This is a genomic window from Oceanobacter sp. 1_MG-2023 (genome assembly GCF_030689025.1).
In the GTDB taxonomy this organism is placed as follows: Bacteria; Pseudomonadota; Gammaproteobacteria; order Pseudomonadales; family Oceanobacteraceae; genus Oceanobacter.
Genome location: NZ_JAUYWA010000001.1, coordinates 173015 through 230685 on the forward strand (window position 1 = coordinate 173015; position 57671 = coordinate 230685).

A 57671-nucleotide genomic window follows, 5' to 3' on the forward strand; every position below is an offset into this window, starting at 1 on the left:
CCATGAAGGCTATTGCTTTTCGCCCGGTTTGTACGCTAGCGCTGCTGGCTTCCAGTCAACTGGCCTTTGCAGCAGACAGCAGTAAGGACGACCACACCAACTTTCGGGTTGGTCTGGCAGCCACTACGCTGGATATTGATCCTGGGGCGGATTACTTCACGGATGCTGGCGATACAGGCATGTCGCTGTTTGCTGAATACCCCCAGTCGGATCACACCGCCACACGTTTTTTAGTCTACCGCATACATCAGGATGGCAAGGATGTTACCGGCTTTGAGACCCAATTAATGTGGGGGTGGGGTTTGTCCCAACCCGGCTTTCGTCTTTATACCGGCCCGGCCTGGCACCGTGAAAAGATTGCCTTGCAGGGTAACAACGGCCGCCGAACCGGTGTATTTAATGGTTGGGGCTGGCAAATCGGTACCGGCTATCAGCTCGGGGCTGTCACGCTCGATATTGCCGGTACTTTCCGTGACGACCAGGATTATCGCAACCAGAATCGACGCACAGGCGCTTCCGGGCAACGCCCGAACGTCTGGCTGACCAGTGCCCTGATCAGCTATCGCTTTTAATTCAGATCCGTTTACTTGAAGCGCTTGACCCCAGGCGCTTGCCATTTGGGAATGTTATGACCAACCCTGTCACCGTCCGCTATATGTCCCGCTCCGAAATTGAAAGCCTGATGTACAGCCTGACGGCTGATTCCGATAATGAGCAGGCCCAGTTGTTTGAGGCCATTACTCGCCGGTTACTGGAAATTCTGGAGTCAGAGAATCGCTAGCGAGCCTCTGATTCCATCCAATACTTACTCTTTGCCTTTGCCTTTGACACCCAGTCGCTGTTCCAGCTGCTGACACAGTATTTTCAGTGCCTTGATTCTGGCAAAACGTTTGCTGTTGGCTTCAATCAGGTGCCATGGTGCAACCTCGGTACTGGTGCGCTCCACCATATCATTTACTGCCTGCTCATAATCAACCCAGCGCTCCCGGTTACGGTAGTCTTCGTCAGTAATCTTGTGACGCTTGTAGCTGATGGTTTCGCGTTCCTTGAAACGCTTGAGCTGTTCGTCCGCATCGATATGCAGCCAGAATTTCACCACGACCGTTCCGTGCTCAACCAGCTGTGATTCAAAATCATTGATCTCACTGTAGGCCCGCAACCATTCAGATCGGCTGGCCAGGCCCTCTACCCGTTCAACCAGTACTCGCCCATACCAGCTGCGATCGTACATGGTTACTCGTCCATCACGGGGAATATGACGCCAGAATCGCCAGAGATAATGATGGGCATTTTCTTCATCCGTTGGAGCCGCAATCGGTATGATCTGATAATTACGGGCATCCAGCGCGGGGACAATACGGCGAATCAGACCGCCCTTGCCTGCGGCATCCCATCCTTCCAGCACAATCACCATGGAGACCTGCTGCTCATAGGCTCGCCGTGCCAGTAACGACAACTTGCCTTGCCAGTGCTCCAGCTTCTGACGATAGGTGCTTTTGTCGAGTGACTGATCCATATCCAGATTCCCCAGCAGGGTTTTCTGACGGTGAATCAGTGCCACAGTCTCGCTGTTTTCGTCGTCCTGGGCGGCATCGCTATGGGCATGTAACGTCAGATGCTGCTGTATCCGCTCCAGCAAATGGTTGGCCACCGTGATATCGCGATAGTTGGGGTCCGCGCTTTCAATCACCACCCAGGGAGCTTCGGCGGTGCTGGTCTGGCGCAGGGTATGTTCTGCCGTTGAGCGAAAGTCGTCATACAGGGCCAGGTGAAGCTTGTCTTTTTCAGTAACACGCCAGGCCGTTGCCGGGTCCGATGCCAGTTGCTGCAAGCGCAATTGCTGCTGGTCTTTCGACAAATGCAGCCAGAGCTTGATAACCAGTGCGCCATCCTCAACCAACATACGCTCAAAGATGCGAATGTGCGCCAGATAACCATCCAGCTCAATGTCATTCAGAGTCTTGTCGACCCGCAAGGCAATCGGGTCGCTGTACCAGGAGCCGATATACAGCCCGATACGACCCTTCTGCGGCAGAGCCTGCCAGAAGCGCCAGTAATCTGGACGTTCGCGCTCATCCTGGGTTTTATCATCAAATGCCAGCGTGCGCAGATAACGAGGATCCAGCCATTCGTTCAGACGATTGACCAACACCCCCTTGCCGGCACCATCACTGCCGGAGACCAGCACAATAACCGGAAAATCGGCCTGGCTCAGTGTCCGCTGCATTTCCAGTAACTGGGTGCGTAATTCCGGAACCCGTTTATCAAATTCCTCACGAGACAGTGCCTGCCCCAGTTCTGCAACCTCAAACATAGTCTCTCCATTCCAGTGTCTATCGAGCGAATAGTGTGCGCGCAATCCAGGCAAGCACAATGTCTTATTTTTGCAGCATTCAGCAGAACTGCAATGATCAGCATCAGCAGCCGATAACGACGATGAACCCGGGTTGGCGCTGGTTACAGTGATATTTTCAGCGCGAAAAAATCATTGCAAGGCAGAACAGAACGACCGCAGAACGAGACAGCCAGGCATAAAAAAGCCCCGGTTGGGCCAAATCCAACCGAGGCAATCTTCTTCCTGAGCACAGAAGACGTGAAGCTTATTCGTCAGAACCCAACACACCAAAGATTTGCAGCAGGCTGACGAACAAGTTGTACAAAGAGACATACAAAGAAACGGTTGCCATGATGTAGTTGGTTTCACCACCATGCAGAATATTACTGGTTTCGTAAGCAATCAGGCCGCTCATCAGAATGACAAACATGCCAGAGACCGCCAGTGACAAGGCCGGCAACTCAAACAGGAAAGCACCCAATGCCAGCACAAACGCCATGATAATACCGACCATCAGGGTTTTTCCCCAACCGGACAGGTCTTTACCAGTCGACAGCACCCAGCCAGACATACCAAAGAAAATCAGACCGGTTGTACCCAGTGCACTCATGATAATGCCGCTACCACCAGGAATGCTGGCGTACATCGACAGAATAGGTCCCAGGGTGTAACCCATAAACCCGGTCAGGGCGAACACAGACAAGATACCGACCGCGCTTTCCTTGGTTTTGTGTACCAGGAACAGCAAACCAAAATAACCAACCAGCGTCAGAATAAAGCCAGGGTGTGGCCAGCCCATCGACATGGAGGTACCCGCCACCGCCGCACTGAACAACAGCGTCATGGACAGCAGCATATAGGTATTACGCAGAACCTTGCGGCCAGCAGCCTGATCCTGAAAATCTTCCATCGGTACAGCGGTAGCGTCAGCTCGCGATGGTTTGGTGTAATAATCTGGACGACTCATACAGTTTCTCCTGATGAATACTAGTTAGAGCGTGTTTGGAGCGGTTTTCATTGTAGAAAGCATTGTACGGAGCAGCAATAAAAAATAATATTCGAATTATCTTTTACTCATTGCTCGGTTTTTTCGATCTATGCACCGCATAAACTACAAGCATTTACAGTACTTTCATAGTGTTGCGACAGAAGGCAGCATTCAGCTGGCAGCGATACGGCTGAGCGTCACTCCTCAAACCATCAGCGGCCAGTTAAAAATACTGGAAGATGACCTCGGCGTCGCCCTGTTTGCCAAGTCTGGCCGTGGCCTGGAATTGACCGACGCCGGTCGGGTGGCACTGGATTACAGCCGACAAATATTCCAGCTCGGGGATGAGTTACAAGAAGTGATGAATCTTGGCATCACCGAACGGCCTTCCGAATTTCGAGTGGGTATTGTCGATGCGTTACCCAAATCCATCGCTCACCGGCTGCTGAGCCCGGCCATGTTGTTGCCCGGCACCATGAGGATTGTCTGCCATGAAGAACAAATGTCGTCGCTATTGGGAGAATTGGCGGTACACCGGCTGGATTTGATATTGGCCGACAGCCCAATTCCTCCGGGTATGAACATCCGCTGCTTTAACCACCTGCTCGGTCGCAGCCGGCTAGCCTGCTTCGCCACCCCGGAGCTGGTACAACAGCAGCAAGGTAAACGGACTTTTCCCGATATGCTAAACGAAGCCCCGGTTCTGCTGCCCACCGACACCGCCTCCGGCTTACGTACCGACCTGTTGAGCTGGTTTAACCATACCGGTATCGCCGTCAGAATTGCCGGAGAATTTGACGACTCGGCACTGTTAAAAGCCTTTGGTAGCCAGGGCCATGGCTACTTTTTTGCACCCGATGTCATTCGCGAAGAAATTTGCGCCAAATACCAGGTGCGCTGCGTCGGCACAGTCAAAGAACTGATGCAGGAGTTTTATGCAATTTCAGCAGAACGCCGTATCAGTCATCAGGCGGTCGCTGCCATCACCCGGCAAACACCGCTCGGTGAAATCGGCTGAGATACCAGAATAATCAATACTCTACTCTGCTACCAGGACTTCCGCCCGCCAGTTGCCTGTCTCACCGCCCAGAGTGTGGGCCAGGCGTGGCAACAGCGCTTCCATCCGTGCTTTCAGGGTATAAGGCGGGTTGATCAGAATCATGCCGGAAGCGGTCATGCCCCGCTCCTCGGTATCCGCCGCAATGCCCAGTTCAAACAACTGGATATTACGTATCCTCGAAGACTGGAATGCCCGTTCCAACTGGTCGATACGGTGCCGTTCCACAACCGGATACCACAACGCATAGGTTGCCGTTGCCATGCGGCGGTACGCTGCGACCAGGGTCTCAACCACAGTGTGATAATCGGTTTTGATTTCATACGGTGGGTCCATCAATACCAGACCGCGCTTGATATGGGTCGGTAACAGCGCGATCAACCCTGCGAATCCGTCTTCTCCCCGTACCTGAACACGGCGATCCCGTTGCATCATTTGTTCCAGAATAGCCAGATCCTGAGGATGTAGTTCATACAAGAATGCCCGGTCCTGCGGCCGTAAATAATGCTGCCCAAACCAGGGAGAACCCGGATAGACAGGTTCTTCTGCGGCTTGCTGGCACTGACCGACCGCGTCCAGATAAGCACCCAGCTCAGGCCAGTCGGCTGCCGCCAAGCGGCCAATTCCAGTGCGATATTCTTCATTTTTTATCGCTTCGACTGATTCCAGCAAATAAACACCAGCCGCTGCATGGGTATCGATATAAACAAACGGCTTGTCCTTGCGCTGCAGATACTCCAGCACTTCAACCTGAATCAGATGTTTGAGTACATCGGCAAAATTACCCGCATGAAACGAATGGCGATAACTGAGCATAAACACTCCGGTTGGTTAACAATCACTGCGTCCTGCTCCGTTACAAGCAAACGCCATAGTCATAAAACAAGAATGCCGCGGCCTCCATAAGAAACCGCGGCATTTAGCAGATCAGACCCCGATCAAGGACGGTCGTCGACCTCTTCTTCTGTTTCCGGTGGAATCAGATCTTCACGGCTGAGTTTCATCAACACCAGAATATTCACCGCGACATAGATCGACGAATAAGTACCCACCAACACACCGATCATCAATGCCAGGGCAAAGTTATGGATCAGCTCGCCCCCGACTACCAGCAACGCCAGCAGTACCAATGCCGTCGTGATCGATGTCATCAGCGTCCGGTCCAGCGTCTGGTTCAGGGATTCGTTCATGATACCCAGAGCATCACTGCGGCGCAGAATACGGAAATTTTCCCGAATCCGGTCAGCCACCACAATGGTATCGTTCAAGGAATAACCAATCACCGCCAGCACTGCTGCCAGTACCGTCAGGTCAAACTCCCACTGGAACAGCGAGAACAGCCCCAGAATGATCATCACATCATGGAACAGGGCAAATACTGCCCCCACCGAGAATTTGAACTGAAAGCGGGCCGCAACGTAAATCATTACAACCGTCAGAGCCAGCAGTAATGCCAGCCCGCCCTGATCACGCAATTCTTCACCGACATTAGCCCCCACAAACTCACTACGCTTCAGGGTCAGGGAATTACCCTCTGCGGAAGCCTGCAATATATCCAGCACCTCGTTACCGAGATTGTCCCGGAAGGCTTCTGACATCCGCACCAGAATGTCGGTCTCAGAACCAAAGTTCTGCACCGTCACACCACTGTAGCCGGCCTCATCCAGTGCCGCGGAAATATCATCCAGCGGCTGAGGCGTTGCATACTGGACTTCCAGCAAGGTACCGCCGGTAAAATCCAGGCCAAAGTTCAAGCCCTGTACTGCCAATGAACCAATCGATACCACCAGCAACAAGCCGGACAGCACCATGGCTCCCATACGCAAGCGCATAAAATCGAAGGATTTTTTCATCAGACCTTACCTCCGATAGACAGGGACTCAAGACGGCGGCCACCATAAATAGCGTTGGCCAGTGCCCGCGTCAGCATGATAGCGGTAAACATGGATGTGATGATCCCGAACGACAGGGTTACGGCAAAACCCTTCACCGGCCCGGTGCCTGCGGCAAACAGAATGACCGCCACAATCAGCGTGGTCAGGTTGGCATCAAGAATTGTTACAAAAGCCCGGTTATAGCCTTCATGAATGGCTTGCTGCGGTGATCGTCCAGCCCGTAATTCTTCACGAATACGAGAGAAAATCAGCACATTGGCATCCACCGCCATACCCACCGTCAAGACGATACCGGCAATCCCCGGCAAGGTCAGCGTCGCACCGACAATGCTCATCATGGCAATCAATACGACTACGTTTGCCATCAGCGCCACATTGGCAATCATGCCAAACGCCCGGTAGTACACCACCATCAGTACCAGCACCATAGCCAGGCCAAGAATGACCGAGTTAACACCCATCTCGATATTTTCTTTACCCAGGCTTGGGCCAACCGTGCGTTCTTCAACGAAGTACATCGGTGCCGCCAGTGCCCCTGCCCGTAACAGCAAGGCCAGTTCAGAGGCTTCGGCAGACTCCAGGCCGGTAATCCGGAAACTGGAACCCAGCGTGCTCTGAATGGTTGCCAGAGAAATAATTGATTTCTCGACCACCTGAATGGTTTTTGTCATTTCGACACCATCGACCATTTCATAACTGGTTTGTGGCTTGCGCTCAACAAACAGCACGGCCATACGGCGCTTGATCGACTTGCGGGTCACCTGGGTCATGATCGCGCCACCCTTGGAATCCAGGTCGATATTCACTTGCGGGAAGCCGTTTTCATCAAAGGATGACTGTGCATTGGTCACATGATCACCCGTGGCAATCACGGTCTTTTCCAAACGCGCAGTACGGAACTGATCCGTGCGGAACAAATATTCTTCTGTTGTAAACCGGTTGGCACCCGGATCGGCTTCAAGACGGAACTCCAGGTTGGCAGCCTTGCCAAGAATTTTCTTCGCTTCGGCAGTATCCTGAACACCCGGCAGCTCCACCACAATACGGTTACGACCCTGACGTTGTACCAGTGGCTCGGCAACCCCCAGCTCATTCACCCGATTACGTAATGTGGTCAGGTTTTGCTTGAGGGCGTAATCTTCCATTTCCTTGATTTTCTGTTCGCTGATGGTCAGTTCCAGACCATACTGATCAGCAACTTTGATTTCTTCGCGCCAGAATTCCGGGTACTCACGAATCAGAAAGCTGTTTGCCTCATCCCGAACAGCGACATCCACAAACTGCAGTACCAGCTTGTCGCCATTCACCAGCACCCGGCGATACTTGATCCCCTCTTCGCGCAAACGGGTGCGTAATTCTTCACGATAATTTTTTACACGGCTCGCCAGGTAGTCATCCATGTCCACTTCCATCAGGAAATGCACACCACCACTCAGATCCAGCCCCAGTGTCATCGGGCCAGCCCCCAGCGACAGCAACCAGTCAGGGGTTGTCGGAGCCAGGTTCAGCGCCACGATATAGTCATCACCCAGTTCCCGTTGTACCAGGTCCTTGGCAGCCAACTGCTGACCCGAACTGCCAATCCGGAACAACGCACTGCTGCCATTCACTTCATCACCCAGTACATCAACACTGTTGTCTGCCAGGATAGTACGGACTCGGGACATCAGGCTGGCGGACATTTCGGCACCGGCACGGGTAGGTGTGACCTGTACAGCCGGGTCCGGCGGATACAGGTTAGGTGCGGCATAAACCGCCGCAAGCGCCAATACCACCAGTATCAGCAAGTTTTTCCAGAGGGGATACTTATTGAGCATAATCTGCCCTTATGAAAACTCGATTCGGATGTGCCAGCAGTTGTAACACCACCACTGACAGCATCAGGAAAGATCAGCCCAAAACGTCTTTGATCGTGCCTTTTGGCAGCACCATGGTGACGGCTACTTTTTGTACCGGCAATTCAATGCCGTTCGCCACTTCCATGACCACAAAATCTTCTGTGACCTTGGTTACTTTACCCAGCATGCCACCAGCCATAACCACTTCATCGCCCTTGGTCAGGTTGGTAATCAGGTTTTTGTGTTCTTTCTGACGCTTGCTTTGTGGACGCCATAGCAAGAAGTAGAAAATCAGCAGGAAACCACCCAGGAACACCAGCTGACCAGTAATACCCATTGGTGCTTCCGCACCTTCTGCCATCGCAAACCCGGAAAAGGTCAACGCCATCACAGCAAACAAAGCTTTCATGAAATACATTCTCCAAAAACAACCGACGCTCCCAACAGGGTAAAGCGACATGATTTTTATGATGTGCGCAATTCCGGGCTGACAAATCCTGAGCCTGCGCATGAAGATACCCGCCAGTATCCAAACCGGTCAGCCAGTTTGCGATATGGGGCTAAAAGCCGTACACCACAAGTCTGACCACCAGGATTATTTTTCCAGCGCTGGCGTTGTGCCACCACGTTTGGCGTAGAAATCATCAACAAAGGCCGCAAATGTACCTTCTTCGAGGGAGCGGCGCAAACCGTCCATCAATGTCTGGTAATAATGAAGATTATGAATACTGTTTAACGTAGCCCCTTGTATTTCCCTACATTTATCAAGGTGATACAGATAAGCGCGGCTATAATTCCGACAGGTGTAGCACTGGCATTCCGGATCAATCGGACCGGTATCATTACGATTGGCAGCGTTCCGCAATTTCACCACACCAAACGACGTAAACAGATGGCCATTACGGGCATTACGGGTTGGCATCACGCAATCAAACATATCCACACCACGACGCACCCCTTCGACCAGGTCTTCCGGCTTGCCAACGCCCATCAAATAGCGTGGTTTGTCCTGTGGCATTTTGGGGGCAACATGGGCCAGCACCCGCATCATATCGGGTTTGGGTTCCCCGACACTCAGGCCACCAATGGCATAACCGTCGAAATCAATGTCGAGCAAGCCTTGCAAGGATTCATCCCGCAACGATTCGTACATGCCGCCCTGAATAATGCCAAACAGGGCCGACGGATTATCACCATGGGCTGCCTTGGAGCGTTTTGCCCAACGTAATGACAACCGCATGGAATCCGCAGCTTCCTGTTCCGTGGCAGGGTACGGCGTGCATTCGTCAAAAATCATCACAATGTCGGAGCCAAGATCACGCTGCACTGCCATCGAGCTTTCCGGTGTCATCAAGACGCGATCGCCATTCACCGGCGACTGGAAGGTCACACCTTCTTCCGTGATTTTGCGCATATCGCCGAGGCTGAATACCTGAAAACCGCCTGAGTCCGTCAGGATCGGTTTTTTCCAGCCCATAAAACCATGCAGACCGCCATGCTGCTTGATCACTTCCGTGCCGGGACGCAACATCAAGTGAAACGTATTACCCAGAATAATTTCGGCGCCGAGGTCTTCGACCTGATCTGGATTCAGCCCCTTGACCGAGCCATAAGTGCCAACCGGCATAAACGCTGGAGTCTGGATATCCCCCCGAGGAAATGACACGGTGCCACGGCGGGCGTGACTGTGCTCATCGGAGGCGTGCAGGGTAAAGCTCATGGCGCACTGGCGCGCTGGGGTCTCGGATGTCATTCAGACTCCTGTGGGGCAATAGAATCAGCGGGAAAATGGGTAGCAGCGATCGCTTGCGATGTATTCTGAGCCGCCACGAATGGTCGCGACAGAAACATGGCATCACCATAGCTGTAAAAACGATAACCGGCAGTCACGGCATGCCGATAGGCGTCGAGTGTGTGTTGCTGTCCGGCAAACGCCGATACCAGCATAATAAGTGTGGATTCTGGCAAGTGAAAATTGGTGACGATTGCATCCACCGAACGGAACTGATAACCAGGATAGATAAAGATCCGGCTATCGCCATAAAACGGCGCTATTTCTCCGCTTTGGCTGGCACTTTCCAGACTGCGCACCGAAGTCGTACCGACTGCAATCACTCGCTTGCCAGCTGCTCGCGTCGCCTTCACCGCTGCCACGACATGCTCATCAACTTCGATGTACTCGGCGTGCATCTGGTGTTCCAGTACATTATCTACCTTGACCGGCTGAAAAGTACCCGCCCCGACATGCAGCGTAACAAACGCCAACTGCACGCCTTTCTCACGCAAAGCGGCCAGCATTGGCTCATCAAAATGTAACCCGGCCGTCGGAGCCGCTACCGCTCCAGGCTTTTCGGCATACACGGTCTGGTAACGCTGGCGGTCAAAATCATTGTCTTCCCGCTCCATATAATGGGGTAACGGAATATGCCCGGCCCGTTCCAGTAATGCCAACAAGGTCTCGTCGGTAACAAAGTGCAGATGGAACAGATTGGCTTCCCGGCCGATTACCTCCACAACGCACCCGGCAATCAACAGCGTCTGGCCAGGTTTGGGGGAACGTGATGCCCGGACATGGGCCAGCACGTTTGTACCTTCGAGCAGACGCTCGACAAGCACTTCGACTTTACCGCCCGAGCTTTTTTCACCAAAAAGCCGCGCCGGAATCACCTGGGTATTGTTAAAGACCAGTAGATCACCTGCTTCCACCTGCTCCAACAGGTCGGTAAAACAGGCATCGGTGGTCTGACCACTGACACCATCAAGCATCAGCAAACGGGATCCACTGCGTTGCTCGGTCGGATAACGAGCAATCAGCTCGTCCGGGAGTTCAAAACTGAAATCGCTGGTTTTCATGATGTCTATCGATTGCAAGAAAGAGGGATTGCCCGCCGCTGCACGCTATCATGCACTTTCGTTCGGGCAATAATGACCTCAAGGTTACCCAACAAGTCCGGCTAAGTTAAGAAATAACTTAAAATAATATTTGACAGAAAAATTTTCGACTGTAATATACGCGGCCACTGACAACTACTAAGCCAGAGTGGCGAAATTGGTAGACGCAGGGGATTCAAAATCCCCCGCCCTAGCGGGTGTGCCGGTTCGAGTCCGGCCTCTGGTACCAGAATGATTGTAGTTGTCAGCGGATTGCAAAATCCAAGCCCAGGTGGTGGAATTGGTAGACACGCTGTGTTCAGGTCGCAGTGAGCTATGCTCGTGGGAGTTCGAGTCTCCCCCTGGGCACCATTATTTTTCAGTAATGACCCTGTCGTTACCCTGTAAAAATAACGGTGCAGCAAGATGCAGGAAACACTGGCCGGAACAGTAACTCCGGGACTGGATATAACCAGTCAATAAAAATGCCCAGGTGGTGGAATTGGTAGACACGCTGTGTTCAGGTCGCAGTGAGCTATGCTCGTGGGAGTTCGAGTCTCCCCCTGGGCACCATCCTTTGTCCGAATCCGGACTGTCTTGATTTTCTTCTTACGTATTGTCCTTGTTTTTTATTGTCTGTTTTCCAGTGTTTGTCTACGCTTGGCTACCCCACGCCTGTCACACATCACTCCTCGACAATAAACGCCGACACAATACCATTAATGGCCCCAAGCAACGGACTCAAGTCAGCTCTTTGATGGCGGCGGTAATACCTTCAACCGTCAGCGGATACATTCGATTTTCCATCAGCTGCTGAATCATTCCGAGTGAGCCATAAGGCCCCCACCATCGTTGTGGTGTTGGATTCAGCCAAACGACATGGGGAAACCGCTGAGTAATACGTTGCAGCCAGACCGCACCGGCTTCGTCATTGTAGTGTTCGACGCTACCGCCCACATGGGTTACTTCGTAAGGGGCCATGCTGGCATCACCAACAAAGATAACCTTGTAATCACTGCCGTATTTATGCAGTACATCCCAGGTGCTGATACGTTCCTGATGGCGACGGTTATTGTTACGCCAGACGGATTCGTACACGCAATTATGAAAATAGAACCCCTCCATATGCTTGAACTCAGCACGGGCAGCAGAAAACAGTTCTTCGCACGCACGAATGTGTTCATCCATGGAACCGCCAACATCAAAAAAGAGCAACACCTTGACGGCGTTATGACGTTCGGGCACCAGTTTCAGATCCAGATAACCGGCATTCTGGGCCGTCGAGCGAATGGTGTCGTCGAGGTCAAGCTGGTCAGCGGCTCCCTGGCGGGCAAACTGGCGTAAACGACGCAGAGCCACTTTGATATTACGAATGCCGAGTTCAATGCTGTCGTCGAGATTGCGATAGTTGCGTTCTTCCCACACTTTAACGGCTTTGCGATGGCGGCTTTCGCCCTGCTCGATACGGATGCCTTCAGGGTTATAGCCGAATGCACCAAAGGCCGAGGTACCACCGGTGCCGATGTTCTTGCTGCCGCCCTGATGACGTTTGGTCTGATTTTCCAGTCGCTCCCGCAGGGCCTCAAGGATTTTATCGAGGCTGCCCAGCCCCTGCACTTCGGCTTTCTGGGCTTCGGTCATCACCCGCTCCAGCTCCTTGCGCAGCCAGTCATCGGGCAAGTCCAGTTCCTCCAGTGCTCCAGAGAAGGATTCCAGGCCACTGAAATAGGCAGCAAAGGCACGGTCAAAACGATCGTAGTATTTTTCGTCTTTGACCAGACAAAGCCGGGCCAGTGCATAGAACTCGTCAGCATCGGCAAACACCAGCCCTTGCTGCAACGCCCGCAACAGATCAAGGTATTCCCGCACCGAGGCCGGAACACCGGCGGCACGAACGGTCTGGAAAAAATCAATCAGCACAATCAGCTCCGGCGGCGGCTCATAAAGGCGAGTTTTTCTAACAGTTGTACGTCTTGTTCATTTTTCACCAGCGCGCCGTGTAGCGGTGGGATTGCCTGAGTTCCCTGTTTGTTTTGCAGGGCATCCAGACCAATGTCGTCGGCCAGCAGAAGTTTGAGCCAGTCGATCATTTCAGAAGTTGACGGCTTTTTCTTCAAGCCTGGTACCTGACGCAGGTCGAAGAATACATCCAGTGCCGTCTGTACCAGCTCCTGTTTGATGTTGTCAAAATGCACATCGACGATACGCTGCATGGTGTCGCGATCAGGGAAGTCGATATAGTGGAAGAAACAACGCCGCAAAAAAGCATCGGGCAGTTCTTTTTCGTTATTACTGGTAATCAGAATAATCGGCCGGTGTTTGGCAACGATTTTTTCCTGGGTTTCGTAAACAAAAAATTCCATTTTATCGAGTTCCAGCAGCAGGTCGTTGGGGAATTCGATATCGGCCTTGTCGATTTCGTCAATCAGTAACACCACCGGCTTGTCGGCGGCAAAAGCTTCCCAGAGCTTGCCCTTGACGATGTAGTTCCGAATATCGTGCACCTGATCGGAACCCAGTTGGGAATCCCGTAGCCGCGACACCGCATCGTATTCATACAGGCCCTGATGCGCCCGGGTAGTGCTTTTGATGTGCCATTGAATCAGTTCGGTGCCCAGGGCATCGGCCAACTGCTCCGCCAGCATGGTTTTGCCGGTGCCCGGCTCACCTTTAAGCAGCAAGGGTTTTTGCAGTGTGATCGCGGCGTTGACCGCCATTTGCAGCTGTGGGGTAGCAATATAGTCGCTTGTCCCTTTAAAGCGGCTACTCGTGGGACTAGAATGTACATCAGTCATGCGAACTCTCCGGGGTTTCAGACATCGCAGTATAAAACACCTGCCTCTATTAAAAAGTCTCGCTATCACTCATGAAAATTATCAACCCTGCTGTGAATACCCCTGATCAGCATCCAACAAGTACTGGCCTGGATAGTTTTCAGAACAATTTCATATGGTTAAACATCACAAAGCAAAAAACCGTTACCTGCAATAGGGCCAGATCACCCTATCACTATGATTGTGCCTAATGTCCAACGATGACGCTGTCATAAAAATGTCATAATTGTCGGGGAGTATCCTCGATTTGTTTGTACCCGCATAAAACCAACCGGATGAGCCATCTCTGTATGAACGATACGACTGCAAACGCGTCATCACCTGAGCTGAGCAACAGCCAGCTCTCTCCGAGCAGCCACTGGCTGAACTGGCTTAAAATTGCCGGTCTTGTTTATTTATTGCTAGTTTCTGTCTCCATTATTGGAGGTGGCTTCAAACTGGCGGCCGGAGAGCACGCCAAAGAACTGTTCGATTTTGCCAGCAACCCGCTGACCGGCCTGATCGTTGGTACCATTGCAACCGCCTTGATTCAGTCATCCAGTACCGTCACGTCTATTATCGTTGGCCTGGTTGCCGGCGGCTTGCCAGTCAGCATCGCTATTCCCATGGTGATGGGCGCCAATATTGGTACAACAATCACCAACACCATCGTAAGCCTGGGTCATGTCCGCAAGGGTGATGAATTCCGCCGCGCCTTTGCCGCTGCCACCGTGCACGATTTTTTCAATCTGGTGTCGGTCGTGATATTCCTGCCACTGGAAATCATGTTTGGAGTACTGGAAAAGATGGGAGGGTTTCTCGCTTCCCTGATGGTTGGAGCCGACTCCCTGTCGATGCATGGCTTTAACTTCGTCAAACCGCTGGTCAAACCACCGGTGACCTTTATCCAGCAACAACTGACCTCCCTGGCACCTGATACCGCCTCTGGCATCCTGATGGTGGTTCTGGGTATTGCGACCATTTTTGTGGTGATCACCCTGATTGGCAAACTGTTGCGCTCCTTGCTGGTTGGTAAGGCCAAGGCGATTTTACACTCTGCTGTTGGTCGTGGCCCGGTATCCGGTATTGCTTCCGGCACCCTGATGACCATTCTGGTGCAATCCAGCTCAACCACCACCAGCCTGATTGTGCCGCTGGCCGGCAGTGGTGTTTTCAGCCTGCGCCAAATCTACCCGTTTACTCTCGGTGCCAATATTGGTACCTGTATCACTGCTCTGCTGGCAGCAACCGCTATTACTGGAGTCAATGCTATTTTTGCGCTGCAAATTGCCTTGGTTCATCTGCTTTATAATGTTTCCGCTGTTATACTGATTTACGGTATTCCCTTATTGCGTAACATTCCATTGTGGGCTGCGGAACACTTGTCCATTGCTGCCTCTGCCAACAAAATCTATGTTGGTGTCTATATTTTGGGAATATTTTTTGTAACACCTCTGGTGCTGATTGGTGGCTGCCAGTTACTGGGTATTTAATCGGCATTTAAAAGAGTTGGCTATGAGCGAAAACAAACAAGAATTACAGCGTAAAATTGAAAAAATGGAACTGCGTCTGGCGGAGCTAAAAACCCGCCTTGCTGCAGTGGAACTGGCAGAACAGCACGAAGCCGTTGATCATCTTGATGAGTATCTGCAAGCAGTGGATCACGAATACGACAGCTTGCGCGCTTTCTGGCCTGTCGTGGTGCAAGAGTTTCGTACCCTGCTGGGAAAGAAACCCTGAGCCATTGGTAAGTGCTGCCCTTTCAGGCAGCGCCCAGGGTGTCCCCACTCACGCCCAACCAGTCAACACAGCCATCATCCGCTGCCTGGCTCTCATATAGTGGCCAGTGGCCGCTGACAGACGTGTCAGTCGTTTTCAAAGGCCGACAGATCCAATACCTCTGCCGCCGCCCTGAAGGCTTCCTGAGTCGCTGGCGCTCCGCAATATGGCAAGCTGTGCAGCAACACTTCTCGAATTTCCTGCGGCGTACAGCCGTTATTCAACGCCCCACGAATATGGCCTTTTAACTCAGCCGGCGACTTTAACGCCGTGAGCATGGCAATCGTAACCAGCGAACGTACATTACGCGGCAAACCATCACGCTGCCAGGTTGACCCCCAGGCATGTTCGTTAATCCAATCCTGCAAAGGCTCCGTCAGCGCTGTGGTATTTTGCTGCGCCCGCTGGACAAAATCTGCCCCCATAACTTCGGTCCGTACCTTGAGACCATTCGCCTTGCTCTGTTCCGACATAAACATTCTCCTGCCAGTCGTAAAACGGTGATAAGTATCAGAGCGTCAGATTATCAGGAAAGAAGATTCCCAGAACAATAAGGTCAGAAGGTCAGAAGGTCAGACCTCACACCAGTACGACATGGATTGCGCACCGGAGCAGGTGGCCACGGATCGCCCTGGCGGGCAACCCGAGTGAGGTCTGGCAGACATAACGAGCACCCTACACCGCAGGTGGTACGCTTTGGTGAACGCGTTGGTGCCGCTCCCGGATTTTTTCCGGGTTAAGTAACATGCTGGCCAGTGCAGGTAGCAATACCAGAGCACCGAGCATGTTCCAGAGGAACATAAAGGTCAGCAGGATGCCCATATCAGCCTGGAATTTGATCGGCGACAGCATCCAGGTAGCCACACCGATCGCCAGCGTCACGCCGGTAAAGCTGACCGCCTTGCCGGTAGAACGCAGGGTTTCCAGATAGGCATCCTTCAGCGACAGGCCAGAAATCAGCAGCGCCTCCAGTCGGTTGTAAATATAGATGCCATAGTCAACGCCAATCCCTACTCCCAGAGCAATCACCGGCAACGTCGCGACCTTGACGCCAATTCCCAGCCAGGTCATCAATGCTTGCCCCAGTATCGAAGTCAGCGCCAATGGCAGCAAAATACAGGCGACCGCAGTCAACGAGCGGAATGTCAGCAGACACAAACTAAACACCACCACATACACAAAAATCAGCATGGTATCTTGCGCATCGGCGATCACCTGGTTGGTGGCGGCTTCGATCCCTGCATTACCGGAGGCCAGCTGCAGGCGCATTGGCACTGCATCTATCTTGCCTTCGGCAATGGCATCCTGAATGGCGTCGGCCCGCATGCCGAAGTACATCTCGTCCACCTGATCGTCGTATTCTGACTTGAAGGCTTCCACCGCATCCACCACGGTTTGTAACGTCTCCGCCTTGTGGTCGTTCAGATAGATAATCACCGGAGCCATGGAGCAGTCGGCATTCAGCAGCCCACCCGGTGCCCGCTGGATGGAGGTATTCAGAATGGTTTGGTTGCGCGACAGGGCGTACCAGTTAAGGTTGCCTTCATTCATCGCCTTGGTCACCAGCTTGGAGACCGTGACCAGCGACAAGGCAGACTGTACGCCGGGAACGTTTTCCATACGCCACATAAACCGGTCGAGCACATCCATCACCTTGAAGGTGTTACACATTTCGATCGGGGTTTCGGCCATCACCACCATCACGTCCGAACTGGTGGAATAGCTGGCTACCATAAAGTCGTTATCGAGGTTGTAGCGCGAGTCTGCCCGCAGTTCCGGCGCGCCCTTGTCCAGGTCGCCAATTTCCAGATCCTGGCTGTAATACACGCCAAACGCCCCCAGCACCACGGTCAGCGACAGCACCGTAACGGCGTAGCGTTTATCGGTAAAACGACCCAGCCATTGCCAGATCACCGGATTGGCTTTTTCGGCCTTTTGCGCCTGGGCAATACCGGCGGGACTGATGCCAATGTACGACATCACAATCGGCACCAGTACCAGGTTGGTCACGATGATCATGGCAACCCCGACCGAGGCCGCAATGGCCAGTTCCTGAATCACGCCGATATCGATAAACAGCAAGGTCAGAAAACCCATCGCATCACTGAGCAGCGCCAACATACCCGGCACATACAAACCGCGAAAGGCCTGACGTGCCGACGACATCTTGTCCAGCCCCTGGCCGGAATGAATGGCAATGCCATTGATCAGCTGCACGCCGTGACTGATACCGATGGCGAACACCAGAAACGGCACCAGCACCGAATACAGGTCGATACTGAACCCCAGCAGCGCCAGTGCTCCCAGCTGCCATACCACCGCAATCAGCGAAGCGGCAATCGGCACCAGCGTGCCTTTGGGGCAACGGGAATACAGATACAACAACACTGCCGTCATCAGCATCGCTGCCAGAAAGAAGTAACCAATGGACACGGCACCATCAAGCAAGTCACCCAGTTTTTTGGGCGTGCCGGTGATGTAAATGCGAATGCTGTCGGACTGGTAGTGATCGCGAATCCGCTCTTCGAGCTGGTGCGACAGCGCCTGATAACCAAGCTTTTCTCCCGTTTCCGGGTCACGCTCCAGCAGCGGAACATCGATCACCGTAGACACAAAATCGTTGGCGACCAGACGGCCCACCTGCCCTGATTTGAGAATATTCTGGCGTACTTGTTCGATACTGGCCGGACTGCCGTCATAATTGGCGGGAATCACCGGGCCACCCTGAAAGCCTTCTTCGGTCACTTCGGTCCAGCGGGTATTGGGGGTCCACAACGACTGCATGCCGGAGCGGTCAACACCAGTCACAAAAAAGACATCGTCGTTGATTTTACTCAGCGTTTGCAGATAGGCATCGTCAAAAATATCGCCCTCGACGGCGGCCACGGCAATCTTGATATTGGCCATGCCGCTTTTCATATCATCTTTATGCACCAGATAATTCTGGATATAGGGGTGCTGCAGCGGAATGTATTTTTCGATGCTGGAGTCCAGCCGGATCTGGGTCAGGCCAAAGGCAAACACCAGCGTCAGCAGTGTCAGTACCATCAACACCAGCGAGCGATTGTTAAACAACACTCGCTCTAACAAGGGCTCTGTCTCTGGCGACAGAATAAAGTGTTCCGGCTCGGTCGAATAATGATGTTTCTGGGTCATGATTACTGCGCCTCCACAATTCGGGCAGCGCTGATCAGCTCACCACGACGATTAATACGCTGTATACCCACTTCACCCACCAGCACAAACCCCTCTTCGACGGCGGCCAATGCGGCAACCCCCTTGCGGCCTGCCAGGTTGATGATTTGAGTAGCCTGATTATCCAGTAATATCACGGTGCCTGAATTACCGACCAGTACCCGGCTACCGTTATCCATAGCCAGGCCCTGAAACAGGGTCTGTTCATTATCTAGCGCTAATTCGCGCCAGTGTGCCCCGGCATCGGTTGATTGAAACAGATGGCCTCGTAACCCCATCAAGGTCAGCTGATTAGCGCTGCTGATCATGCCAAACAGTGAGCCATCATAAGGGGACTCCAGTGCTTGCCAGCTGTCACCGTTATCCGTGGATGTCAGGATCAATCCCATTTCGCCAACAATAAACAATTGGCCATACGCAGCCTGGGTCAGGCTGTTCAGGTGGGAACGTTCTGTTAATGGCAAGCGCGAGGTAAATTCGCTCCAGCTGTCACCGCCGTTATGGGTTTCAAACGCCATCCCGTAAGCCCCGACGGCCAGACCATGCTTATCATCAAGAAACAGCACGTCCAGTAACGGCTTGGTTGAGCCAATCGACACATCGTACTCAGCATCTTCAACCGCAAACATGGCGGTTTCCAGCACGATTTCGGCTTCCTCGAGTGCCTCTTCGTTGCGCTCGTCAGTCTCTTCAAGGCTGGCCAGCGCTGCTTCCGCCTGACTTAACAAACGCTCAGAGGCTTCAACCATGGCGTCGTTGGCAACAAAACCATCCAGCTGCTTGCGCCAGTTCAGGCCGCCATCCTCGGTTGCCAATATAATGCCGTCATGGCCGACAGCCCAGCCATGGCGCGCATCGGCAAAACTCACAGCGGTCAGGGTCACGCTGACAGGCACTTGTGCCTGTTGCCAGCTCGCTCCCTGATCATCGGAATACAGGATATGACCAAAAGCCCCCACTGCCACCAGCCGCTCACCGGCCTGGGTGATATCAAGCAGTAAGGCGGTATGGGCTTTTGCGCTGGTTTGCGCGGGGGTTTGCAAGGGATCGACCCATTGTGCCAATGCGGTCGTGGTCACCAGAGACAGGGTGACCATAAAGCAATATGCCTTGATCAGACGCATCAAGAACTCCGTTATTATTATGATGTTGATGGGACAGGCAAGCAGCTCTTTATGTGAATAAAAGGAACAACTCTATATCCTAATGTTTGGATAATCGCATGCCTTGAAGAGTTTGCCAATACAGTAGCGCATTCAATAACAGTCCAGACCAGCCCGAATCCGGGCTGATTGATGCCTGGCGTAGCGGCTCTAGTGCCAACAATAATAGTCGCGAATGCGGTCGTTCGCCGGGTTCATCCACCCAGATGGCAAGTCAGTCGGCGTCGACCCTGATTGCCTCAACCGGCAGATCAAATCGCCGGACATCGTCCTGACCGGATTCCAACCCGGTGATGCTATAGCGGCCACTCGAAAGGTCATGAATCACAGTCGCCGCCGACAGTACCCCCGGCAGCTCATAGAAACTTTTCAGCAGCCCCAGCCCGACCCGTTGTAACTGGCCATCGGCCCCATAAAAATCCGCCAAAGCAATCTGCCAACTGTCTTCATCTATATAATAGACCCGTTTGCGATAACGGTTACTGGCACCTTTTTTCAAGGTACCGTCCACCACCCAGACACGATGCTTTTCAAACCGCAAGGCGGAGCTGGCCAAATGCCCCGGCCCTAGCAAGGTGTCATCACCCAGGGTTTCAAAACGGTAATTGTTGTAAGGGATATACAGCTCGCGTTTACCCAACAGCAACCAGTGATATGACTGCGATGAACCACTGAACAAGGTAATATCTTCTGTCCCCCGCAGGGTCGGGTCCCAGCCATCCGGCCAGGCACCTTGCTGACGACGATAGCCATACTCTCGCCCTTCTTTTACTTTCAATTGATCCGTGACCCGTAACAACCCGGCTCCGATAGCGCTCCACTGGCGCTGGAACAAGGTCATGTTTTTGCGTTCGGTATGACCAGTACGCCGGTCCGGTTCACACTGTGACAGAGGCAAGAAGCAACGCGATCGCTGCCAGTAATACGGGTAGTTTTCTTGCACCCGCCAACGGATAGCTTGCCGGTGCTGGCCAGATACCTGTATCTCACGCCATTGCGCCTGGAGCTGCTCCCCTTGCCAGCGAGCGGCATGGTTCCAGATGGCTTGCACACCACTGTCCGGTATCGGGAACGGAATGCCTCCCCAGGCATAATAAAACCCGGGGCCATCCCGACTGGTTTCGGTCCGAATAACGTTTTGGTAGGTTTGTTCGTACACCATATCTGGTGCAGCCGCGGTACGGCGAGAAGGATAAACCGGCAGATAAAAACTGTCGGGATAACGTTCCAATAGAGCCTGCAGGCCCGGAGTTACAAAAGAACGATAGTCTGGCAGGTTGCCTGCCGCGATCCGAAACAACGCGGATTCTCCGGCAAAAGGGTCAATATGAGGCTGCCCTGCCCGCTGATAACCCAGCGGTGGCATGCGCAAGCCCCCCCGCCAGTCCGGGATATCGGTGCCGTTACCGGCTCGAGTGGCTCCCAGAGGGGTTAACTGCTCCGACAGGCTGCCGGCACGTTCCAGCCGCATGGCCAATGCGGCATCGTCCAGCTCGGCAGCAAGATAATCCGCAGGATAACTGACCTCAAGCGCCTGGACTCCCGGCGTCAGCCACCCCCATAACGGCCATGTTAATAACCACCAGCGCCACAAACAGGACATCCTCCAGCATCACTCAGACAACAACGCAGCGCCTGGCGGGTCAGGCCAGGCTTTTGCTCACGATTTCATACACATCACGGGACAGGTCAGGTTGCGCCGCAACCCGTTCCAGCTGTTCTTTCATCTGTTCCGACAGTGCCGGCACCAAGCGTCGCCATTTGGTTAATGGTGTCAGCAAACGTGAGGCAATCTGGGGGTTGGTGGCATTCAGACGAATAACGGCATCCGCCAGCAAGCGATAACCACTGCCATCCTGAGCATGGAAGTGACACAGCGCCTGATTGGCAAAAGCACCAATCACAGAGCGAATCTTGTTCGGGTTACGCCAGTCAAAGGCTTCGTGCTCCAGCAACTGCTGGATACGATTGAGTGTACCAAGATCGGCAGAACCGGCTTGTACCGATAACCACTGGTTCACCACCAGCGCATCGTTTTGCCATTGCTGGTAGAACGCTTCCAGGCTCTGTTGTGCCAGCTCGTCATCACCACTGCAAATCAGGGCCTGCAACGCCGCCATCTGATCGGTCATATTGTCGCTACTGCCAAACTGCGCCAATGCCTGACGAACTCCGGCATCGGACGCTACGCTCCAGTAACTCAGTGCCAGGTTTTTCAGCGTGCGGGCGGCCATTTGTTGTGGTTCTGGCTGATATTCGGCATGACTGAGCAGACGTTGATAGCAGGCAGCAAACTGTTCGTTCAGCGCCATCGCCATCGCCAGACGCACCCGTTGACGGCCAAGGTGAATCGCATGAGGGTCAACCTGATCGCTGAACTCAGCAATATAGGCTTCTGACGGCAAGGTCAGCAGGTAGCTGACCATGGCTGGATCAAGAGTATCGTCAGACAGCAGTTCGGCCATCACCTGACGAGCGTCCTCCGGCAGTTCAAATTCATCCAGACGGGCCTGGTCGATCCAGCCCAGCATCAGACGCTGACCGGCGTCCCAGCGGTTGAACCCATCACTGTCATGCTGCAGGCGGAACAACAAGTCTTGCGCACTTTGTTCAAACTCGACCTTGACCGGTGCCGAGAAGTCACGGAATAACGACAGTACCGGCTGGCTCTCCAGCCCGGAGAACACAAAGGTTTGCTCGGCTTCGGTCAAGTGCAGCACCTGGCTGGCTGCAGTCCAGGTTTCCATACCCGCGGCGTTCACCGAGGGGGTCACCTGTACCGGCAAATCCTGACCATTGGCATCAAGCAGACCCAGCTGTACCGGAATCCACATCGGCTGTTTGTTGGTTTGTCCCGGGGTGTCCGGGCATTGCTGACGCAAGGTCAGGTATAAGGCCTGCTCGTCGGCACGATAGTCAACCTCCGCGCTGACCACTGGCGTACCCGCTTGCTTGTACCAACGCTTGAATAAAGTCAGATCAATACCGTTGGCATCTTCCATGGCAGCAACAAAATCATGGATAGTGACGGCCTGACCATCATGGCGCTCGAAATACAGATCCGACCCTTTGCGAAAACCGTCGGCTCCGAGGATCTTGTGGATCATACCCACCACTTCTGCGCCTTTTTCATAGATGGTTACGGTATAAAAGTTGGCGATTTCAATAAAGGAATCCGGTTGTACCGGATGCGCCATCGGGCCGCCGTCTTCGGCAAACTGTACCGTACGCACCATACGGGCATCTTCGATACGCTTGACTGTGGCAGAGTGCATATCCGCCGAGAAGCTGGCATCCCGGAAAACAGTAAACCCTTCTTTCAGGCTGAGCTGGAACCAGTCGCGGCAGGTTACCCGGTTGCCCGACCAGTTGTGGAAGTATTCATGGGCGACAATGGCTTCGATACGTTGATAAGCGGCATCGGTGGCAGTAGCCGGGTTGGCCAGTACACAGGAGGAGTTAAAGACGTTTAAGCCCTTGTTTTCCATTGCGCCCATATTGAAGTCATCCACGGCCACAATCATAAAGATATCCAGATCGTACTCACGACCATAGACTTCTTCGTCCCAGCGCATGGAACGCTTGAGTGCGTCTAGCGCATATTCCGTCTTGTCGATATTCTGTGGTTCAACAAAAATTCTCAGGGTGACATCGCGACCACTCATGGTGGTGAAATGGTCTTCCTTGTGCAGCAGGTCTCCCGCCACCAGCGCAAACAGATAGGCCGGTTTACGGTGTGGGTCAAGCCAGCTTACCTGGCGGCGACCGTCGGCCAGGGTTTCGTCCGCGATACAGTTGCCGTTCGACAGCATTACCGGGTAACGCTCGCCGTCGGCAATAATATGGGTGGTGAACACCGACATCACATCCGGGCGATCCAGATAATAGGTAATACGGCGGAATCCTTCCGCCTCACACTGGGTACAGTACATGCCACCGGAGCGGTACAGACCTTCCAGCGCGGTATTCGCTGCCGGATCAATACGCGTCACAATGCTCAGCTGGTGCTGTTGTGCCAGACCTGTGATGGTTAATGAATCGTCGGTCACAGTGTAGGCATCCGCCGCCAGCGTGGTGCCATCCAGCGCCAGTTGCAGCAGCTCCAGCTGTTGACCCTGTAATTCCAGCACACCGGACTGATTGCCGGCGTTATTGGCTTCGAGCGTCAATACCGCGGTCACAACGGTGGCATCCTCTTGCAGCTCAAACGTCAGTTCCGTCTGGTTGATCCAGTATTCCGGCTGACAATAGTCTTTCAGGTAAATACTTTGGGGTTGGGCATCACGCATGGATATTTTTCCTTCTGAAGTCGGTTCACTCCGCCGCCCTGGCCATCGAATCATGAAAGGCCTTGTGATCAGGCGGGCGTATTAATCAGATCGCATCAATATGAGTCAGAGTGACCTGATAACTGGTGTATTTGCGCAGATTGATGACGCCACTATCCAGCATCAGATACTGCCCCTTGATACCAAGTAGCCGCCCTTGCAGCTCTGGTGTCTTGTCCAGGTTGTGGCTGGTTACCTTGGTGGGGTATTCCAGCACAGGGTAATGAAAACTGTGCGACACAGTACGACTGGCGGGTAACCATTCAATGGCATCGTCGCCCAACTGGTCGGTCAGTGCGCGAATCGGGTCGTCGAGCTCGGCCAGCAAGCCATCCCGGGCGGCGCCCAGGTCGAGTAACGGGTTCTGGCCTTTCAGCATCGTCCGCCAGTTGGTTTTGTCGGCAACCCGTTGACGCAGCAGGTCTTCCAGCATTCCGGACACACGACGGCTGGCAACTCTGGCAATGGCCATGCCCTGTACGGCCCCCTGATCCAGCCAGCGGGTGGGCAGCTGACCGGCACGGGTAATACCGACCTTGATGCCGGACGAGTTGGCCAGGTAAACATAATGAGGCTGAAAACATACCTGTTCTGCCCAGTCCGGCTCGCGGCAGGTACCCAGATGAAAATGACAGGTTTCCGGGCTCATCATGCAGCGGTCGCACTGGGCCAGTTTGCTGAAACAGGGATAACAATACCCCTGGCTGAAACTTTTCCGGGTGCTGCGGCCACAGGCACAACAGTGAATGGCACCTTGCCAGCTCAATGCCACACGCTGGCCGATCAGGGCATTCATATCGATCTGGTCACGCCCCAGTGACAAGCGGTAAGCCACTTGTCCATCAGCCGCAGCCGTCGCGGCCATTTTGCTGAGCGCACCCTGGTAACGGTCGGTCATGGGCTTACTGCAGCGTCAATGGCTGAACGTCATCATCACGGCCAATGGTCTCAACGTTGCCACTGGCACAGGCGCCACCGACATAACCTACCCGTTGTTCGGCCGGTACCTGATGGGTAATTTCATAGTGCAGAATGGCTTCCATACACAGTTCGCGCTGGCCTTCCTGCAACGCGGTGCCATTGGGCCATTTGCCCAGCGCCACGGCGTTTTTGAGGTTTTCATAGACGGCCGGGGTCAGTGACTGGATCAGATCTTGTAATGTCATCGTTTTATCTCCAAACAATTTACGTATCGGGGGCAGCTGGTCGCTTGCTCGGCCACACCGTGGCCAGCAACATGCCGGCGATCAAGCCACCCAGGTGCGCACCATGAGCAATACCGGTCAGGCCCGGTAGCAGGCTGTCACTCATCATGGTCAGCAGCAGCCAGCCCACCATCACAGGCAGCAGCATGGCCGGGATGGAGTACGACAGCTTGCGCTGATATTGCCGCCAGCCGACCCAACCCAGCAGTCCCAGAGTGACACCGGACAGCCCACCAAAACCGGGGCCGCCATACCACCACTGCACCAGGTTGCCCACCAATCCGGTGATCAGGGTCAACAGTAGCAACATGCGCGAGCCATCATGCTGTTCGATACTGCGCCCCAGAATCCACCACCACATGCTGTTAAACACCAAATGGACCAGCGAAAAATGCACCAGTATCGGTTTAAGCCAGGCCAGCAAGCCGATGTCCAGATAGGTGGCCAGCTGCATCCGCTGCTCCGGCCACAGGCCATCTCCGGGTTGCACCCAGGCCAACCAGTCGGTCGAAATGTGCATCCAGCCAAAAATCAGTACCAGTACCAGGCTCATTGCCAGAGTCACCGGTACTTGCGCCAGGGTCAGAATAAACGCCACCAGCGGCCTGGGTTTACCGGTCTCGACCTCTGGTTTGCCCAGCTGGCCTTCCCGCCACTGCTCGACCCAGCTCCGTACCTGGGCAATATCAGCCTCATGGGCCAGGTACAGGTGTTGCTGACCCTCCACCATGATCACCCGGTGCGCGATACGATGCGCCCATAATTGTTGTGTGAGCGGCGACAGATCAACCGCCGCATCCGCCACCAGTACCAGCAAAGCTTCCATCAGCGCTCGTTCTTGTCCACTCTGACCCAGGTGAATTTATTGGGCTGTAGTTGATGTTCAGTATCCATGCGATAGGCCACCAGGCGGCCATATTTCACGGCACTATAATCGATACACGCCAGATTGGTACTCAAGGGTGACGGAATACCTGACATCCAGTAATGACCAAAAAACAGCGGTTTTTCTTCCGTGCTGTAATACAGCAGCTGGCGTTTCTCTGCCTCACTCAACAGCGAATGCTGTAAATCCTCTGGTAAGGGATCGGGCTGAAACAGGACATCGCTGTAGCGCTGGGGGTCATGCTCCCAGAACTTGGTGCGGAAAAATTGCCGTACAAAGCCATCGGTAGCGGTCATGGAGCGGCCTTGTGGCAGCTTCAGCGAGGTGCCACGCAGCATCCGGTCAAGGAACTTGTGCAGGAAGCTGGCAGGATCAACCGATTCCAGCAGCAGCTGGCGATCCAGCTGATTACCACCGTAGCGGGCGATATATTCGGCGATCATATCGCTGTCCCAGCAAGCGTGTACAACCCGAAAATGGTCGTATTCGGCAAACAGTGGCCGCTCCAGAAACCAGTCGAGCATATCGTTCAGCTCTTGCGGATGGTGGGCAAATTGCTCCATCGTGGCTTCAACAATATGGCTGTTGCGGCGTGTGTGTTCACGCAAAAACGGTTGCCGCATACCGGCGGGGGCCTTGGTACAGTAGGTAATCAGGTTGTACTCGTGATTCCCCATCAGCATTTCTGCTTCACCGGCCTCGACCATATTCCGCACGACTTCACAGGCCAGTCGTATATGAGGGCCACGATCCACAACATCACCCACAAACACGGCCTTGCGCGTATTATGACGATAAACGCCATGCTGCTTGCGATAACCCATTTGCTCCAGCAAGGTAACAAGGGTATCGCCACAGCCATGTATATCCCCGATCAGATCATATCCCTGGTGCATATTCAGTCTCCAAGGTTACTGCTCCAGCCCAATTTGGTGCGGCATATCTCGTAGAAGTTATGCCCTTTGGGGTGAATCAATTTAAACTTGTGCGCTTTTTTCCGGATGGTAATCACATCACCGGGCGCACATGGAAGATGGGTTTGACCATCACAGCTGAGCGTTGGATAAATATCCAGATCGCCATCAATATGGATTTTGATTTCGCTTTTGCCATCCACCACTATAGGCCGACTCGACAAGGTATGTGGAAACATCGGTACCAGTACCAGGGCATCCAGTTTGGGATGCATGATCGGCCCGCCACCGGATAACGAATACGCCGTCGAACCGGTCGGAGTGGACACAATCAAGCCGTCTGACCGCAGGTTATAAACGTACTGTCCTTCGATATACAGGTCGAAAGCAATCATGCGAGCCGACTTGCCCGGGTGTAACACCACATCATTCAGGGCCGCAGCCCCACCGATCGGATTACCATCCCGTTTGACTTCTGCATCCAGCAAAAATCGCAGTTCACTGGTGTATTCGCCATGCAAAACCGCAAGCACTTCGTCACACATGGTGTCGCCAGGGCTGATGTCGGTCAGAAAACCAAGACGGCCACGGTTAATACCCAGTACCGGAATATGGTACTTGGCCAAAGCACGAGCCGCCCCAAGCAAGCTGCCATCACCTCCGACCACAATCACCAGGTCGCAGATTTCACCCAGCAAATTGACCTTGCTGACCTGCATATTATGGCCCGGAATCACCTCAGCAATGCGATCGTCGAGAATGACGTAATATCCCTCATCGGTCAGAAAGCGGGATAATCGCTTGACGGTTTCAATGACCTTGTTACTGTTCAAGCGGCCGATAAGGCCTATATTACGAAACTCTTCCATCACCTTAACCCAAGTCGTTGTTATCGATGCAGCCTGTAACCGGCGCTGCGATGCCACCCAATCCTGCCAAATGGATACTGCCAGTGTCGGGAGAGTGAAGTGCGCGATTTATATCACAGCAACTACCAAAAGGCTTGTTGACCTGACGCATGCAAATCTCCGAAGACGCCTTTTTCCAACTGCCAGACAAACACATCCGTGATTTGATCTGGGCGCTGACATCGCCCTCATTACTGGCCTGCCCCTGGCCACCATCCCAGCCACCATGGCTGGAATCCCTCTGTCAGCAGGCCGGTTGCCCGACCCAGTGGCACCACACCAGTCGCAGTGAACAGAGCCGCCTCGGGCTGGTGTTTGAGTCGCTCTGGCACGAATGGCTACGGCACAGCGGCTGGCGCTGGGATGCCAATATCCAGATCGCCGGACGCGATCGTACCCTCGGTGAACTTGATCTGCTGATCGATAACGGTCAGCAACAATGGCACCTTGAACTGGCCCTAAAGTTTTATCTTGGCATTGGCAATGACTGGATCGGTGCCAATCGCCGGGATCGACTGGCGAACAAATTGCGCCACACCTATGAACAGCAACTCCCTCTGGCCCGCCATCCACAGGCACAGCCACTGCTGGCGACACGGGGCTGGTTTCCACGCCGGTCGGAAGCCGTCTTCCGTGGGTGCCTGTTCTACCCGGCCAATCCTGCCATCACGGCCCAGCGACCGGCGGAAGTGAATCCTCACCACTGGCAAGGTCGCTGGTGTCATGCCAGTGAGTTGCAAGAACATATCCGCACTGGCCATTGGGTCATTCTGGCCCGCGATGAATGGCTCAGCCCGGTCTTGTCTCCAGTGGCCGCCAGCGCAGCCGATATCGTGCAATTGCTGCAGTGCCATTTTCGCTATCTGGATATCCCGCTCTGCCTGGCCCGGGTCAGGCCACTGCAGCCATACTGGGCAGAGCAGCAACGCTGGATGATTGTTGCAGATCATTGGCCCAACGGACGGACCTGATCGACCTGGCCCTCAGCAGACACATCGACATCCAGGCCGATCCCCCGTCGGCCCTGCAACCCGCCGCCATGAATCAGCAGAACGGATTGCCCCTGCCACAACGCAGCATGCTGTAACCAGGTGTCGACCAGGGGCGCACCGTACACCGGGTCGAGCGGTAACCCCTGACGGTCAAAGGCGGTGATTTGCCCTCGCAACGCATCGGATTGCGCCCCGAAGCGGCGCATGCTGCTGGCAACAATCTGCCATGACCGACCGGCAAACAACCGCTGCCAGCGTTGCGCCAGAGCGCCATGATCGGCAACGGTATTCACCGCCACCAGATGTACATCAGCGGGCAGCCTTGGCAACAAGCGCTCGGCTGTTGTCCCGCTGCCGGCTGCCAGCCACACCTGATCATACCCGGCACAGACAGCCGCCAAGGCCGCAAATGCCTGCGCCCCGGGATCTTGCTGGTCATCGCCATCAAGCCCTGACAACAGCGCCATCTCTGTCGATGCCGCCCAGGCCCCACCCTCGCCGATAAAATAGCTGTCAGTCGCCGCCGACCAGTGGCGCTGCCAGTCCGGGTCATAGCGCTGGCGATAATCAACTCTGGACTGGAATACCAGCTGCATGCCCCAATCGACACAATCCTGCAAGGTTGCCGTCAACGGCACATCGTCATAACCCCGTACCAGGCCGGTTGTACGAACCCCAGCCCACTGCCCCAGAAATGCCACCGCATGCAAATGATTTGACCAGACACCTCCCGGCGTTACCCAACCGGAACGGCCACTGCCCTGCCAGGGCTGCCAGTGACACAACAGTTTGAACAGCTTGTTACCCGACAGCACCGGATGGATACGATCCAGCCGCAACACAGACACACCGGATGTATCGATATCAGCCTGAAGCGGAAAACGTTCCACCTCCAGATCATGGCACAAAGACAGCAACTTCTGGGCAGCCCCAAAACCCGTCAAAGAAGAAAACACAGCAGTCATTCCTTATCGGCTGTTACCCCAAAAGGTCAATCAACCCGTATTGAACGCCACAGCACAGTGAATAATTTGTCGCCGCCATCATACTCTTATTAAAGAAGGCTCTGGCCAGAGTCGGATAGCTTAATTGGCAAGCTGGTCAGCAGCCCCTGAAATCAGTATTTGGCCAGCACTCACTAACCGGCAACAAGTCAGGCAGCATAAGCCTGACAGCACAGCCGCAGCATCAACCCAGAACAACAAATCCCCCTACTGGGGATACCCCGAATCATTCATAAAAGTTACTTAAAAATACTTGGCCAAAATTGATATTTTGCGTAAAAAACGACCTCGTTTTTTACTGTTCATGGCAGAGAATGTGCAGAAGTTCCTTGCTTCAGGCTTGACCAAACCCAGGGGTCTACCTATAAAGTGTCGCCACAACTGGGCTGAGTTAACACGTATTTAAGGGTAAAACGGAGAATATGGGCAGATCGCTGGTAATTGTGGAATCGCCTGCCAAGGCGAAAACCATCAATAAGTACTTGGGTAAGGACTTTATCGTCAAGTCCAGCGTCGGCCACGTGCGCGATTTGCCTACATCCGGTTCCGCGTCAACAAGCGATCCGAAGGAGCGTGCCAAACAGGCCGCCCTGACGCGCAAAATGTCGCCGGAGAAAAAAGCGATCTACAAGGCTCGCAAAGCCAAGGAACAGCTGATCAACCGCATGGGCATCGACCCGGAAAACGGTTGGGAAGCCCACTACCAGATTTTGCCGGGCAAGGAAAAGGTCGTCGACGAACTCAAACGCCTGGCCAAGGATGCCGACCAGATTTATCTGGCGACGGATTTGGACCGCGAGGGAGAAGCCATCGCCTGGCACCTTCGTGAGATTATTGGCGGCCAAGACGAGCAATATCGTCGAGTGGTATTTAACGAGATCACCAAAAAAGCCATTCAAAAAGCCTTTGAACAGCCCTCCGACCTGAATATGAACCGCGTCAATGCCCAGCAGGCACGGCGCTTCCTCGATCGCGTGGTGGGCTTTATGCTGTCGCCACTGCTGTGGAGCAAAATTGCCCGCGGCCTGTCAGCCGGACGCGTGCAATCGGTAGCCGTGCGCCTGATTGTCGAGCGCGAGCGGGAAATCCGCGCCTTTATTCCAGAAGAATTCTGGGAAGCCTTTGCCAACCTCAGTACCGACAGCGGTGAAGTGTTACGGGCGCAGCTGATTCGCTATCAAGGCAAGGAATTCCGCCCCACCAATGCCGCCGATACCCATGCCCTGATCGACCAGCTGAGCAAATTGCCCTTTGCCGTCAGCAAGCGTGAAGACAAGCCCACCAGCTCCAGGCCGGCAGCGCCATTTATTACCTCCACTCTGCAACAAGCGGCCAGCACCCGCATGGGCTTCAGCGTCAAGAAAACCATGACCCTGGCCCAACGGCTGTACGAAGCCGGTTACATCACCTATATGCGTACCGACTCCACCAACCTGAGTCAGGATGCTGTCGCCAGTGTGCGTGACTACATCCAGGACAAGTTAGGGGAGCAATACCTGCCCGACCAACCACGTATTTACAGCAGCAAGGCAGGTGCACAAGAGGCGCACGAAGCCATCCGGGTTTCCGATGTCACCCTGCGGGCCGCCGACCTCAGCAGCATGGAACCGGATGCCCAGCGCCTTTACGATCTGATCTGGCGTCGTTTTGTTGCCTGTCAAACCGCCGATGCCAAATTCACCAGCTCCAGTATTACCACCAGTGCTGGCGATTTCGATTTAAAAACCCGTGGCCGGGTTATCCGCTTTGATGGCCATTTGCGCGTACTGACCTCCGGTGGTGGCAAGGACGATGACGTCTTGCTGCCCGATGTGGCCGAAGGTGATCACCTCAATCTGATTGAGCTGGAACCCAAGCAGCATTTCACCAAACCATCGCCGCGCTTCTCTGAAGCCGCCCTGGTAAAAGAGCTCGAAAAACGTGGTATTGGTCGCCCATCCACCTACGCCTCGATTATTTCCACCATTCAGGAACGTGGTTACGTCAGCCTCAAGGGCCGTCGTTTTTACGCTGAAAAAATGGGCGATATCGTCACCAGTCGTCTGGTCGAAAACTTCGATGACCTGATGGATTTTGGCTTTACCGCCAGCATGGAAGAAAAGCTCGACCATATTGCCGATGGCGACAGCAACTGGACCGAAGTACTGGATAATTTTTACGGCGGCTTCCAGAAAAAACTGGACAGTGCCGGTGAAGACGGTGGCATGCGTCCGAATACCCCGGTCGATACCGATATTCCCTGCCCGACCTGTGGTCGCCATATGCAGATCCGCACCGGCTCCACGGGTGTCTTCCTCGGCTGCTCCGGCTACTCACTGCCGCCCAAGGAACGCTGCACCCAGACGCTGAACCTGATCCCCGGCGAAGAAGCCATCTCCGCCGATGAAGACGAAGAAGCAGAAAGCCGTCGCCTGATGGAAAAACGTCGCTGCCCGATCTGCGACAACGCCATGGACAGCTACCTGCTTGATGAACAGCGCAAGGTACATATTTGCGGCAACAACCCGGATTGCGTCGGCGTTGAAGTCGAAACGGGCCAGTTCAAGATCAAGGGATACGACGGCCCGACACTGGAATGCGACAAATGCGGCAGTGAAATGCAGCTCAAATCTGGCCGCTTTGGCAAATACTTTGGCTGCACCAACAGCGAATGTAAAAACACCCGCAAGTTGCTCAAAAGCGGGGAAGCTGCGCCACCGAAAATGGACCCGGTCCCCATGCCGGAACTGAAGTGCCTGAAAGTCGACGATACCTATGTATTGCGAGACGGCGCATCGGGCCTGTTCCTTGCCGCCAGCCAGTTCCCGAAAAACCGCGAAACCCGTCCGCCACAAGTACAAGAGTTATTAGCTCATCAGGCGGAACTGCCACAAAAGTACCACTTCCTGCTGGATGCTCCGCGAACCGACAAGGACAACAACCCTTCCGTCATTCGCTACAGTCGCAAAAGCAAGGAACAGTACGTGATGTCGGAAGTTGAAGGTAAGGCTACCGGCTGGTCAGCCTGGTATAAAGACGGACAATGGGTTGAAGAAACCAAGAAAAAAGCCTCACCCAAAAAGACGACAAAAGCCGCTGACAAGTAGCGATAAATCGCCCTTTAGACTGAACCGGCGGCTCTTCGGATAAGAGTTTCGCCGGATTCAAAACCGGATAGTTGATTGCTAGTTTGACATCTCACCCCATCAAGGAGATGTCGACATGATGTCATTTAAAACCGATCCGACGACTTCATCATTCCAGCGAACCCTGCAAACCCTGCTCATGGCCCTGTTGTTGGCCACCTCCACCGCCGCCTACAGTGACGCCAGTAGCAACCCCTTCTCCACGACCTTCAGCATCCCCGGCCTTACCGACCTCAGTGGCGCACAACCACCACAACCGCAGAAACAAGGGGCTGCCCTGCTCGCAGTCAACGATAGCTCTGGAAACACGCCCAGTGCCGTTGAAGCCACGACGACCACAGCCATGGCCAGTAAAATCAATATCAACACCGCCAGTGTCGATGCGCTGACGCACCTTCAAGGTATAGGCACCGTCAAGGCCGAAGCCATCGTGCGTTACCGCCAGGAAAATGGCCCGTTCAACAGCATCGAAGACCTCGCTCAGGTACGAGGCATTGGCAGTGCCACCATTGAAAAGAACCGCTGGCTGGTAACGACCCAGTGATGGCTAAACCGTCCACTGACAACGGGGATCAAGCTGTACCCCGTGTTGACTCTAGTTGGCCAATCCGGCTATGCCCCAGCAACCAATAGCTGAACAACCGATAGATGAAGTAACAAATAAATCCGGCAAAAATCGTATCGCTGAGAAAATGCCCGCCCTGGGTAATCCTCACCACACTGACACTGACTCCCACCGCAACCCCAAGATACAGCCAGACTTTACGTCGGCTCCACCAGGCAAACACCATCAGCCAGAACCCCATCGCCGAGTGACCACTAACAAACGACCGGCATTTGCCATGGCACTGATCCGCAATCACAAAGGCTGGACTGAAACCACTTTTGCCGCCAAATTCCACTACCTGCTTTGGCCGTGGCCGCTCAAAACCTTCTTTAAATACATTGTGTACCAGAATGCCGGGGCCAATCAGCAAGGTCAGCAACAGGAACAACCAGACCTTCCTCTGGCTATGGGGCAAACCACGAGACCAGAAGGTCAACCCCAACCCAATCATCAACAAAGGCACCAGGGCATAGGGCAGATAACGGAACAAGCCATACAAGGCCAGATTCACCGGATTGTCCCGATATGGCCAGCTGGCCGAGGCGTCATCGTAAAACCAATGGCTGACCACAAGATCCAGCTCTGGCCAAAGCAAAAAAACCAGCACCAGCAGCACAAAAAGCAACCAGTCAGCATGCTGTTTCAGAAAAAACACGTGTTACCCCTCAACCAATAAATGCGGCGCAAAGCATAGCGGCAAGCACACAGGAAAAGCCATCAAATCCCGTTGCCAGGTATTATTCCAACCTTGATTGATTGCTACCCTGGTGTGGCGCTGTCACCAGCGTCAAAGTGGGTAAACGAAGAATGTACCAACTCACTCCCAGGCCGGTCAGCGACAGCGTGATTTGTACCCAAACAGAGGGCACCAGAACCAGTGCCGTCAACAACAGCGATGCCCACATCAGCAACAGGGTATAAATCTTGGCTTTTTTGGGCATTCCCTTGCCGTCGAGGTAATACAGTACATAACTGCCCAGCTTCGGATGCCCGACCAGCCAATGATAAAAACCCGGCGAACTGCGCACAAAACAGGCGGCAGCCAGTAACAAGAAAGGTGTGGTCGGCAACACCGGCAGAAAGATCCCGACAGTTCCCAACGCCACAGCCACCCACCCCACCGCCAGCAAGCACCAACGTAATACCGGATTGGCAACCTGGCGACGACCCGGCTCTGACGATTCAGGAACAGGCATAAGTTCAACCTCGTAATACAAAACAGTCGAAGATATTGTTGTGGTAATCATGATGTGGCGGAATCCATACCACCGCAATACAACAGTACAAGCCTGGTTGACCGAGGCGGCTGACATCAGATTAAACAACCAGTCCAGCACCAGCGATAACGGCCATAGAGTCGGGCATAACCTTGCTGGAAGCCGGGCCGTCGTCTCTCAGGTCACGGTGAACTGGTTCACGACTGAAAGACAAAGGCGCCGGTGTGGCCAGGGGTTGATAACAGGTGTTACGGACGGTTTATTGCGGCGGCGAAATCGGTGCAACGTAAGGGCATTCAGGTAATTTGGTACAAATCCAGAAGTACTGGCCAGCAAATTCACCCGTTGTCGCCAATGATAGTTTCAGGGGTGACTGACAACGAGGACAGACATTTTTATGTGCTGTCTCTGTCTCTGCCGCAGGAGCCGACGACGTGTCATTCCCGGGAGCAGCAACAGGAGACACAGGAGTCTCAGCAACAGCTTCTGTTGCAGCAGTAACCGCCACAGTCTCTTGCTCATCATCGCCGCTGTCCACACTGGAATCAGGGGCGCTGTCCGGCTCCTCAGACACGCCGTTATCCGCCAGTGTCACGGTGATTTCTTCCTCCTCCTGATAGATATCAGGCGTATCATCAACCGCTTCATGTTCAATTGTTCCTTCATAACCACCGCTATCCCTGGGCAGCAAATAATTCACCTGTTCCCGTATTTCCCTGATGGTATAACCACGCTTCATATCCACCAGCAAGACCGGCAAATTAGCCGATTCTGCCGACTTGCGTAATATCTCGCGCTGAATCTTGCGCAGCCCTTCACGTTCGCCCATACCATCCAGTTCGATAACACCAATTACTGAAAAATCGCGGGCATCACACAAGACAAAATCGAAGCGCTGGGTCGCTAGCTGGTCGGCAGCAAAATAAGAATCTTCAAGGCTCAGGTCGGATCTGGGATTCAGAATATCGGATGCTCGAACCTTACAAAAAATCTCGGTGTTATCCGAAATCGATGTTTTGAGATCACCATAAAACAGACGTTCCAGCGGTGTCAGCAGCGGGCCACCAGCCATATAGGGGTAGTTATCATCATTACGACGGGCTGGTGTTGCCAGCTTGATTTCTTCCAGTGGTCGCCGCAGCGTATCCTCCGGAATAGTGGCTCGCTCCACGGGAGCAACAGGAGCCGCGGGACGTTTCTCTTCAGTGCTGCGGGGGTCTGGCTGTTTGGCAGGAGCAGGACTCTCCGCTTTTGGCTCAACCTCGGCAGGCTCGTTATTCACCGGGGCCGGGCCGGCTTTCGATAACAGCTCTTCGATCGTTGGTGGTACATCAAGCTCGATCTCTTCATCCAGAATTTCATCCTCATCCTTATCCACAGGCGCGGCAGTATCGTTGGACGTGGTTACCGGACCCACAGGAGGTGGAGAGATAAGATCCATAACCGATCCGATTGAAGCTGGCTCGGTTGCCTCAGGTTCTGCAGCTGGACTGGGCTTGGCTTGGGAAGCCTTGGCGCGTTTGCTGGATGCCAGTGCCTGAACCGATACCAGCACCACTGCCACAATCAAGGCAATGAGTACCAAAGCGATCAATAACACCAATATCTCGAGTACATCCATAATCCTGAAACCTCATGACTGACAGCGGAAATGATAGTGATTGTCCAAAGAACAAGAGACCAGAATCACTGCAATCTTGCCAAACCAGGCATACCCGATAACAGTGACCGTCAATGAACAGACAGATAGCTAATTATCATAGCAGAAAGCACAATTTGTTCCTCTCTATGGCACGATTGCGCGACATTGCCAAAGAGATTACCAAAAGAGTCGCTTTCTTTACGCTGTAAAATTCCCGCCAGAGCAGTGCATGAGGCGGCCGGATCAGCCCGTGCCGCGATTCAGCTGTGGTTCATCATGGGCATCAAAAGGCGCGGCATAACGACATTCCGGAAAGGTGCTACAGATCCACAACAACTGACCCACCAATTTGCCGGATTTTGGCGTGTGTTGCACCAGGGGCGCATGGCAACGGGGACAATGTGGTTCGGTAACAGCATGCAGAGGCTTGGCAGCTGGCCGTGGTATGTGCTGATGATGAGAAGTGTCTGCCTCAACAACAGCTTCTGGTGTTGCAGCGGGTTCTGGCACCACAGGTGCCGGGGATGGTGCTGCCGCTACCGCCTCTGCCTCTGCTGCCGGTGTTACAACTGCCGGTTCCGGGGCTGCTGGTGCAGGTTCTGCTGCTGCCGCTGCGGGTGTATCCTCGATACCGGAAGCCAACACACTGTCAGAGCTTTCTTCACTGCCCCATGAGGCAATATCGCTGTCAAAGTCCGAGCCGGTTTCTTCTGGTACCGGATCAGAGATCAGGGAAGACAAAGAGAAAGGATCTTCTTCTTCATGTTGCGGAGCCGCAGCTTCTGGCATCAAATTGGTTTCAGGCAAGACCGGAGACAGCGGCGCCTGCTCGCTCTTCTGAGGCTCGGTTACCGTATGGTCATGATCGGTATTACCAACCAACGCCGGATCGGCAGCCTCGGCCGTCTCAGGAGCCACTTCCGTCTGTTCAGAAAGCGGGCTTTCCAGCGCTCTCAGTTCCTCAACCGACAAGGATTGCTGAACGTCCACCAGGCGCATGTTGACAGCAGCGGACTGGCAAGCAGAGACCAGCAGCTCGTTATTTTGCCGCCGCTCTTTATCTGATTCACCATGATCCAGCCGAATGACACAACGTACAGACAAATTGTCTGGGTCACACAAGACAAAATCGAACTCATTGGGTGCAATACGTTCGAGCAGAGCCTGGCTTACGTCCTGCTTCAGCCCTTCTTCTGGCTGAATAATATCCGCGGCCCGGACTTTACATAAAATCAGTGCCGTATTGTCGTATGCAGACTGTAAAGCCCGATAAAAATCCAGCTCTACAGATGACAGAACCGGCCCTGCGGCTGCATAAGAAAAATGACTGGCTGACCCTTTTCTGGAAGAAATCATCCAGACAATCACGCCCACAGCAAGCAGAATGCCGCCTCCAAGACCAACAATCAGGTAATCCATGTGTATCTCCATATAACACCCGGTACATTAGCAACGGACTCTACAAAAAATTACCGTCAATAAATACCCGGAGCGTGACGTTCCCATGACCAAACAGCCCAAACGCCAAAACAATAATACCAATGTGCTCTGGTCTCCATGCCATCACCACCGCGTAGCACAAAGACCCTCAAAAAGCACCAAACCAGCGCATATAATACACATGGGGAACTATTACGGTTATCCCAATCCTGCAAAAAACAGTAAAAACCTGGCTGAAATCAACGCCTTTGAAGACAGTAACCGGAGGCTCTTTATCATATCGCCGTCGGCAGTCAAACCCGCCTATATCAAGAGTGATCAGTTATTAACCCGGAAGTGAGCCAGCCCTTCAGCCACAATAGGGGACATACGATACTGGCACGATCCGGTATCTATAAACTGATAGGTACAATCGTCTGGAAAAAGGTTGCTTTTTTCACACTGGTGAGACAGCCGCCAGTAACGACAATATATGCCGTACCACGGAAATATGGCTTATCAAAATGGCCAATCGGGAGTTTGATATAACGCCGCGAGCACGACGTTATTGGGGTCATGGCCCGACACCTGACGTATCAGGTATCAGGTATCAGGTATCAGGTATCATATTTTCTGGAACCTTAATCTTCGGAGATACTGATTTCCGGCATCGCTTCCGCTGCTTCACCACCACGAGCCAGTGCTACCGCCAGACGACGGGCAGCATGACGATACATCATCGCCACTTCCGAACTCTCATCAGCGGCCACCACCGGCACACCAGCATCCGATTGTTCCCGGATATAGGTCGCCAGCGGCAAGGAACCCAGCACCTTGGTGTGGTAGGTCGTCGCCAGACGTTCGGCGCCATCCTGGCCAAAGATATGTTCTGCATGACCACAGTTGGAGCAAATGTGCATGCTCATGTTTTCGATCATGCCCAGCACCGGAATCCCCACCTTACGGAACATTTCCACGCCTTTTTTGGCATCGGCCAGGGCAATGTCTTGTGGAGTCGTAACAATTACCGAACCCGACACCGGGTATTTCTGGCTCAGGGTAAGCTGGATATCACCGGTTCCCGGTGGCATATCGATCAGTAAATAATCCAGTTCGCCCCATTGGGTCTGGGTCAGAATCTGGGTCAATGCCCCCGCTACCATAGGGCCACGCCACACCATCGGTGTTTGTTCTGTCACCAGATAGGCCATCGACATGGTTTTGATACCATGGGCTTCTACTGGCACAAACCACTTGTTATCAATGGTGTCCGGTCGTGTGCCATCGGCAACACCAAGCATGATGCCCTGGCTCGGGCCATAAATATCCGCATCCAGCAGACCGACTTTGGCACCGTCCTGAGCCAGGGCAATCGCCAGATTGACTGCCGTCGTGGATTTCCCCACACCGCCTTTGCCGGATGAAATCGCGACGATGTTTTTTACCGCAGCCAGGGATTCACCACCATCATGGCTCTTGTGAGCTTCCACATGCCAGCCCAATGTGACATTGGCGTCATCACAACCATCGAGGTTTTCCAGTGCGGTCGTTAACAGTTGCGTCACACCGCCGCTGAGAAATTCCGACGGATAATCCAGTTCCAGCACCACCGTGACGTTGCCGCCGTTAATCTGGACAGACTGCAAGGCACCGGCAGATACCAGATCCATTTCCAAATATGGGTCGATGTAGCTCGCCAGGGCTTGTTCTACCTGGGCTTGGGTCAGTTGGGACACAACAAACTCCTGAATCGGTCAGACGGTTTACACCGCCAAAAATAAAGAAATGCGTTCTGGTGCTCTAAATGGTGACAATCACACCGAGAAACAAGGTCGTGATTATAAACCCGTACATATAACCGGTGCCGCTGCCAGCAGAGCCTGAGTATAAGAGTCTTGAGGCTGGTTCATCACGCTGGCGCACTCCCCTTGCTCAACCAGGACCCCCTGACTCATCACCGCCACCCGATGAGCCAGATGTGGAATAATCGACAGGTCGTGGGTAATAAACAGATAGCTCAACCCCATTTCTTGCTGCAGCTCCTGCAGCAACGCCAATACCTGACCGCGGATACTGACATCCAGCGCACTGGTGGGTTCATCACAGATAATCAGATCAGGCTCGACTGCAATCGCCCGGGCAATGGCGATTCGCTGACGCTGGCCCCCGGAAAATTCATGGGGATAGCGGTCGAGGTGCTCCACCGCCATACCAACCCGCAGCAACAGTGTTTGCAGCTTGGCTTCACGCTGTTGATGGTCATCGGCCAGGCCCAGACTGATCATGCCTTCGGCAAGAATCTCACGAATGGTCATACGCGGATTCATGGAAGAAAACGGGTCCTGGAAAATCACTTGAATACGTTTGCGGTAAGCACGAAATTCAGCCTGGCTCAGCTGGTCAATCCGCTGGCCGTCGAAAGTGATACACCCCGCATACAGAGGTTCCAGAGCCAGAATGGCCCGACCTACCGTCGATTTGCCGGAACCGGATTCTCCCACCAGTGCCAGGGTTTCACCTTTATGGATCTGGAATGATACGCCATCCACTGCGCGGGTATGGCCTACCACCCGCTGCAGCACACCATGGCGCTGTGGAAACCAGACCTTCAACCCCTCCACCGTCAGCAACGGCTCGGGGGTGGTCAATGGCTGTCGGAAGTCACGCCGTGGCAACGAGTGAATCAGCTGGCGACTGTATTCGTGTTGCGGCGACACGAAGAACTCATCACCAGGACGGTATTCCAGAATCTCACCATGGCGCATCACCGCCACCCGGTCGGCCATTTCCGACACCACACCCATATCGTGAGTAATCAGCAAGACCCCCAGTTTCCGGGCGCGACGGATCTGGTTCAGCAAATCCAGAATCTGCTTCTGGATGGTGACATCCAGTGCAGTGGTCGGTTCATCCGCTACCAGCAGCTCCGGCTCACAGGCCAGAGCCATGGCGATCATTACTCGCTGCTTCTGACCGCCGGACAACTGATGCGGATACCAGCTCAGACGCTGGCGAGGGTCAGGAATACCAACTTCTTCCAACAGATTGATAACCGCTGTTTTTAGCGCCGCACCGGTCAGACCCTTGTGTAAAACCAGTACTTCACCAATCTGTTGCAACAGGGTTTGTACCGGATTCAGCGCACTTTGCGGCTCCTGAAAAATCATCGCTGCGCGATAACCCCGAACCGCATTCATCTGCCGTTCGGTCCGTTCAAACAGATTATCGCCAGCCAGCTCAATCACACCGCCGGTGATACTCAGGGTATCGGGCAACAATCGTAAAATGGCCAGTGCCGTCAGCGATTTGCCGGAGCCACTTTCCCCGACCAGCGCCAGGATTTCACCGGCGTCAATGCTAAAGGAAATCCCGTTGACCATCGGCTGCCGCTGGGCTTGCCGGGCATTGACCAAGGCAGGTAATTCGATCGTCAGATCACGTACAGTTAACAATGACATTGCCACTACCCTGCCGACCGGGGGTCAAATGCATCACGAACCTTGTCGGCGAACAGGTTAGCGGCCAAAACCAGAATAAACATCAACACAAACGCGGCTGCCACCGACCACCACACCACTGGCTCACGGGACAATTCTGCCCGGGCTTCGTTAATCATATTGCCCCAGCTGGCCATCGACGGATCAACCCCGACCCCAATATAGGACAGCACCGCTTCAGCCAGTACAAACCCGCTGAAGTCGAGCACCAACGCAATCAGAATCAGATGGGTCACATTGGGCAGGATATGACGGCCGATAATACGGCCATGCCGCACCCCGAAGGCCCGCGCCGCCTGCACATAATCCAGCTGGCTGACCTTCAGGGTTTCGGCCCGCAACAAGCGACACAGCCCGGTCCAGCTGGTCATGCCAAGAATGAAACACAACGCCAGGAACTTGAAATCTGCCCGTTCCGTGGTGAGCTGGAACTGTTCGGGATGGGTTTCGATATACACATCAATCAACAGCACCGAAGCCGCGATCAGCAAAATGCCCGGAATCGAACTCAGGGTGGTGTACACATACTGCACCAGATCATCCACCCAACCGCGGAAATAACCAGCCGAAATACCCAGCAAAATCGCCAGTGGCAAGGTCAACAGAGTAGCCAATGTGCCAATCAGAACCCCAGTCCGAATGGCTTTCAATCCCTGATACAACACATCCTGGCCAACCTTGTCGGTGCCAAGAATATGGTAATACTGGCCCAGCTCCAGCACCCAGCAAGCGCCTACGACCAGCACTCCCAGGGTGATATAAATTGTTTTCCATGGCAGCACAGCCCCCATGTCGTCACTCTTTAGGCCACAGCCCTGTGCCGTGCAGCGTAAACGCCATTGCCAATGCAGGATCACCAGGGCAGCCATTATTGCCACCCCCGTCAGAACAGACTTGAGAGAGCGCTGCCATACATCGGCCGCAACACTGTCACCCTCTTGCAAGTGACTGCCCGCATGGGCCAGCCGAGGAAACGCCCGCACGACGTTGCCGTCGTCCGAGGTCTGGTTTTCACGGGCAAACGAGTAAATCGAAAACGGTTCGGAATAGGTGGTTTCATCCTGTCCGTGTAACCCTGCCAGCACCGCATCCAGGACACTTTTAACTTCCTGGCTGTAGTGCACCACTGGCTCGGTCATGGTTTCCGAAGCCGGCTCTGCAACAGACCCGGACGTAGCAATGGCGGGTAATGGCTCGCGGTAATGTAATGAATCCAGCAAGGCCATCAGGACATAAAACAAAATCACCAGAAACGCCGCCGACCCGATACGGGATACAAACACCGAACGCCAGCGCCCTCTGGCCAGAGGGTCCCTGGCCAACTGCACAAAAAACAGTATCAGTGCAGCCACCAGGGCAAAAATCAATAAATCACTCAGCAAAACAACCGGTTGAACAGCCAGCATTACGACAACCTCACGCGTGGATCAACCAGGGTATAGGAGATATCGGTCAGAATCAGACCGATGATATAAAGCACCGATCCCAGAAATACCATACTGCGCACAATGGCAAAATCCTGCGCCTGAATGGCATCCAGGGTATAGCTGCCCAGGCCGGGGATACCAAAAAACGACTCGGTCAGCAGGCTGCCCATAAATAGCGACGGAATCACCACCACCACACTGGTCAGAATCGGAATCAGGCCGTTGGGCAAAATATGCCGGAACAACACGGTCAGTTCAGGCACCCCCTTGGCTCGGGCAGTACGCACATAATCCTTGTTGGCTTCTTCCAGAAACAGGGTGCGGTACAAACGCGTACCGCCGCCGATACCACTGATCACCCCGATAATCACCGGTAATATCAGGAAACGAACAGCGTCGATGCCCGCCAGATAACCGGAGATCGGCACCAGATTCCAGGTTTTGGCAAAAAAGTACTGCCCGGCAAATACGTAAAACACCCCGGAAATCGACATCAGCACCACACAGGCCACCATCGCTGCAGTATCAAACAGGCTGGCGCGAAACATCACTACAAACAGCGCAAAGGCGATATTCACCGTCAGCCCGACGATAAAGGTCGGCAACGCCACCGCCAGGCTGGGCCACATGCGCTGCTGGATATCATCACCAATGGCACGGCCTTCGTCGGATTTACCAAAATCCAGCACAAACAGGCGCATCGATTTATCAAAGAAAATGGTATCCGTCAGCAATCCCTGACTGTCGTCCCGATCGTTTATAAACAGCGGTTTGTCATACCCCCGTTGTACTTTCCACTGCTCCACCGCCTGTGGATCAATATGTTTGTCGCCCAGTTGCACCAGTGCCATCTGGTCGGGAGAGTTGACCACAAAAAACAGCGCAAAGGTCAGTACGTTCACCCCAACCAGAATCGGCACGGCATACAGCAAACGGCGGATAATATAAGCCAGCATCAGTGTTGCCCTCCGGTAGTCGCCCGCGATCCGGTTATCACTCGAGCCTGTTGCCGCCGCTGATAAGCACGATAACCGGGGATCATTAACAGCACGACCAAAGCCGCCACCAGCATCAACGGCCACCACACCGGCCGGTTACGCTCTGCCCGGGCCTGTTGCCGTTCAGCATTATCAATGCCGTAATATTTCAGTACTGCCTTACTGATGCCGTGAGCCTTGGTGTTCTTCACCCAGGGATTGTTCAGCACATAGGAGTGGGGATGCCAGCCTGACGCCCAGGGCGCATCGTGATGATAAATCGCCAGCATTTGCTTGATAATGGTCATACGCTCGGGAGAATCCGGCATCAGTTTCATCGCTTCGAACAAGCGGTCGTAATCGGCGTTGGCATAGTTGCTGGAGTTCACCCCGGCACCGCCAGTCACTACCTGGCCATTGGCGCTGTATAACAGGAACAGGAAGTTTTCCGCATCCGGGTAATCGGCGATCCAGCCCCACTGGAACAACTGGGCATTACCCGAGCGCATTTTTTCCTTGAAGCGGTTGTAATCAGTACCGCGGATATTGAGCTGGATACCCAGTTTCTTGAACTGCTTGATCATCCAGATTTGCATGGCACTGGCACTCCCCCCACCACTGGGGGTATCCAGATTCAGTACCAGCGGCTCACCGGTAACGGCATCACGACCGCCAGGATAACCGGCTTCGGCCAGCAAACGCCGGGCTTCATCCAGTGATTTGCGTACCGGTGCACCGGCCGTTTTGGAGCCAGTCAAACGAGCGTTGGCGTCCCAGTCGAAAACATAGGGATTCATCCCTTGTGGCCCCGACTGATAACCAAAAATCCCGGGAGAAATCGGGCTTTGTGCCACTTCACCACGGCCATTGGCAAAAATGGAAATGGCCTCTTCCTGGTTGTAGGCAATAGCAATGGCCTGACGTAATTTACGCGCCCGCGCCCGCTCCTGCTGCAGCGGATCAGGAGCCGTATTCATGTCAGCACCAGCAGTATCCGGCGAAGGCAAACCACCCACCACAGGGTCCAGCATATTAAAGGCCAGATAATAGGTACCGGGCACCACTTCGATTTCCATCCTGATACCCATATCCTGCATTTCCTGACTCAGATGGATGCCCGCAGCACCGATTGAGATTGCCTGGTCAAAACTGTCGCTGGCAATGCCAGAGCGATCGTAATAGCCCTGCAAGAATTTGGTCCATAGCGGGATCGATTCTTTTTCCAGCCGGTACACCGCCTTGTCAATCAATGGCAAGCGAGCACCGGCGGCATCCAGCAATCCGGCTGCTGCGTCACCGGGCTCACCTTCGGCGGGATAAAAGTCGTCGCGGTAATTGGGGTTACGCTGCAGGATAATGGCTTCGTTAGGATCGTTTTTGGTCATCATGAATGGCCCGGTACCCACCGGATACCAGTCCAGCACAATATTACGGTCGGCCAGGCCGGGCTGGTGATAGAACTCGTCCACCAAGGCTGGCAGCGGCGCAAAAAAGTGCATCGCCAGCCAGTATTTGAACTGCGGGTATTTGCCATTCAGGCGCACGCTGAACTGGTAATCACCCAGCTGCTCGACGCCGGATAACGGGTAATTATCCAGGTTCAGCCAGCCGGTTTGTTGATAACGCTCGTCACTGTCGGCCAGTTGCTGCCGGGCAGCAGTCACGGTATCGGCAAAATCGGCCATGCCGACAATGTACTCCGCCAGCAATCCCCGAATCGGGGATAGATTGGCAGGGTCAGCCAGCCGCTTGATCTGATAGATGTAATCGGCGGCAACCAGTTCACGGCTATCGTGCTGATCAAAATCATCCAGCCCGAGAAAACCGGCGCTGTCGGCGGCCGTCTCAAACCGGTACCGCGGCGTGCCATCGGCATTCCGGGCAAACGCCGGGTGCGGCTGATAATAAATACCCGGCTTGAGGGTAAACACATAGGTACTGAACGCCAGATCCTCGGCATCTTCTGCAACCGGCTCCCCATCGGCATTGCTGTACACGATCTCGGGCAGGCCAGTCAGGGTATTGGCTTCCAGTTGGTATGGGCGCTTCAGATAATGGTATTGCAGCGGCGGATCATAGATCTGGTCGATAAAGCGGCCTTCGTCGGAGCTGTAGGAGCGGGCCGGGTCAAGGTGTTTCGGGCGTTCGGAGAAACTGGAATACAGTACGATGTCATCCGCGTCTTCACCTCCGGGATGGGGGCTGTTAATGGCACTGTCAGAGCAACCAGCCAGACTGGCCAGCATGGTGACGGCCAGCATGATCGCTCCCGCAATGCGCCGATGCCGGGACCATAATCCCATTGCATCCAGTACGCTGGTCGTCTTGCCCGTCACCGACTTCAACCGATAAATCGCCATAATCATCCGCTAGAAAAAAACCTGCCACAGTGTGCCATCAAATCAGAAACAGGCAAGTATCCCCCCTGAAGCGCTCGATATTCTGTCTGAACAGTCGATCAATCAATATTCAGGGGCCATTAATGGCTTCAACCGCCACTTCACTGACCATTACTTGCGCTGCCTCACAGTACCGCCTTTGCGCCGCATGGCGTGCTTGATTAGTATTCCTGCCCGGGCGCCAGCATAAACAGGCAACAGAGGGGGCAAAATGTTTCCAGGTCATGAGAAAAAAGCCTGCGGTCACCCCATTACCGGTTATCCCCATGCCCTGCGCTCACGTTGTCCAGCTCATGAACACGGATCACCGACCAGCACCCAGTCAGACACCCGGCTTTGCCAGGATCACGACATGTCGACTGTGTTTACATCCAACCGCTTATCCATCCAAGGAATTTGTCTGTGAGTAACCCCGCCCTCTCCCTGCAGCAACTACACAAAAACCTCGCCAAAGTCATCCATTGTCAGCCGCAGTCATTGCTGTTCACCCTTACGACTCTGCTGTGCCGCGGTCACTTGCTGATTGAAGATGTGCCGGGGTTGGGGAAGACCACACTGGCCCGGGCGCTGGCCAAATCGGTACAGGTGGATATGCGGCGTTTGCAGTGTACGCCGGACGTTATGCCGTCCGATATCACTGGGGTATCGGTGTTTAATCCGCAAGATCAATCCTTCCATTTGTCACCTGGGCCGATTTTCACCAACCTGCTGCTGGTCGACGAAATCAACCGGGCCACCCCCAGAACCCAGTCAGCCTTGCTCGAAGCCATGGCTGAAGGCACCGTCAGTATCGATCGTGAGATCCATGCCTTGCCGGCTGTCTTTATGGTGATTGCGACCCAGAACCCGGTGGAGTTCAGCGGGACTTACCCGCTGCCAGAAGCCCAGCTGGACCGCTTTTTTATGCGTATTTCACTGGGCTACCCCAGCGAAGAACAGGAACTGGGCATCCTGCAAGCACAACTGAGCGGTCATCCACTGGATACACTCGAGGCCGTGATGTCAGACAAAGCGCTGCAAGCATTACAAGCCCATTGTGAAAAAATCCCCCTCAGCGAAGCACTGCTGGGTTACATCAACCAGCTGGTACGTGCCACTCGTGAACATCCCAAAGTGCAGCTGGGAGCCAGCCCCCGGGGAGCACTGGCACTGATGCGGGCAGCCCGAGCCATGACACTGTTAACCGGCAAAAAACAGGTCACGCCCCACACCGTGCAGCTGCTGGTTGATCCGGTGCTCAGTCATCGGCTGATATTCCGCAACCCCGGCATGAACCAAGCGGAACAACGTCAGGCATTCTGGGATGACCTGCTGGCACAAATACCGGTACCAGACTTTGCCAGCACCCCCCAAACCCAGGCACCAGCCGCAGAATCATCCTCCGACCAGACCAGGGAAACGGAGAGCAAAACCACCCAAGACACCAACACCAACACCCCCAGAGGCAGAGTCAAAGCCCGCCCTGGTAGTGAGAGCCGCTGATATGTCCTTATCCAACGGCCCAGGCCGATGGTTACAACAACACCTCACCGCCCAGCATTTTTTATGGCTACTGGCGCTGGCCAGCCTGCTTATTGCCTGGAACCGGGGCCTGGCGCTGCTGTACGGCATGCTGGCACTGGTACTGGCGACCTTGTTGGTGTCCTGGTTATTACCCTGGCTGGCACTGCGGCAGATTCAGGTATCCGTACGGCAGATCGACAGTGCCAGCGCCGGGGGCGAGGTGACACTGGAGTATCAGTTCCAACTCCCCAAAACCCGCTACCTGATGCTGTTACGGGAAGATCTGGAATATATCGACCAGCCCGTCACCCACAGAATCCCGATACTGGCCGATGGCGATCGCCTGCGCACCTATAGTCATTGCCCTTATCGTGGTGTCTTTCCGATACAAAGCGTTGAGATTGGCTGTTGCTGGCCCTTCGGTTTTGTCAGTCAGTATCGACAGCTGGAGATTCCCGAACGTCAGATTATTGTCGCCCCCCAGATCGTGGAGGTGCAGACCTTGCCCGGCGGAGCCGGTAACGATAACGCCCTGATTGAATATCAGCACACCAGCCAGCCCCACGCTCAGGAAGAATACTGTGGCTTGCGCGAATACCGGCCTCACGACTCGCTCAAACACGTGCACTGGTCCGCGTCGGCCCGTCACCAGCAATTACTGGTACGAGAGTACAACAGCCATGCCCAGCCAGACTTTTTACTGGTACTGGATAACGATCGGGCTGACGACATTGGCGAAGCACCACTCTCCACCTTTGAATTTGCCGTATCGCTGGCAGCCTCGCTGATGGAATGGGCCAAACACCAGCAGCAACCCATGCGGCTGCTGATCCACGGCAACCACGCCACCGATATCGCCATTGGTGGTCACCATCGCGGCAGCAGTGATTATTTATCGGCGCTGGCCTGGACCCAGGCAGATGACGATGAGCCTTACGGCGCACGCGTAGAACAGGCACTGATGAAATACCCCAACAGCGCCACCCTGATCACCGTGCGGAACCTCAGCCAACCGGCGGTGTTACCCGACATTCATGGCAGCCATATCGACATACTTATTGCTGATCAGAGCTTTATTTACCCAATGCAATCCTGGCAAGAAGGCTGGAGCCAACCCTCAGCCAACCACTACCAGCTTCACCTTCATGCCAGCAGCAAGCTAGAGAGACAATTCCGTTATGGCGCATTCTGAACGTCGTCCCCACAGCACCGATCTGGCTTGCTCGGTACGCACCACCATTGGCTGGTTTTCGGCGCAACTGGCACTGGCCGTTGCCGGAGCAGGTATCACCCTGTTCGGACCATGGCCAGGGCTGGGGATGGGATTACTGGCGCTGGTCAGCAGCTTGCTGACCCTCGGCCTCGGCCAACTGCCCGCCAGCCTGGCCGAGGCAGCCAACCGCTCCGGAAAGAACCAACAGACCCGCAATGCAGCACCCACTCTGGGTGCGGAAGCATCCACTAAAAGCAAGGCCAAGACCGTCTCCGACAGCCTCGCCATCATCGGCCTGATTACCTTTGTTGGACTGATCTTCACCGTTGCTATCCTGCCCGCACTGATGGCCTTGCTGTTATTGGCACAACTGGCCATTAACCTGGTATCCGCAGATACCTCACGGCTGTTCTATGGCTTGATGAACGGCTTTGCCTTTTTACTGATTGGGGCAGCAGAGTCCACCAGCGGTGGCTATTTACTGATCATGGTCGGATATGCCTTTTGTGTGGTAATGACCCTATCGATGCTCTGGTGCATACAGGCCATGACCACCAGCCAGGTCACCCGCCTGGCATCGTCGGCCAACGACCAACAACCCCACTTCCTTATGGCAGCCGAAGCGGACACCCCGACACCCGGTGCAACGTCCAGACGCTTCAATAAGCGTTTTTTCCAACCCGCTGCCGCGACCGGAGCCGCACTGTTGCTGGTTGCCATTGCCGGAGCCATTTACCTGTTTATGCCACGCTTGCCCGCCGCCAACCTCGGCGGCCAGTTAGCCAGCGCCGACAGCCTCTACGACAACGCCAGCTGGCAAACACAGGCCAAACGCAGCGGCCAACCCAGCCCGACCGATCCCCAGAACCTGCAGGACGACCAGCAGAGTGATGGCCCGATCCCGTTATGGGAAGGACTCGATCCCAGCGCCCCACAGTTCGACTACCGGGGTTTTCGTGATGAGATGAACCTCAATGACAACCCCTACGGCAACCAAAGCACCACCGCCGCAGACCTGAACCAGGTTATTGCCCTGATGAAAGCCCCTCACGGCAGCTACCTGAAAGTACGCACCTTCGACCATTTTGATGGACTGCGCTGGAGTTCATCAACCACCGCCTTCCATAAACACAACACCAATCAGCAGGGCAAGGTGATACTGCCCGGTGAACAGGAAAATCGCGGCAACTTCCAACAACAAATCACCATAAAACAAGGCATGACAGCCCAATTACCTGCCGCCGGAGATCCTGTCGCCCTGTGGTTGCCTGCTACCGTCATCGCCACCGACCCATTCGGCCAACCGCTCTTGCCAGCACCGCTCAAACCCGGCACCCAATACACGGTGCTGTCGCAACAACAATGGCTTGACCAGCGCCCGGCCTCTCATGCCCCCAAACCCCGCGACAATGACCTGCAGCTCCCCTACAGCCTGGACAAACGGATTCCGGCGCTGGCCCGCAGCGTAACCGCCAACGCCGACACCCCTTACGCCCAGGCCCAGGCACTGGAACAGCACCTGCGCAGCGACTATCGTTACAGCTTTGAATCGGCGCTGACCTCGCAAGGCATCACCCCACTGCCATCCTTTCTGTTTGAGCGTCGTGAAGGCCACTGCGAATACTTTGCCAGCGCCATGGTGGTGCTGTTACGCACACTGGATATTCCGGCACGTCTGGTGACGGGCTTCTCCGCCAATCAGCAAAACCCGCTCACCGGCTATTTTGAAATACGGGGCATCGATGGCCACGCCTGGGCAGAAGCCTGGATCGACCAGCGCTGGGTAGCCTTTGAGCCCACGGCGTTTTACCAACTGCCCAGCACCACATCCAGCTCGCTCAGTGCCGACCAGATCAACGACTACGTCGACAGCCTCAGCCAACGGCAGCACGCGCTGCCCGGTGATTCGGCATTCTCTTTCGACCAGATTCTGACCACCCTCTGGAACGCCTTGTACCTGCTGTTGATCTTGCCCTTGAGCTACCTGCTGCGAGGCATATTCTGGCTCTGGCCCCTATGGCTGGTACTGGCGCTGGTACTGGCGATAGTTGCCGCAGTTGCCTACCCCAGCCGCCAACGCTGGTGGCGTACTCTCGTAGGACGCTGGGTAACCTTGCGCCTGCAACGTTATCGCGCCAAAGATCCGGCAACCGCACTGACCTTTTACCAGCGCCAGCTGCAACAACTCAGCGCTGCCTGTGGCATTCAACGCTCTCCCGGCCAGCCGCTGGAAGTATGGAGCCAGGCCCTGCAGGACTACCTGCTTGCCAGAGCCAATCAGGGCACTGCCGCAGACACCAGCGAGCCAGAACCAACGGCCGCCTTGCAACAACTGGTCGCCTTGCTCAACACCTGCTGGTATGGCGACCCGGAAACCAGCACCGCCATCCAGTTACCAGAAACACTGCAACCCGGCCTGATTGAATTGGCGAACAGACTGACGGCACGTGCGTAATAACCCGAGCCGGTATTCACTGACTATTCCATACTGGCCTGTTATCCATTCGCTACAGGCCTGGGAGTACAGGGGACATATATAGACGCTTCCCTACAGATCAGTGATCCAGCATTTTCTGCCAGAACAAGGCATGGCCAGCTTGCGGGTCGAGTTCGTAACCGGCAAAGCCGTATTTCAGGTAGGCGTTTTGCGCTATCTGGTTATTGGATAATACTTCCAGCGTCACTTTACAGCAGCCCAGTGCGCGGGCTGTTTGCTCAGCTGCGGCCAGCAGTTTCTGGCTTAATCCCAGACCGCGGAAATCTGCATTTACCGCCAGATCGTGTACGTTCAGTAAGGGTTGTGCCTTGAAGGTCGAGAAACCCTCAAAAGCGTTCAGCAGCCCGGCTGGCTGGTCATCGACATAGGCTATCCAGCTGTGTGCGTGAGGTAACTCGGCCAACCGTGCCACCAGTGTTTGTCGACAGGTATCACTCAGAGGCTCAGCGCCGCCCATGGGATCGGTTGCGTAGGCGTTTAACAGCTCAACCAGGTCAGTTGCATGACGAGGGTTTGAATAATCAACTGCGGTGATTGCAATTACGGCGTGCGCTTGGGTCATTGTCTTACTCCTTTTTACAAGCCGTGCAGATTATCACATTGGTTATTCTCCTATTATTCTGGCACTGGAAAATCACTTTACCTGCTCTCATACCTCACCGGTTCCGCAGCCACCCTCCTCTCCACACAAGCCCACAGCGATAAAAAAAACATAAAAATGCCAGTCGTAAGTTCCGTCAGAGGCTATGGCGTTATCGAATGACCCAAAGCATGAGCCGTCGTGGCAACTGCTGGGATAACGCACCGATGGAAAGACTGTTCCGAAGTCTGAAATCTGAGTGGATACCGGCCCTAGGCTATCGCAACCTAGCCGAGGCCAAGAAGGATGTTGGTGGTTATCTGATGGACGACTACAACCGGCAGCGACCCCATACATTCAACGACGGCATTTCGCCCGTTGCAGCTGAGGAAAACTTTAAAATACTCTCCGGGATTAGTTGACCACTACAAAGACCAAAGGTGGCTTCGCCAATGAAAACGCGTTGCTCAAGCTGCTGTACGCAGGTACGTTGAAGGCATCCGAAAAGTGGACGCATCCGGTGCAAAACTGGAACCTGACGCTGTCGCAGCTAAGCATCCACTTCGAAGGACGGATCGACGGCTACGTGGATCTGTAAGTAATGGGTGACACAGAACTATGAACACCCTCGAAGCGAAACGTAGCCAACTGTTACGTGTCCTTGTTTATTTTCTTGTTAGATATCCTTTTCCTTATCAGTAATAACCGAAGAGACTGTTAACTGACTGCCAGAAAGCTTAGCAAATTTATTTACGATGAACTCAGCCTCTTTTAATACTTTTTCGGCTATTTTCTTCGCTTTGAATTGCCCTCGATGAACAACATTATTTCTTTCATCGTTAATATCTTTGGAGCGTTTCTTTACTTCTTTTAATGCATTTTCAGAATCGGTGTTTTTGTATATAGGTAACAATAACCGATCTACTTTACCCATTAATCCATTTGCCCACATCATCAGGTTATCGACGAAGTGCTCAGGGAGTTTTCGATTGTGCTGAAATTCATGCTTCACTAACAAATTTGCAGCAAGCTCTACAGTCGTTGCAGCTCGAATAATAACAGTGGAAAACTCACCTCGTTTCATTAACCCGATGGTTTTATGCCAATTCGAATGAATTTTTTCTTCTAGCGTACGTTCATTGTACGGCTTACTAGATTTATCACCCATACTTTCCTTGGATACTTAACGCCCGTATTTGCGGCTGGTTTGGAGCGCAGCGGAAAACCAGTCCGACAACATGCGCTTGTTAGTTGCTATTTTGGGATACCTTTTCTTCTCGGGTTGAAAAACCACTTAGATATATTCTCAAGAAACTCCCATACATCATCTTCCGAAGGCTTTACATACTCTGGAGTGTTCGGATCTTCACCCATTTTTTCGAAAACCTCTACAAGCCAGTTGGGGCCATGCCCGCTAGCCTGAAGGCCCTTTAACCATGATTCAAGCTCGCCATTTGGCACTACAAACAAACCATAATCAGCTAACTTGTCGAATAGATTTTGCAGCGCTTCCTTGTCTGTGCCATCGAGAATATCTATCCCTCCATCTCGCTTCATATCTTTGCCAGTTTCATTAAGCTTGGTTTTCAATGCTTGCCGCATGCTTGCTAGAGGATTTCTTTCAATTTCTGGTATTGACCCACTATCAAGAAAGCTTGACCAGACAGTACCTCCTTCTTTAAGAATGTCGATATCGACTATTCCAGCTACAGGTATACCCAGTTCCCGAAGTGGTTTGGTGATGGTTTTAACTGTTTGCTTGTTTTGAGCATGAAGAAACAAACAATTTGGTATTCCTTTGTTGTTAGCATACTTTAATAGCCGATCATTTATTTCCTGATAAAATGCCCGATCAGCATCAGATTCTGTGACAACTACAAACTCATAGAATAACCCGCTTAACACTCCTGTTGATCGTAACAGAGGGTTCCTCATGAGCTTGAGAATGTCCTCATTTGGTAGGATTCGCGCTGTCGCTAATTGATTTCGATACGTAAGGCGTACAATATTAACTGGGGCTCCAGATTGAATGCACCCCATAACAAAGTTTGGGCTGTGGGTTGAAACAAAGAGTCGTTTATGAGATTCAGACATAATCCCAGCCACTTCTTTGCCAAGCTTAAATGAAAGTGAAGGGTGTAAAAAAGCTTCAGGTTCGTCCATTAATAACACTGAAGGGTCACCAGCTATCATCTCTGTAATCATTCCAGTAAACGCTTTCACGCCGTCACTGGCCTCAGTAATCGGCAAGGCCTTTTTATGAAACTCTACAGCCTTTTCATGTATACCCCGCTCTTCCATTTCATCTTGTGGTGCATCTTTGGATAGGCGTAAGTTAAGCTTCCCTAGGTTTGTTGGATCTATCACAAGATGCTCACCAAAAGCATCATGAATAATTCTACTGGCTTCTTTTCGTTTATCGTTATCACGAAATAGAACTTGAAAACTTGACTGTGCTGGCTCCTGAAGGTTTCCTCCTGCCTGCTGATTGATCAGTTTAATTCTATTACTACCGTTTAGAATCAGGGTGTTATATGACAAATACCAACTACAAATACGGGATGGGTTTACATTTGGGTTCTTAAATGCATTTAGAAAGTCATTCGAACTCACTTGATGCCGCTGCCCTTTTTTGCCAACAAAAATATGATTTGGATACTGCGCCTCTCCAGGATTTGGCTTGAGTGTAACGCTACTTATCTTGCCCTCAATTAATTCTTCAGGGATTGCTTCTAGCTCTATGGAGTCAACTATTAGATTATTTACATTTCTGCTCCCATTGGAGCAAAATTGCTGGATTTCAGAAAGTATTTTGCTTTTTCCTGAGTTATTAGGCCCGACAAAAACAGTTATAGGCATTGCTTCGACTGTTTCTTGTGGAAGACCTTCAGCCCTCCCAAATTTCAATTTAATATTCTTGATCATTGATAGCTCTCTAAATACTTCGCATGGCAACTAACGCCGCCATAATTTGCCGCTTGGAGCGCAGCGTAAAGCGGTCAAATTGATGGCTTTGTTATGACTTTTTACCCGCATTTGGCTCACTAATATTTTCAATGTCCACGAGGTTCCATGGCATATTTTTTTGGCGGAAAATACGTTTTTTCAGCTTTGGATAGTCACCAACGTCATGCTCTAAACGCTGACCAATTACGATGCATTTTAAAAGACAATTGCCGTTATTGCGCAGAGCGTGAGCCTCACCACCAGCACGATAACCCATAAAATCACCAGCCTTTACTGTATATATTTCGTTGCCTACCTGCGCTTCCGCTGTACCTTCAAGCACATAAACGCATTCATCTTCATGATAGTGTTTATGGAACTCTGTCGATTCGTGGCCAGGTTGAATTTCAATAATGTGGAAGCCGAAACCAGTTAAACCTGTGAGATCACCCAGTGACTTATTAATCCTTTTGGCATTCTCATTAAGAAAATGGGTTTTCGAAATACCTTCAAGCTCTTCTATTTCTTCCTTAGTAACTAGATATTTATCCATTACACTCTCCAGAGTCATAACAGTTTATTAGTGCGCATGCGCGGTTTCTGGGCAAGCCGGTTCCTGGGAAATCACCGTAACTACTTGAATAATAAGAAATAAAATCCATTTCCAGATCAGTCCATTCTGTAAAAGCGAGTATGCGCATTAACCTGTAAACCTGCTCAACAACTTTCCGTGTGTCAATGCCTTAACGATAACAACGTCCGGGAAAGCGCGCAAGGTTTCTGAAAAAGCGCGCATTAATTTGGGCAAACTTTCAATTATACTGGATATGCATACACGTCAGATCAAGGAGTGATCCATGACTTCCAGCCCCTTTCTCAATAACATTCGCCGCTTTATGCGCACCCGCGGCTACAGCCTGCGAACCGAGAAAACCTGTGTTTACTGGATTCGGTTCTTTATTCGTTACCAAAAGCGAGACATCCCAAAGAGATGGGGCTTCATCAATGCTCAGGCCGACAAACCAGCGATAGAGCATGTTGTACTGAATCTGCTCGACCAGCTGCCGTTCGCTGCGAATACTAAATACTGAAGAGGATTTGCAGCAGCAAGGCTCTCAATAAACGCTCCGGAGGAATGGATTCCCGCCCACGCTCGGAATAGATCAGGCTGAGTTTCCAATCGATGTGGGTGAGTGCCTGATCGAACAGGGTTTTGATGGATCGTAAAGGGTGATCGTGTGGAACCCGTTCATCCAGTTTGATGGTGGCGATATTACCACCTACGTTGGTGTCCGGAATCATTGAACGACTACACGGTGCCGGAGTCATGGTGAAATAAAAAAACCGCGACCCAAGGGTCACGGTTTTTAATGTCATGCCAAGGTGCAACCACCACTGGCATTAACCGGTCAGGATCGCCACAGCGATACGCTCACCATGGCATAACATCGCCGCTGGATTATTCGTCCACGGCCACGGGGATCGGCCCGAAGTAGCCAATTTCAGCTTCATTACCAGCGCTAGGGTCAACCGAGATATCACCTGGATGCTGCACAACATTGGTGATGTAGGCAAAACCGTTAATCTGGTTGAACATGTAAGGGCCGGTGTTTTCAGCGCCATTGGGAGCAGAGAAAATACGGGTCACTTGCTTGCTTTCCAGATTGTAAGACCAGACGAAGTTGTTGGCGTGCAAGCCTGTGTCTTCGGTGATAATCAGGGTGTTATAACCTACGTAGGCGACGTTGTCCGGGCCGGACAAGCCGTCAACAGAACAGGCATAACCGTCTGCTGTGCCTGCGACTTCTCCCTTGGCAGCGCCAATCACAAAGTCAGAACCAATCTCGGCATTGCTGCCCATCGACAGTTCGTAGATACCACCACACTGGTTGGCAGTCACTTGCATGTGGTTGGGTCCACCGGTCTCGCTGGAACCATTCAGCATGCCTTTGCTGACGTTGGCAATGGCGATATAGGCTTTATGGTTATGCGGGTTGTAGGTAAAACCTTCTTCTTTGGCAAACTCAACCGTGGCATCAAGATAAGCAGCATAACGACGGGTTTCCAGTCGTGAGGCCGCTTGTTCCATTCCGGGTTTCAGGCTCAGGCATTCCTGGCTACCCAGGAAGTTGATGCTTTTGTAACCCAGGGCACACGCACCACCGGTCGGTTCTACGGCATCAAAGATATCGGCAAACGACAGTGGGTTGTCACCATTTACCAGCTCTGAGATATCAGCGTTGGTGGCATGGCCGAGACTGATCCATTCGATGTCCGCCGCGCCCATAAAGGCGTTATCGTCGCTACCGGAATCGGTCTGGTTCCATTTCATGGCGTACAGGGTACCCGCACTCAGGTCTTCTGCTTCGTCGGCAATGTACATAAACAAACCGCCACCGGTTGACTGGTCGTCGGTCAGATACATGGTTTTGCGATCCGGCATGACATAAG

General features: G+C 53.5%; 48 protein-coding genes, 3 tRNA genes and 2 pseudogenes (1 of these 53 cut by a window edge). 16 read left to right on the forward strand and 37 right to left on the reverse strand.

Annotation, left to right across the window (positions count from 1 at the left end):
- The first annotated feature begins 2 nt into the window (after positions 1-2).
- Positions 3-572 (forward strand): hypothetical protein, encoded by a 570-nt coding sequence (locus tag Q8W22_RS00705; protein WP_305451345.1) that lies wholly within the window; start codon positions 3-5, stop codon positions 570-572.
- 56 nt (positions 573-628) lie between these two features.
- Complete coding sequence (locus Q8W22_RS00710; RefSeq protein ID WP_303434628.1) at positions 629-781, forward strand: cell developmental protein SirA; 153 nt, start codon at positions 629-631, stop codon at positions 779-781.
- 24 nt (positions 782-805) lie between these two features.
- On the opposite strand, the gene pap is transcribed toward Q8W22_RS00710, so the two are convergent.
- Positions 806-2314, reverse strand: a complete 1509-nt coding sequence (gene pap / locus Q8W22_RS00715) for a polyphosphate:AMP phosphotransferase (RefSeq protein WP_303434629.1) — start codon at positions 2312-2314, stop codon at positions 806-808.
- Positions 2315-2600: 286 nt separating this feature from the next.
- Positions 2601-3302, reverse strand: a complete 702-nt coding sequence (locus Q8W22_RS00720) for a Bax inhibitor-1/YccA family protein (protein WP_368501406.1) — start codon at positions 3300-3302, stop codon at positions 2601-2603.
- 130 nt (positions 3303-3432) lie between these two features.
- On the opposite strand from Q8W22_RS00720, the gene nhaR reads away from it, so the two are divergent.
- The gene (gene nhaR / locus Q8W22_RS00725; protein ID WP_303434630.1) at positions 3433-4341 is read left to right on the forward strand and encodes a transcriptional activator NhaR; all 909 of its coding nucleotides are present in this window, start codon (positions 3433-3435) and stop codon (positions 4339-4341) included.
- Positions 4342-4362: 21 nt separating this feature from the next.
- On the opposite strand, the gene Q8W22_RS00730 is transcribed toward nhaR, so the two are convergent.
- The 6 genes from Q8W22_RS00730 to queA form a co-directional block, all read right to left on the reverse strand.
- Entirely contained in the window at positions 4363-5196 is an 834-nt protein-coding gene (locus tag Q8W22_RS00730) for a 23S rRNA (adenine(2030)-N(6))-methyltransferase RlmJ (protein ID WP_303434631.1), read from the reverse strand.
- Between the two features lie 122 nt (positions 5197-5318).
- Positions 5319-6233 carry a protein translocase subunit SecF gene (secF, locus tag Q8W22_RS00735; RefSeq protein WP_303434632.1) on the reverse strand — a complete coding sequence of 305 codons (915 nt, stop codon included), beginning with the start codon at positions 6231-6233 and terminating at the stop codon, positions 5319-5321.
- Positions 6233-8092, reverse strand: coding sequence for a protein translocase subunit SecD (gene secD, locus Q8W22_RS00740; protein ID WP_303434633.1), 1860 nt, complete (start codon positions 8090-8092; stop codon positions 6233-6235). Before secD ends, secF begins: the two co-directional genes overlap by 1 nt.
- Before the next feature lie 73 nt (positions 8093-8165).
- A complete protein-coding gene (yajC, locus tag Q8W22_RS00745; protein ID WP_303434634.1) occupies positions 8166-8522 on the reverse strand; it encodes a preprotein translocase subunit YajC in 357 nt (118 codons plus the stop codon).
- 186 nt (positions 8523-8708) lie between these two features.
- Positions 8709-9833 carry a tRNA guanosine(34) transglycosylase Tgt gene (gene tgt, locus Q8W22_RS00750; RefSeq protein WP_303434638.1) on the reverse strand — a complete coding sequence of 375 codons (1125 nt, stop codon included), beginning with the start codon at positions 9831-9833 and terminating at the stop codon, positions 8709-8711.
- A gap of 29 nt (positions 9834-9862) precedes the next feature.
- Complete coding sequence (queA, locus tag Q8W22_RS00755; protein WP_303434635.1) at positions 9863-10966, reverse strand: tRNA preQ1(34) S-adenosylmethionine ribosyltransferase-isomerase QueA; 1104 nt, start codon at positions 10964-10966, stop codon at positions 9863-9865.
- A gap of 181 nt (positions 10967-11147) precedes the next feature.
- Here queA and Q8W22_RS00760 point away from each other — a divergent pair.
- From Q8W22_RS00760 to Q8W22_RS00770, 3 genes are all read left to right on the forward strand, one after another.
- Positions 11148-11234, forward strand: a tRNA-Leu gene (locus tag Q8W22_RS00760).
- Positions 11235-11270: 36 nt separating this feature from the next.
- A tRNA-Leu gene (locus Q8W22_RS00765) sits at positions 11271-11356 on the forward strand.
- A gap of 115 nt (positions 11357-11471) precedes the next feature.
- Positions 11472-11557 (forward strand) — tRNA-Leu (locus Q8W22_RS00770).
- A 168-nt stretch (positions 11558-11725) separates the two neighbouring features.
- Here Q8W22_RS00770 and Q8W22_RS00775 read toward each other — a convergent pair.
- Together Q8W22_RS00775 and Q8W22_RS00780 are read right to left on the reverse strand one after the other, a co-directional pair.
- Positions 11726-12904 (reverse strand): VWA domain-containing protein, encoded by a 1179-nt coding sequence (locus Q8W22_RS00775; protein WP_305413738.1) that lies wholly within the window; start codon positions 12902-12904, stop codon positions 11726-11728.
- 2 nt (positions 12905-12906) lie between these two features.
- Positions 12907-13779 carry a MoxR family ATPase gene (locus Q8W22_RS00780; protein WP_303434640.1) on the reverse strand — a complete coding sequence of 291 codons (873 nt, stop codon included), beginning with the start codon at positions 13777-13779 and terminating at the stop codon, positions 12907-12909.
- 329 nt (positions 13780-14108) lie between these two features.
- On the opposite strand from Q8W22_RS00780, the gene Q8W22_RS00785 reads away from it, so the two are divergent.
- Together Q8W22_RS00785 and Q8W22_RS00790 are read left to right on the forward strand one after the other, a co-directional pair.
- Entirely contained in the window at positions 14109-15290 is a 1182-nt protein-coding gene (locus tag Q8W22_RS00785) for a Na/Pi symporter (protein ID WP_303434641.1), read from the forward strand.
- A gap of 22 nt (positions 15291-15312) precedes the next feature.
- Complete coding sequence (locus Q8W22_RS00790; RefSeq protein ID WP_303434642.1) at positions 15313-15537, forward strand: hypothetical protein; 225 nt, start codon at positions 15313-15315, stop codon at positions 15535-15537.
- Between the two features lie 125 nt (positions 15538-15662).
- Here Q8W22_RS00790 and Q8W22_RS00795 read toward each other — a convergent pair whose 3' ends face one another.
- The 10 genes from Q8W22_RS00795 to Q8W22_RS00840 all read right to left on the reverse strand — a co-directional run bounded on the left by Q8W22_RS00795 (position 15663) and on the right by Q8W22_RS00840 (position 28136).
- Entirely contained in the window at positions 15663-16049 is a 387-nt protein-coding gene (locus Q8W22_RS00795; protein ID WP_303434643.1) for a carboxymuconolactone decarboxylase family protein, read from the reverse strand.
- Positions 16050-16251: 202 nt separating this feature from the next.
- Positions 16252-18732, reverse strand: a complete 2481-nt coding sequence (locus tag Q8W22_RS00800) for an RND family transporter (RefSeq protein WP_305451346.1) — start codon at positions 18730-18732, stop codon at positions 16252-16254.
- A gap of 2 nt (positions 18733-18734) precedes the next feature.
- Positions 18735-19895, reverse strand: coding sequence for a YCF48-related protein (locus tag Q8W22_RS00805; protein ID WP_305451347.1), 1161 nt, complete (start codon positions 19893-19895; stop codon positions 18735-18737).
- Positions 19896-20148: 253 nt separating this feature from the next.
- On the reverse strand, positions 20149-21528 hold the full coding sequence (locus Q8W22_RS00810; protein WP_305451348.1) for a DUF1329 domain-containing protein: 1380 nt from the start codon (positions 21526-21528) through the stop codon (positions 20149-20151).
- A 49-nt stretch (positions 21529-21577) separates the two neighbouring features.
- Positions 21578-24223 (reverse strand): aminopeptidase N, encoded by a 2646-nt coding sequence (gene pepN / locus Q8W22_RS00815; protein ID WP_305451349.1) that lies wholly within the window; start codon positions 24221-24223, stop codon positions 21578-21580.
- 85 nt (positions 24224-24308) lie between these two features.
- Complete coding sequence (locus Q8W22_RS00820; protein WP_305451350.1) at positions 24309-25160, reverse strand: DUF2797 domain-containing protein; 852 nt, start codon at positions 25158-25160, stop codon at positions 24309-24311.
- Between the two features lie 4 nt (positions 25161-25164).
- Positions 25165-25428: a YeaC family protein gene (locus Q8W22_RS00825; protein WP_303434649.1), complete on the reverse strand. Its 264-nt coding sequence runs from the start codon at positions 25426-25428 to the stop codon at positions 25165-25167.
- Positions 25429-25447: 19 nt separating this feature from the next.
- Positions 25448-26293 (reverse strand): rhomboid family intramembrane serine protease, encoded by an 846-nt coding sequence (locus Q8W22_RS00830; RefSeq protein ID WP_305451351.1) that lies wholly within the window; start codon positions 26291-26293, stop codon positions 25448-25450.
- On the reverse strand, positions 26293-27249 hold the full coding sequence (locus Q8W22_RS00835; RefSeq protein ID WP_303434651.1) for a metallophosphoesterase: 957 nt from the start codon (positions 27247-27249) through the stop codon (positions 26293-26295). The genes Q8W22_RS00830 and Q8W22_RS00835 overlap by 1 nt, the downstream gene beginning before the upstream one ends.
- A gap of 2 nt (positions 27250-27251) precedes the next feature.
- Positions 27252-28136, reverse strand: coding sequence for an NAD(+) kinase (locus Q8W22_RS00840; RefSeq protein WP_303434652.1), 885 nt, complete (start codon positions 28134-28136; stop codon positions 27252-27254).
- 149 nt (positions 28137-28285) lie between these two features.
- Here Q8W22_RS00840 and Q8W22_RS00845 point away from each other — a divergent pair, with 149 nt between their 5' ends.
- Positions 28286-29146: a DUF1853 family protein gene (locus tag Q8W22_RS00845; RefSeq protein ID WP_305451352.1), complete on the forward strand. Its 861-nt coding sequence runs from the start codon at positions 28286-28288 to the stop codon at positions 29144-29146.
- Here the strand turns inward: Q8W22_RS00845 and Q8W22_RS00850 are convergent.
- A complete protein-coding gene (locus Q8W22_RS00850; RefSeq protein WP_305451353.1) occupies positions 29122-30123 on the reverse strand; it encodes a hypothetical protein in 1002 nt (333 codons plus the stop codon). The two genes, Q8W22_RS00845 and Q8W22_RS00850, sit on opposite strands and share 25 nt — an antisense overlap.
- A gap of 470 nt (positions 30124-30593) precedes the next feature.
- Between Q8W22_RS00850 and topA the strand changes: the two genes are divergently transcribed.
- On the forward strand, positions 30594-33257 hold the full coding sequence (topA, locus tag Q8W22_RS00855) for a type I DNA topoisomerase (RefSeq protein WP_303434655.1): 2664 nt from the start codon (positions 30594-30596) through the stop codon (positions 33255-33257).
- 115 nt (positions 33258-33372) lie between these two features.
- Entirely contained in the window at positions 33373-33840 is a 468-nt protein-coding gene (locus Q8W22_RS00860) for a ComEA family DNA-binding protein (RefSeq protein ID WP_370694155.1), read from the forward strand.
- A 28-nt stretch (positions 33841-33868) separates the two neighbouring features.
- Here Q8W22_RS00860 and Q8W22_RS00865 read toward each other — a convergent pair whose 3' ends face one another.
- The 9 genes from Q8W22_RS00865 to Q8W22_RS00905 form a co-directional block, all read right to left on the reverse strand.
- Positions 33869-34558, reverse strand: a complete 690-nt coding sequence (locus Q8W22_RS00865) for a phosphatase PAP2 family protein (RefSeq protein ID WP_305451354.1) — start codon at positions 34556-34558, stop codon at positions 33869-33871.
- A gap of 82 nt (positions 34559-34640) precedes the next feature.
- Positions 34641-35099, reverse strand: a complete 459-nt coding sequence (locus Q8W22_RS00870; RefSeq protein ID WP_305451355.1) for a YbaN family protein — start codon at positions 35097-35099, stop codon at positions 34641-34643.
- Between the two features lie 280 nt (positions 35100-35379).
- Positions 35380-36741, reverse strand: a complete 1362-nt coding sequence (locus tag Q8W22_RS00875; RefSeq protein ID WP_305451356.1) for a DUF2726 domain-containing protein — start codon at positions 36739-36741, stop codon at positions 35380-35382.
- Positions 36742-37005: 264 nt separating this feature from the next.
- The gene (locus tag Q8W22_RS00880; protein ID WP_305451357.1) at positions 37006-38181 is read right to left on the reverse strand and encodes a DUF2726 domain-containing protein; all 1176 of its coding nucleotides are present in this window, start codon (positions 38179-38181) and stop codon (positions 37006-37008) included.
- 641 nt (positions 38182-38822) lie between these two features.
- Complete coding sequence (gene apbC, locus Q8W22_RS00885; protein WP_305451358.1) at positions 38823-39917, reverse strand: iron-sulfur cluster carrier protein ApbC; 1095 nt, start codon at positions 39915-39917, stop codon at positions 38823-38825.
- 102 nt (positions 39918-40019) lie between these two features.
- Entirely contained in the window at positions 40020-41639 is a 1620-nt protein-coding gene (locus tag Q8W22_RS00890) for an ABC transporter ATP-binding protein (RefSeq protein ID WP_305451359.1), read from the reverse strand.
- 5 nt (positions 41640-41644) lie between these two features.
- Positions 41645-43084 carry an ABC transporter permease gene (locus Q8W22_RS00895; RefSeq protein WP_303434662.1) on the reverse strand — a complete coding sequence of 480 codons (1440 nt, stop codon included), beginning with the start codon at positions 43082-43084 and terminating at the stop codon, positions 41645-41647.
- Positions 43084-44061 (reverse strand): ABC transporter permease, encoded by a 978-nt coding sequence (locus Q8W22_RS00900; protein WP_303434663.1) that lies wholly within the window; start codon positions 44059-44061, stop codon positions 43084-43086. Before Q8W22_RS00900 ends, Q8W22_RS00895 begins: the two co-directional genes overlap by 1 nt.
- On the reverse strand, positions 44061-46442 hold the full coding sequence (locus Q8W22_RS00905) for an ABC transporter substrate-binding protein (RefSeq protein WP_305451360.1): 2382 nt from the start codon (positions 46440-46442) through the stop codon (positions 44061-44063). Before Q8W22_RS00905 ends, Q8W22_RS00900 begins: the two co-directional genes overlap by 1 nt.
- A 441-nt stretch (positions 46443-46883) precedes the next feature.
- Between Q8W22_RS00905 and Q8W22_RS00910 the strand changes: the two genes are divergently transcribed.
- The 3 genes from Q8W22_RS00910 to Q8W22_RS00920 are packed head-to-tail and all read left to right on the forward strand — an operon-like array spanning position 46884 to position 51652.
- Positions 46884-47963 (forward strand): MoxR family ATPase, encoded by a 1080-nt coding sequence (locus Q8W22_RS00910; RefSeq protein ID WP_305413760.1) that lies wholly within the window; start codon positions 46884-46886, stop codon positions 47961-47963.
- A 1-nt stretch (position 47964) separates the two neighbouring features.
- Positions 47965-49176, forward strand: a complete 1212-nt coding sequence (locus tag Q8W22_RS00915) for a DUF58 domain-containing protein (protein WP_305451361.1) — start codon at positions 47965-47967, stop codon at positions 49174-49176.
- Complete coding sequence (locus Q8W22_RS00920) at positions 49163-51652, forward strand: transglutaminase domain-containing protein (RefSeq protein WP_305451362.1); 2490 nt, start codon at positions 49163-49165, stop codon at positions 51650-51652. The genes Q8W22_RS00915 and Q8W22_RS00920 overlap by 14 nt, the downstream gene beginning before the upstream one ends.
- Positions 51653-51752: 100 nt before the next feature.
- Here the strand turns inward: Q8W22_RS00920 and Q8W22_RS00925 are convergent, their stop codons facing one another.
- Complete coding sequence (locus tag Q8W22_RS00925) at positions 51753-52256, reverse strand: GNAT family N-acetyltransferase (protein ID WP_303434949.1); 504 nt, start codon at positions 52254-52256, stop codon at positions 51753-51755.
- A gap of 161 nt (positions 52257-52417) precedes the next feature.
- Between Q8W22_RS00925 and Q8W22_RS00930 the strand changes: the two are divergent.
- Positions 52418-52696, forward strand: a pseudogene (locus Q8W22_RS00930) (integrase core domain-containing protein); the annotation flags it as partial.
- A 5-nt stretch (positions 52697-52701) separates the two neighbouring features.
- Positions 52702-52872, forward strand: a pseudogene (locus tag Q8W22_RS00935) (IS256 family transposase); the annotation flags it as partial.
- Positions 52873-52950: 78 nt separating this feature from the next.
- On the opposite strand, the gene Q8W22_RS00940 reads toward Q8W22_RS00935, so the two are convergent.
- From Q8W22_RS00940 to Q8W22_RS00960, 6 genes are all read right to left on the reverse strand, one after another.
- On the reverse strand, positions 52951-53442 hold the full coding sequence (locus Q8W22_RS00940) for a hypothetical protein (RefSeq protein ID WP_305451363.1): 492 nt from the start codon (positions 53440-53442) through the stop codon (positions 52951-52953).
- An 86-nt stretch (positions 53443-53528) separates the two neighbouring features.
- The gene (locus tag Q8W22_RS00945) at positions 53529-55199 is read right to left on the reverse strand and encodes an ATP-dependent endonuclease (protein ID WP_305451364.1); all 1671 of its coding nucleotides are present in this window, start codon (positions 55197-55199) and stop codon (positions 53529-53531) included.
- A gap of 91 nt (positions 55200-55290) precedes the next feature.
- A complete protein-coding gene (locus Q8W22_RS00950; RefSeq protein ID WP_305451365.1) occupies positions 55291-55773 on the reverse strand; it encodes a cupin domain-containing protein in 483 nt (160 codons plus the stop codon).
- 259 nt (positions 55774-56032) lie between these two features.
- Complete coding sequence (locus Q8W22_RS16660; RefSeq protein ID WP_370694156.1) at positions 56033-56257, reverse strand: hypothetical protein; 225 nt, start codon at positions 56255-56257, stop codon at positions 56033-56035.
- 43 nt (positions 56258-56300) lie between these two features.
- Entirely contained in the window at positions 56301-56597 is a 297-nt protein-coding gene (locus tag Q8W22_RS00955; protein WP_370694157.1) for a hypothetical protein, read from the reverse strand.
- Positions 56598-56679: 82 nt separating this feature from the next.
- Positions 56680-57671, reverse strand: the 3' end of a protein-coding gene (locus tag Q8W22_RS00960; protein ID WP_305451366.1) for a DUF5017 domain-containing protein. The gene runs 4843 nt beyond the window's last position; the window shows 992 of its 5835 coding nt (coding positions 4844-5835); its start codon lies off the right edge, out of view — the gene reads right to left on this strand; the stop codon is at positions 56680-56682.

Coding starts and splice junctions, on each gene's coding strand:
- Q8W22_RS00705 (WP_305451345.1), top strand. CDS start 3: ATGAAGGCTATTGCTTTTCGCCCGGTTTGTACGCTAGCGCTGCTGGCT.
- Q8W22_RS00710 (WP_303434628.1), top strand. CDS start 629: ATGACCAACCCTGTCACCGTCCGCTATATGTCCCGCTCCGAAATTGAA.
- pap (WP_303434629.1), bottom strand. CDS start 2,314: ATGTTTGAGGTTGCAGAACTGGGGCAGGCACTGTCTCGTGAGGAATTT.
- Q8W22_RS00720 (WP_368501406.1), bottom strand. CDS start 3,302: ATGAGTCGTCCAGATTATTACACCAAACCATCGCGAGCTGACGCTACC.
- nhaR (WP_303434630.1), top strand. CDS start 3,433: ATGCACCGCATAAACTACAAGCATTTACAGTACTTTCATAGTGTTGCG.
- Q8W22_RS00730 (WP_303434631.1), bottom strand. CDS start 5,196: ATGCTCAGTTATCGCCATTCGTTTCATGCGGGTAATTTTGCCGATGTA.
- secF (WP_303434632.1), bottom strand. CDS start 6,233: ATGAAAAAATCCTTCGATTTTATGCGCTTGCGTATGGGAGCCATGGTG.
- secD (WP_303434633.1), bottom strand. CDS start 8,092: ATGCTCAATAAGTATCCCCTCTGGAAAAACTTGCTGATACTGGTGGTA.
- yajC (WP_303434634.1), bottom strand. CDS start 8,522: ATGAAAGCTTTGTTTGCTGTGATGGCGTTGACCTTTTCCGGGTTTGCG.
- tgt (WP_303434638.1), bottom strand. CDS start 9,833: ATGAGCTTTACCCTGCACGCCTCCGATGAGCACAGTCACGCCCGCCGT.
- queA (WP_303434635.1), bottom strand. CDS start 10,966: ATGAAAACCAGCGATTTCAGTTTTGAACTCCCGGACGAGCTGATTGCT.
- Q8W22_RS00780 (WP_303434640.1), bottom strand. CDS start 13,779: ATGACTGATGTACATTCTAGTCCCACGAGTAGCCGCTTTAAAGGGACA.
- Q8W22_RS00785 (WP_303434641.1), top strand. CDS start 14,109: ATGAACGATACGACTGCAAACGCGTCATCACCTGAGCTGAGCAACAGC.
- Q8W22_RS00790 (WP_303434642.1), top strand. CDS start 15,313: ATGAGCGAAAACAAACAAGAATTACAGCGTAAAATTGAAAAAATGGAA.
- Q8W22_RS00795 (WP_303434643.1), bottom strand. CDS start 16,049: ATGTCGGAACAGAGCAAGGCGAATGGTCTCAAGGTACGGACCGAAGTT.
- Q8W22_RS00800 (WP_305451346.1), bottom strand. CDS start 18,732: ATGACCCAGAAACATCATTATTCGACCGAGCCGGAACACTTTATTCTG.
- Q8W22_RS00805 (WP_305451347.1), bottom strand. CDS start 19,895: ATGCGTCTGATCAAGGCATATTGCTTTATGGTCACCCTGTCTCTGGTG.
- pepN (WP_305451349.1), bottom strand. CDS start 24,223: ATGCGTGATGCCCAACCCCAAAGTATTTACCTGAAAGACTATTGTCAG.
- Q8W22_RS00820 (WP_305451350.1), bottom strand. CDS start 25,160: ATGACCGACCGTTACCAGGGTGCGCTCAGCAAAATGGCCGCGACGGCT.
- Q8W22_RS00825 (WP_303434649.1), bottom strand. CDS start 25,428: ATGACATTACAAGATCTGATCCAGTCACTGACCCCGGCCGTCTATGAA.
- Q8W22_RS00830 (WP_305451351.1), bottom strand. CDS start 26,293: ATGGAAGCTTTGCTGGTACTGGTGGCGGATGCGGCGGTTGATCTGTCG.
- Q8W22_RS00835 (WP_303434651.1), bottom strand. CDS start 27,249: ATGCACCAGGGATATGATCTGATCGGGGATATACATGGCTGTGGCGAT.
- Q8W22_RS00840 (WP_303434652.1), bottom strand. CDS start 28,136: ATGGAAGAGTTTCGTAATATAGGCCTTATCGGCCGCTTGAACAGTAAC.
- Q8W22_RS00845 (WP_305451352.1), top strand. CDS start 28,286: ATGCAAATCTCCGAAGACGCCTTTTTCCAACTGCCAGACAAACACATC.
- topA (WP_303434655.1), top strand. CDS start 30,594: ATGGGCAGATCGCTGGTAATTGTGGAATCGCCTGCCAAGGCGAAAACC.
- Q8W22_RS00860 (WP_370694155.1), top strand. CDS start 33,373: ATGATGTCATTTAAAACCGATCCGACGACTTCATCATTCCAGCGAACC.
- Q8W22_RS00870 (WP_305451355.1), bottom strand. CDS start 35,099: ATGCCTGTTCCTGAATCGTCAGAGCCGGGTCGTCGCCAGGTTGCCAAT.
- Q8W22_RS00875 (WP_305451356.1), bottom strand. CDS start 36,741: ATGGATGTACTCGAGATATTGGTGTTATTGATCGCTTTGGTACTCATT.
- Q8W22_RS00880 (WP_305451357.1), bottom strand. CDS start 38,181: ATGGATTACCTGATTGTTGGTCTTGGAGGCGGCATTCTGCTTGCTGTG.
- Q8W22_RS00890 (WP_305451359.1), bottom strand. CDS start 41,639: ATGTCATTGTTAACTGTACGTGATCTGACGATCGAATTACCTGCCTTG.
- Q8W22_RS00895 (WP_303434662.1), bottom strand. CDS start 43,084: ATGCTGGCTGTTCAACCGGTTGTTTTGCTGAGTGATTTATTGATTTTT.
- Q8W22_RS00900 (WP_303434663.1), bottom strand. CDS start 44,061: ATGCTGGCTTATATTATCCGCCGTTTGCTGTATGCCGTGCCGATTCTG.
- Q8W22_RS00905 (WP_305451360.1), bottom strand. CDS start 46,442: ATGGCGATTTATCGGTTGAAGTCGGTGACGGGCAAGACGACCAGCGTA.
- Q8W22_RS00915 (WP_305451361.1), top strand. CDS start 47,965: ATGTCCTTATCCAACGGCCCAGGCCGATGGTTACAACAACACCTCACC.
- Q8W22_RS00920 (WP_305451362.1), top strand. CDS start 49,163: ATGGCGCATTCTGAACGTCGTCCCCACAGCACCGATCTGGCTTGCTCG.
- Q8W22_RS00925 (WP_303434949.1), bottom strand. CDS start 52,256: ATGACCCAAGCGCACGCCGTAATTGCAATCACCGCAGTTGATTATTCA.
- Q8W22_RS00940 (WP_305451363.1), bottom strand. CDS start 53,442: ATGGGTGATAAATCTAGTAAGCCGTACAATGAACGTACGCTAGAAGAA.
- Q8W22_RS00945 (WP_305451364.1), bottom strand. CDS start 55,199: ATGATCAAGAATATTAAATTGAAATTTGGGAGGGCTGAAGGTCTTCCA.
- Q8W22_RS00950 (WP_305451365.1), bottom strand. CDS start 55,773: ATGGATAAATATCTAGTTACTAAGGAAGAAATAGAAGAGCTTGAAGGT.
- Q8W22_RS16660 (WP_370694156.1), bottom strand. CDS start 56,257: ATGCTCTATCGCTGGTTTGTCGGCCTGAGCATTGATGAAGCCCCATCT.
- Q8W22_RS00955 (WP_370694157.1), bottom strand. CDS start 56,597: ATGACATTAAAAACCGTGACCCTTGGGTCGCGGTTTTTTTATTTCACC.